The sequence below is a fragment of the Streptomyces endocoffeicus genome (assembly GCF_016741935.1).
Classification (GTDB): domain Bacteria; phylum Actinomycetota; class Actinomycetes; order Streptomycetales; family Streptomycetaceae; genus Streptomyces; species Streptomyces endocoffeicus.
Genome location: NZ_JAERRG010000003.1, coordinates 173,014 through 230,684, shown reverse-complemented (window position 1 = coordinate 230,684; position 57,671 = coordinate 173,014). Strand labels below are relative to the sequence as shown.

The 57,671-nt window shown below is 70.7% G+C and carries 38 protein-coding genes and 1 pseudogene (1 of these 39 running past the window's edge); 17 read left to right on the top strand and 22 right to left on the bottom strand.

Annotation, left to right across the window (positions count from 1 at the left end; translation table 11 throughout):
* The 7 genes from JK364_RS11120 to JK364_RS11090 all read right to left on the bottom strand — a co-directional run.
* Positions 1-481: the beginning of an ABC transporter permease gene (locus JK364_RS11120; RefSeq protein ID WP_201850194.1), read on the bottom strand. It extends 563 nt beyond the left edge of the window; the window shows 481 of its 1,044 coding nt (coding positions 1-481); its start codon is at positions 479-481; the stop codon falls past the left edge of the window.
* Positions 478-1,572, bottom strand: a complete 1,095-nt coding sequence (locus tag JK364_RS11115) for a sugar ABC transporter substrate-binding protein (protein WP_201850192.1) — start codon at positions 1,570-1,572, stop codon at positions 478-480. Before JK364_RS11115 ends, JK364_RS11120 begins: the two co-directional genes overlap by 4 nt.
* A 59-nt stretch (positions 1,573-1,631) precedes the next feature.
* On the bottom strand, positions 1,632-2,792 hold the full coding sequence (locus tag JK364_RS11110; protein WP_201850190.1) for an acyl-CoA dehydrogenase family protein: 1,161 nt from the start codon (positions 2,790-2,792) through the stop codon (positions 1,632-1,634).
* Positions 2,793-2,838: 46 nt separating this feature from the next.
* Positions 2,839-4,386: an acyl CoA:acetate/3-ketoacid CoA transferase gene (locus JK364_RS11105; protein WP_201850188.1), complete on the bottom strand. Its 1,548-nt coding sequence runs from the start codon at positions 4,384-4,386 to the stop codon at positions 2,839-2,841.
* On the bottom strand, positions 4,383-5,141 hold the full coding sequence (locus JK364_RS11100; RefSeq protein ID WP_201850186.1) for an SDR family NAD(P)-dependent oxidoreductase: 759 nt from the start codon (positions 5,139-5,141) through the stop codon (positions 4,383-4,385). The genes JK364_RS11105 and JK364_RS11100 overlap by 4 nt, the downstream gene beginning before the upstream one ends.
* 265 nt (positions 5,142-5,406) lie before the next feature.
* Positions 5,407-7,497 carry a SpoIIE family protein phosphatase gene (locus JK364_RS11095; RefSeq protein WP_201850184.1) on the bottom strand — a complete coding sequence of 697 codons (2,091 nt, stop codon included), beginning with the start codon at positions 7,495-7,497 and terminating at the stop codon, positions 5,407-5,409.
* Positions 7,498-7,517: 20 nt separating this feature from the next.
* Entirely contained in the window at positions 7,518-8,519 is a 1,002-nt protein-coding gene (locus JK364_RS11090; protein WP_307841226.1) for a LacI family DNA-binding transcriptional regulator, read from the bottom strand.
* Between the two features lie 299 nt (positions 8,520-8,818).
* Here JK364_RS11090 and JK364_RS11085 point away from each other — a divergent pair, with 299 nt between their 5' ends.
* Complete coding sequence (locus JK364_RS11085; protein ID WP_201850180.1) at positions 8,819-10,324, top strand: aldehyde dehydrogenase family protein; 1,506 nt, start codon at positions 8,819-8,821, stop codon at positions 10,322-10,324.
* Between the two features lie 46 nt (positions 10,325-10,370).
* Complete coding sequence (locus JK364_RS57520) at positions 10,371-11,984, top strand: GMC family oxidoreductase (protein WP_201850178.1); 1,614 nt, start codon at positions 10,371-10,373, stop codon at positions 11,982-11,984.
* 61 nt (positions 11,985-12,045) lie between these two features.
* On the opposite strand, the gene JK364_RS11075 is transcribed toward JK364_RS57520, so the two are convergent.
* From JK364_RS11075 to JK364_RS11065, 3 genes are all read right to left on the bottom strand, one after another.
* A complete protein-coding gene (locus tag JK364_RS11075; protein ID WP_201850176.1) occupies positions 12,046-12,876 on the bottom strand; it encodes an aldo/keto reductase in 831 nt (276 codons plus the stop codon).
* Between the two features lie 118 nt (positions 12,877-12,994).
* Positions 12,995-14,161, bottom strand: a complete 1,167-nt coding sequence (locus JK364_RS11070; RefSeq protein ID WP_201850174.1) for an MFS transporter — start codon at positions 14,159-14,161, stop codon at positions 12,995-12,997.
* A gap of 55 nt (positions 14,162-14,216) precedes the next feature.
* Positions 14,217-14,606: a GlcG/HbpS family heme-binding protein gene (locus JK364_RS11065; RefSeq protein WP_201850173.1), complete on the bottom strand. Its 390-nt coding sequence runs from the start codon at positions 14,604-14,606 to the stop codon at positions 14,217-14,219.
* Positions 14,607-14,754: 148 nt separating this feature from the next.
* Here JK364_RS11065 and JK364_RS11060 point away from each other — a divergent pair, with 148 nt between their 5' ends.
* Positions 14,755-15,462 (top strand): IclR family transcriptional regulator, encoded by a 708-nt coding sequence (locus JK364_RS11060; protein ID WP_201850171.1) that lies wholly within the window; start codon positions 14,755-14,757, stop codon positions 15,460-15,462.
* A 126-nt stretch (positions 15,463-15,588) separates the two neighbouring features.
* On the opposite strand, the gene JK364_RS11055 is transcribed toward JK364_RS11060, so the two are convergent.
* The 9 genes from JK364_RS11055 to JK364_RS11015 form a co-directional block, all read right to left on the bottom strand.
* A complete protein-coding gene (locus tag JK364_RS11055; protein ID WP_307841247.1) occupies positions 15,589-17,877 on the bottom strand; it encodes a CaiB/BaiF CoA-transferase family protein in 2,289 nt (762 codons plus the stop codon).
* 145 nt (positions 17,878-18,022) lie between these two features.
* The gene (locus JK364_RS11050) at positions 18,023-18,856 is read right to left on the bottom strand and encodes an enoyl-CoA hydratase/isomerase family protein (RefSeq protein WP_201850167.1); all 834 of its coding nucleotides are present in this window, start codon (positions 18,854-18,856) and stop codon (positions 18,023-18,025) included.
* Complete coding sequence (locus JK364_RS11045) at positions 18,853-20,310, bottom strand: sodium:solute symporter family protein (protein ID WP_201850165.1); 1,458 nt, start codon at positions 20,308-20,310, stop codon at positions 18,853-18,855. Before JK364_RS11045 ends, JK364_RS11050 begins: the two co-directional genes overlap by 4 nt.
* A 15-nt stretch (positions 20,311-20,325) precedes the next feature.
* On the bottom strand, positions 20,326-21,453 hold the full coding sequence (locus JK364_RS11040; RefSeq protein ID WP_201850163.1) for an acyl-CoA dehydrogenase family protein: 1,128 nt from the start codon (positions 21,451-21,453) through the stop codon (positions 20,326-20,328).
* Positions 21,454-21,478: 25 nt separating this feature from the next.
* Complete coding sequence (locus JK364_RS11035) at positions 21,479-22,909, bottom strand: aldehyde dehydrogenase family protein (RefSeq protein ID WP_201850161.1); 1,431 nt, start codon at positions 22,907-22,909, stop codon at positions 21,479-21,481.
* Between the two features lie 341 nt (positions 22,910-23,250).
* Complete coding sequence (locus JK364_RS11030) at positions 23,251-23,871, bottom strand: TetR-type transcription factor C-terminal domain-containing protein (RefSeq protein ID WP_201850159.1); 621 nt, start codon at positions 23,869-23,871, stop codon at positions 23,251-23,253.
* A gap of 136 nt (positions 23,872-24,007) precedes the next feature.
* Positions 24,008-27,421 carry a CARDB domain-containing protein gene (locus JK364_RS11025; RefSeq protein WP_201850157.1) on the bottom strand — a complete coding sequence of 1,138 codons (3,414 nt, stop codon included), beginning with the start codon at positions 27,419-27,421 and terminating at the stop codon, positions 24,008-24,010.
* 231 nt (positions 27,422-27,652) lie between these two features.
* Positions 27,653-28,768 carry a M24 family metallopeptidase gene (locus JK364_RS11020; RefSeq protein WP_201850155.1) on the bottom strand — a complete coding sequence of 372 codons (1,116 nt, stop codon included), beginning with the start codon at positions 28,766-28,768 and terminating at the stop codon, positions 27,653-27,655.
* 257 nt (positions 28,769-29,025) lie between these two features.
* Positions 29,026-29,772: a response regulator transcription factor gene (locus JK364_RS11015; protein WP_201850153.1), complete on the bottom strand. Its 747-nt coding sequence runs from the start codon at positions 29,770-29,772 to the stop codon at positions 29,026-29,028.
* Between the two features lie 132 nt (positions 29,773-29,904).
* On the opposite strand from JK364_RS11015, the gene JK364_RS11010 reads away from it, so the two are divergent.
* The 13 genes and pseudogenes from JK364_RS11010 to JK364_RS10950 all read left to right on the top strand — a co-directional run bounded on the left by JK364_RS11010 (position 29,905) and on the right by JK364_RS10950 (position 53,285).
* Positions 29,905-31,209 (top strand): sensor histidine kinase, encoded by a 1,305-nt coding sequence (locus JK364_RS11010; protein ID WP_230991760.1) that lies wholly within the window; start codon positions 29,905-29,907, stop codon positions 31,207-31,209.
* A gap of 125 nt (positions 31,210-31,334) precedes the next feature.
* The gene (locus JK364_RS11005) at positions 31,335-32,693 is read left to right on the top strand and encodes an aspartate aminotransferase family protein (protein ID WP_201850151.1); all 1,359 of its coding nucleotides are present in this window, start codon (positions 31,335-31,337) and stop codon (positions 32,691-32,693) included.
* 13 nt (positions 32,694-32,706) lie between these two features.
* A pseudogene (locus tag JK364_RS11000) lies at positions 32,707-33,830 on the top strand (aspartate kinase); the annotation flags it as partial.
* 120 nt (positions 33,831-33,950) lie between these two features.
* Positions 33,951-37,955 (top strand): Pls/PosA family non-ribosomal peptide synthetase, encoded by a 4,005-nt coding sequence (locus JK364_RS10995; protein ID WP_443732260.1) that lies wholly within the window; start codon positions 33,951-33,953, stop codon positions 37,953-37,955.
* Between the two features lie 548 nt (positions 37,956-38,503).
* The gene (locus JK364_RS10990) at positions 38,504-40,072 is read left to right on the top strand and encodes an acyltransferase domain-containing protein (RefSeq protein ID WP_201850146.1); all 1,569 of its coding nucleotides are present in this window, start codon (positions 38,504-38,506) and stop codon (positions 40,070-40,072) included.
* On the top strand, positions 40,069-46,134 hold the full coding sequence (locus JK364_RS10985) for an SDR family oxidoreductase (protein WP_201850143.1): 6,066 nt from the start codon (positions 40,069-40,071) through the stop codon (positions 46,132-46,134). The genes JK364_RS10990 and JK364_RS10985 overlap by 4 nt, the downstream gene beginning before the upstream one ends.
* A 17-nt stretch (positions 46,135-46,151) precedes the next feature.
* Positions 46,152-47,180: a 3-oxoacyl-[acyl-carrier-protein] synthase III C-terminal domain-containing protein gene (locus JK364_RS10980; RefSeq protein ID WP_201850141.1), complete on the top strand. Its 1,029-nt coding sequence runs from the start codon at positions 46,152-46,154 to the stop codon at positions 47,178-47,180.
* Entirely contained in the window at positions 47,177-48,649 is a 1,473-nt protein-coding gene (locus JK364_RS10975; protein ID WP_201850140.1) for a cytochrome P450, read from the top strand. Before JK364_RS10980 ends, JK364_RS10975 begins: the two co-directional genes overlap by 4 nt.
* A 10-nt stretch (positions 48,650-48,659) precedes the next feature.
* Complete coding sequence (locus JK364_RS10970) at positions 48,660-49,769, top strand: Rieske 2Fe-2S domain-containing protein (RefSeq protein WP_201850138.1); 1,110 nt, start codon at positions 48,660-48,662, stop codon at positions 49,767-49,769.
* Positions 49,770-49,881: 112 nt separating this feature from the next.
* Positions 49,882-50,775, top strand: coding sequence for a 3-hydroxyacyl-CoA dehydrogenase family protein (locus tag JK364_RS10965; protein ID WP_201850136.1), 894 nt, complete (start codon positions 49,882-49,884; stop codon positions 50,773-50,775).
* The gene (locus JK364_RS10960) at positions 50,772-51,062 is read left to right on the top strand and encodes an acyl carrier protein (protein WP_201850134.1); all 291 of its coding nucleotides are present in this window, start codon (positions 50,772-50,774) and stop codon (positions 51,060-51,062) included. The genes JK364_RS10965 and JK364_RS10960 overlap by 4 nt, the downstream gene beginning before the upstream one ends.
* Complete coding sequence (locus JK364_RS10955; protein ID WP_201850133.1) at positions 51,055-52,167, top strand: acyl-CoA dehydrogenase family protein; 1,113 nt, start codon at positions 51,055-51,057, stop codon at positions 52,165-52,167. Before JK364_RS10960 ends, JK364_RS10955 begins: the two co-directional genes overlap by 8 nt.
* Positions 52,164-53,285, top strand: coding sequence for an HAD-IIIC family phosphatase (locus JK364_RS10950; protein WP_201850131.1), 1,122 nt, complete (start codon positions 52,164-52,166; stop codon positions 53,283-53,285). The genes JK364_RS10955 and JK364_RS10950 overlap by 4 nt, the downstream gene beginning before the upstream one ends.
* Here JK364_RS10950 and JK364_RS10945 read toward each other — a convergent pair.
* Positions 53,263-53,925 (bottom strand): O-methyltransferase, encoded by a 663-nt coding sequence (locus JK364_RS10945; protein ID WP_201850129.1) that lies wholly within the window; start codon positions 53,923-53,925, stop codon positions 53,263-53,265. The genes JK364_RS10950 and JK364_RS10945 overlap by 23 nt on opposite strands.
* Before the next feature lie 192 nt (positions 53,926-54,117).
* Between JK364_RS10945 and JK364_RS10940 the strand changes: the two genes are divergently transcribed.
* A complete protein-coding gene (locus tag JK364_RS10940) occupies positions 54,118-55,002 on the top strand; it encodes an NAD-dependent protein deacetylase (RefSeq protein WP_201850127.1) in 885 nt (294 codons plus the stop codon).
* A 25-nt stretch (positions 55,003-55,027) separates the two neighbouring features.
* On the opposite strand, the gene JK364_RS10935 is transcribed toward JK364_RS10940, so the two are convergent.
* Entirely contained in the window at positions 55,028-56,518 is a 1,491-nt protein-coding gene (locus tag JK364_RS10935) for a long-chain-fatty-acid--CoA ligase (RefSeq protein ID WP_201850125.1), read from the bottom strand.
* A 32-nt stretch (positions 56,519-56,550) separates the two neighbouring features.
* Positions 56,551-57,630 (bottom strand): TauD/TfdA family dioxygenase, encoded by a 1,080-nt coding sequence (locus JK364_RS10930; protein ID WP_201850123.1) that lies wholly within the window; start codon positions 57,628-57,630, stop codon positions 56,551-56,553.
* Positions 57,631-57,671: the final 41 nt, after the last annotated feature.

The window sequence follows — 57,671 nt, the reverse complement described above, 5'->3', positions numbered from 1 at the left end:
CCAGGCCGATCTGCCAGGTGCCGATGGTGACGATGAAGGACGGGACGCGCAGCAGTCCCACGGTGGCGCCGGCGACCAGTCCGATCAGCGCCCCGACCGCGCATCCGGCCGCGATGGCCCAGAGGCCGAGGTCCATCGTGTTGCGGTCGTTGGCGACCAGGAGTGCGGTGGTCAGGGATGCCGCCGCCATGGTGCCCTCGAGCGAGAGGTCGATGCCTCCCATGAGGATGACGAAGGTCAGACCGACCGCCAGCACCGCGGGGACGGCGCTCTGCTCGGCCACCGCGCCCAGGTTTCCCGGGGAGAGGAACGAGGGGTTGACGAAGCTCATGACGGCGGCGATGAGCGCGAGCACGGCCAGAGCCGGTGTGGGGATGGTGTGCGAGCCGAGCGAGGCCCGCCCCGGTCGCGACGGCTTGCCCGCGGTCCGCCCGGGGGCCCGGGGGTCGTGGTGGTCGGCGGGTGCGAGTGTCAGCTTCACTTGATCGGCCTGCCGTTCTGTGACCACAGATGCGTGAAGTCGAGCTTCGTGGTGTCCGTGGGGGCCGGAACCGAGGACGCGTTGGCCCGGGTGATGACGGGCAGCGGCTTGAGATAGAACGACCGGTGGCCCCGCGGTTCCTTGGCGGGGTTGATCCGGCCGGTGGCGGCCGCGTACCCGATCGACATCCCGAGGCCGCCCTGGGCCGCTCCGGTGGAGGGGGTCGTGGCGACGTAGCCGGTGGACGGGTCGCGTACGTCGTGCACCGTTTCGGCCAGACCGTCGATCGACGCGATCTTGACCTTGCCCTTCCGGCCCGCGTTCTTGACCGCGCCCAGCGCGCCCAGGCCCATGGAGTCGCTGGCGGCCCAGATGCCACCGATCTTGTGCCCGTACTTCGTCAGATAGGTCTGGGTGACGTTCTGTGCCTTGGTGCGGTCCCATCCGGCGGTCTGGTCGCCGAGCAGCTTGATGCCGGGGTACTCCTTCAGCGCCTTCTTCAGCCCCCGGAAACGCTCCTGGGCGGGCGCGTTGTCGAGGATTCCCTGGAGGGCCACGATCGAGCCCTTTCCGCCCATCGCCCTGAACAGGGCCTTCGCCGTCTCGTATCCCTGGGGAACACCGTCGACCGACATATGGGCGACCCAGTGCGGGGACTCGCTCTCCGGGGCCAGGCCGTCGGGCCGGTTCCACTGCGTGACCAGCCACGCCCCGGACTTGTCGACCGCCTTGACGATCGCCGGCAGCACCGAGGACTCATTGGGGTCGACGTTGAGTACGACGCACTTGCCGCCCTTGGCCAGGATCGACTGGATCTGACTGAGTTGCTTGGACGAGTCGCCGTTGCTGGCGATCCACTGGTAGCGGCGCGGATGGTGCGATGCCGCGAAGGCACGGGCCCCGGCGTTGACGGCCACGTAGTACTCGTTCTCCAGTCCCCGTCCGGACTGGACGAGGGTGACATCCGACGGTTTGCACCGGCCGGAGTCGCCCGCGGCCGATCCGCTGTCCACCGCGCCGCAGGCGCTGAGGGACGTGGCGAGCAGAGCGGTCAGGGATCCGCTGATCACGGCGGATCGGGGATGGTGCATGGTACGTCCTCCTGTTGGTACGAGCCGCCGGGCGCGTCAGGGGCCGTGGCGGCGTCCCGCTACCCGCGGCGGCGCACGAGATCGCGGCTGATGATGAGGCGTTGCACCTCGCTGGTGCCTTCGTAGATCGTGGTGATGCGGGCGTCCCGGTAGAGGCGCTCGGCCGGCACACCGCGGATGTATCCGCCGCCGCCGAGGATCTGGACGGCCCGGGAGGTGGTGCGGACGCTCGCCTCGGAGGCGAACAGCTTGGCCATCGAGCAGGCGGGGCCCGCCGGGCGGCCGGTGTCCAGCAGTCCGGCCGCGTGTTCCAGGAGCAGCCTCGCCGCCTGGTGGTCCACCGCCATGTCGGCGAGCTGGAACGCCACGGACTGGAAGTCGGACAGCGGCCGGCCGAACTGGTGGCGGCTGACGGCGTGCTCGCTCGCGGTGTCGAGCGCTGCCCGCGAGATGCCGTTGGCCAGCGCGCCGATCCCCAGCCGGCCCTTCTCCAGTACCGAGAGCACCGCGCCGAAGCCGCTGCCCTCCTCCCCGAGCAGCGCGGTCGGGGGAAGCCGGACGTCGGTGAAGACGAAGCCGCCGACCGGGGACGCCTTCTGGCCCATCTTCTTCTCGCGGTAGCCGCGTTCGACACCGGGGGTGTCCACGTCGACCAGGAACATCGACATGCCGCCGCGCTTGCGCTTGCCGGGGTCGGTGACCGCCAGGACCAGCGCCACATCGGCCACCGGTGCGTTGTGGATGTAGATCTTCTCGCCGTTCAGCACCCAGTCCGCGCCGTCCCGGCGGGCGCGGGTGGCCAGGTTTCCGAGGTCGGATCCGGCGCCGGGCTCGGTCAGCGCGTAGGCGCAGCGGGTCCGGCCGCTGATGATGCCGGGGAGATACCGGTCCTTCTGCTCCTGGGTGCCGTAGCCGGTCAGCAGTGAGCCGACCAGTTCCACCAGGCCGCACTGGTCGGCGACGCTGGCGTAGCCGTAGGACAGCTCCTCCATCACCGCGATGTAGTCGGCCACCAGGCCACCGGCCCCGCCGTCGCGCTCGGGGACGGTGATGCCCATCAGTCCCAGTTCGCCCATCCGGGCGTAGATCTCCTCGGGGAAGCGCTCGGTGCTGTCGAGCTCCTCGACGACGGGGGTGATCTCCTTCGCCGCGAAGTCCCGCACCATGGCGATGAGAGCGTCGCGCTCCGGGGCGGTGTCGGCGGTCTGACGCGGTGACATGAGGGGGTCCTCCAGGGAGTGGGGGCGGCCGGTGCCGCTCATGGGCTCAGGCGGTGAAGACGTCGGGGGGCATCCGGCGCGGCGACGGGTCGAGTACGGGCTCGAAGTCCATGTGGCCGAGGACATCGCGGTTCAGGTCGATGCCCGGTGCGATCTCGATCAGTACGGGGCCTTCGTCGCGCAGCTCGAAGACGGCCCGTTCGGTGACGTAGAGGGCGCGCTGTCCCCGGCGCCGCGCCGCGGCGGCGTCGAAGGTGACGTGCGAGACCTCGTGGACGAACTTGCGCACCCGCCCCTCGGCGGAGATGAGCAGTGCGCCCGGTGTCACCCCCGCGCGCAGCCCGCGCGCGGTGAAGGTGCCGCAGAACACGACCGTGCTCGCGGCGTGGGCGATGTCGATGAAGCCGCCCGGCCCGACGACCGAGGGGCCCACCTTGCTGACGTTGACGTTGCCGTACCGGTCGGCCTCGGCCATGCCCAGGACCGCGACATCGAGCATCCCGGTGGCGAAGAAGTCGAACTGCGAGAGGGAGGAGACCAGCGCGGCCGGATACCGGCTGAGGCCGAACAGGTCGCCGGTCTCCGGCACCCCGCCGACCGCGCCCTGTTCGATGACCAGGTGGACATCGTCCAGCCGGTGCTGTTCGGCGAGGACGTCGACGACACCGGCGCTCATGCCGTAGCCCACGTTGAGCACGCACCCGGACGGCACCTCCAGCGCGGCCCGGCGGGCGACGACGTCCCGCGGTCCCGGCACGGCGGTCCGGGGTGCGGGCCGGGCCCGGCCGACGGGGGCGGCCTGGTTGAAGGCCGGGTCGAACTCCCCCGCGTAGGTCTGCCACTGGCCGGGGCTGAGGACACCGATGTCGACCAGCGGCCCGGGGACGCTCACCGTGCGAGGATCCTGGGCACCGACCGCGACCCGGCGCTTGACCTGCGCGATGATCCGGCCCCCGCAGCCACGGGCGGCCGCGGCCACCGCCTGGCTGTCCAGGGAAGCGGCCTCCTCGGCGCAGCTGACGTTGCCGTGCTCGTCCATGGAACTGCCGCGCACCAGGCCGATGTCGACGTGCACGGGGCGGTAGTGCAGGTACTCCACGCCGTCGATCTCGGCAAGCGTGACCAGATCGTCGCGCGAGACATCGTTGAGACGTCCGCCCTGGCGCCGTGGGTCGACGAAGGTGCCGATGCCGACCTGCGAGAACACCCCCGGCCGACGGGCCCCGCTCTCGCGCAGCAGGGCCGCGATGATCCCGGCGGGCAGCGAGTACGCCTCGATCGCGCCCGAGGCCGCGAGGGCCTGCATACCCGGGGACCAGGACCAGTGGCCGCCGATGACCCGGCGCACCAGGCCCTCGTGGGCCAGCCGGTTCAGGCCGGTCTTCCGGCCGTCCCCGATGCCGAGGCCGTGGATGACGGTCAGGTTCCGGGGGTGGCCGGTCGCCAGGAACCGCCGCTCGATGGCGGCGAGCACATCGTCGGCCTCCAGGATGCCCCCGCCCGAGCCGGTCATGGCGAGCGTGGCGCCATCGGGAACGGTGGCCGCGGCCTCGGCGGCGCTCATCATGGCGGGACCCGCGGGTGTGCCGGTCATGCGACGCTCATCCCTCCGTCGACGGTGACGACCGATCCGGTGGCGAAGGAGGAGGCGTCGCCGGCCAGGAAGGCGATGGCCGTGGCGATCTCGCTCGGCTCGGCGAGCCGGTTGAGCAGCTGGCGCCCTTCCAGATAGGCCCGGTAGGCCGCGGGGTCCGCCACATCGGCCTCGATCTTCGCGAAATACGGGGAGTCGGTGGTGCCGGGCGCCACCGCGTTGACGCGCACGCCCGCGGCCGCGTGGTCCACCGCCATGGCCCGGGTGAGGCCGAGGACCGCGGATTTGGAGGCGCAGTACGCCGCCCGCCGCGCCATGCCGATCTGCCCGGCCACCGAGGCGACGTTGACCACCGCGCCGGAGCGCTGGGCGACCATCCGTGGCAGGAGCGCCCGGCAGCCGAGGAAGACACCGGTCACATTGGTGGCGAACAGGGCCTCCCAGGCGGGCGGGTCGGTCTCCAGGACCGTTCCCCGGATGCCGTAGCCCGCGTTGTTGACCAGGACGTCCACCCCGCCGAGGCGATCCACCTGGGCGAGCACCTCATCCCATGCGGCGGGGCTGGCCACGTCCCCGGCCACGACGGTCACGGGCCAGCCGTGGCCGTCGGCCTCCTGGGCGAGGGCCTCGCATTCCCGCTCGTCGTTGGCCAGCACGATCTGCCGGGCGCCCGCACCGGCGAACAGGCGCACCGTGGCCAGGCCGATCCCCGAGGTACCGCCGGTGACCACGCACACCTTGTCTTGCAGACTCATTCCGCCTCCTAGGAAACGCTTTCTCGATGCGCTTCCCTTTACTGGCCAACCATCCGGACGGAACCATCCGAGGTGACCGATCGCATCGCTCCACCTGGGCTTGTCCAATGAAGCCCCATCATGCTCCCGCTCGACGTCGCTGCACGACGTCGGCCAAGCGGTGGTTCATTTGCCTGTAACCGTTTTCTAGCCCCCACGGGAAATCCGCGTCAACCCCGAACACGAGACTTTTCCGGAAGGAGCCGGGACGCGAGGGCGTCAGCGCTCAGCCGGTGGGAAGGAACTGCTCCGCCCAGATGGTCTTGCCGTCGCGGGTGTAGCGGGTCCCCCAGCGCTGGGCGAGCTGGGCCACCAGAAACAGGCCGCGTCCGCCCTCGTCGAAGGTGCGGGCACGGCGCAGATGCGGCGCGGTGATGCTGCCATCGGTCACCTCGCAGATCAGGCCGCGGTCGTGGATCACCTTCAGCCGGAGGGGTGTCCGAGCGTGCCGGACGGCATTGGTGACCAGCTCGCTGACCACCAGCTCGGTGGTGAAGACGGCCTCGTCCAGACCCCAGGCGGCCAGCCGCGCCGCGACCTCCCCGCGCACCGTGGCGACGACCGAGGGGTCCGGGGGCAGGTCCCAGGACGCGACCCGGTCGGCGTCCAGTGCCCGGAGGCGGGCGATGAGCAGGGCGATGTCATCGGCGGGGCGATCGGGGACCAGGTCCTCCAGCACGGTGTCGCAGAGGTCGTCCAGTGGTTCGGCGGGCCGGGTGAGCGCGTTCCGCAGGGCGTCGAGCCCCTTGTCGAGGTCACGGCTCCGGGCGCCGAGCAGGCCGTTGGTGTAGAGGGCCAGCAGGCTGCCCTCGGCCAGTTCGACCTCGGTGGACTCGTATGGCAGCTCGCCCAGTCCGAGCGGCGGGGCGACAGGAAGATCGATGAAGTCGACGGTGCCGTCCGGGGCCACCACGGCCGGTGGCGGATGGCCGGCGCGCGCCAGACAGCACCGGCGGGAAACCGGGTCGTAGACCGCGTAGAGGCAGGTGGCGCCGGTGCCTCCGTCGTCATCGGCACCCTCGCCCGCCTCGGCGTCCGCCGCCGCCTCGGGGACCCGGGTGACCAGGTCGTCGAGATGGGTGAGCAACTCGTCGGGCGGCAGGTCGATGTCGGCGAGCGTCCGCACCGCCGTCCGCAGACGGCCCATGCCGGCCGAGGCGTGGATGCCGTGGCCCACCACATCGCCGACGACCAGTGCCACCCGGGCGCCCGACAGCGGGATCACATCGAACCAGTCGCCGCCCACGCCGGTCAGCTCCCCGGCCGGCAGATAGCGGGAGGCGACCTCGACCGCCGACTGGCACGGCAGCCGCCGGGGCAGCAGGCTGCGCTGGAGAGCGATGGCGGTGCCGCGCTCGCGGGTGTAGCGGCGCGCGTTGTCCACGCAGACGGCCGCCCTGCCGATGATCTCCTCGGCGAGCAGCAGATCGTCCGGTCCGAAGGGCTCCGGCCGCCGATGGCGGGTGACCACCACGACGCCGAGGGTGACACCACGGGCGCGCATCGGCACCGCCATCACCGAATGCGTCCCATAGGCGCGTGCCCGCTCGGCCCGGGGCGGGTCGTAGGCCGCCCATCGGTCGAAGGCCGCGTCCGTCACCTCGTAGATGATTCCCCGGCCCGCGGCCAGGCTTTCGGCGGCCGGGGTGAACTCCGGGTAGGTGGCCATGGTCCCGACGTCGACCATCGGCTCCTCGTCGATGATGGAGCGCTGTGCTCTGCGCCGCATCGTGATCGCACCGCTCAGAGTGCCGGGGCCGGGCTCCTCACCGCCTTCGAGAGCCACCAGGCTGTCGACGCAGGTGAAGTCTCCCAGGCTGGGCACCAGCACATCGACCAGCTCCTGCGTGGTGCGGGTGATGTCCAGCGTGGAGCCGATACCGGTGCTCGCCTCGTTGATCAGCAGCAGCCGCTGCCGGGCGCGGTGCTGTTCGGTGCTGTCCCGCGCGGTCAGGAAGACACCCCGCACCCGGCCCTCCCGGTCCTTCAGGGGGATCGCGGAGACCGACCAGAAGTGCCGGGGGCTCCCGTCCGGGGTCCGCGGGGACGCCTCGAAGCGCTGTGCCACACCGCTCTCCCGCGCCTGACGCATGACCGCGACCGCCATGTCGCCTTCGCCGGGCCGGACGATCTCCGACACCGGCAGCCCGCGCGTCCGGTCCTCGGAGAGGCCCAGCACCCGCGCCATCTCGGCATTCGTCCGCACCAGCCACAGGTCGGTGTCGCAGAGCGCGAGGGCGTCCGGAGACTGGGCGAAGGCCAGGCTCATGAAGGTCTCGTCGTTCCGGCCGCCGGGTGCGGCGGCTGCCGCGGCCATCCGCGCTCACCTCACCTGTTTCACCCGCCGGAGCCCTTGGCCGGACCGGTGGAAGCACGCTGTACGAACGTCGCCGACAGCAGCGGCGGCTGCTCCGGCCGCTCACCGCGCAGACTGGCCTCCAGCATCATCCACGCCTGCTCGCCCAGGGCCGTCTTGGGGCTGACGATGGTCGTCAGGGCCGGATCGGCGTACCGGGCCAGGGCCACATCGTCGAAGCCGGTCACCGAGATGTCCTCGGGCGTTTTCAGGCCCAGCTCACGCAGGCGGGCGATGGCCCCGAGCGCGGCCAGGTCGTTGAAGGCGATCAGCGCCGTCGGATCATGGCCCAGCGCCTCGTCGGTCGCCTCGTAGCCGGCCTCGATGGTGGCGTCCGAGGCGACCATGACCGGGTCGAGCCCGAGGATGCGTGCCTGCTGCACCGCCTTCCAGCGCTCGCGGTTCTGCCATGCGCTCGGCGAACCGGCCAGATAGACCACACGGCGGTGGCCCAGCGATGCCAGGTGCTGGCACAGCTCGAGCATCGGGGAGAAGTTGTCCACCGCGACCATGGGGAGGTCCACTCCCAGCTCGACACGGTTGACCAGCACCGTGGGGACCCCGCGGGCCGCGAGATCCCGCAGGCTGTCGGTCTCCATCCGGGTGGAGAGCACCAGGAGGCCATCGACCCGGGAGAGCACGTCGAGGCAGACGCCCAGCTCCTCACCGGGCTCCTGCCACTCGGTGACGAGCATGCGGTAGCGGTCGCGGGCCGCACCCACGTTGGTCGCCTTGATGATGCCGTGGAAGTAGGGGTTGGACAGGTCCGGCAGGACCACGCCCACACTGCGGTGCATCCCCGAGGCAAGCCCCTGTGCCGCGCCGTTGGGCCGGTACTCCAGTTCGTCCGTGGCCCGGCGCACCCGCTCCGCCATCTCCGGGTTGACCGTGAGCGAGCCGCTCATGACCCGTGACACCGTGGCGACCGACACACCGGCAGCATCCGCTACGTCCCTGATCGTGACGCGACGCCGCTCCTTCACCTACGCCTCCCCATCGCTCCCGCTCCGGGAGCCTGCCTCGCTCCGCCGACCCGGCCGGCTCCTCACCGGAGATCGTGGCACACCCGGTCGCGGCGGACCCAACCTCGCGCGCGCGAGGTGCGCCCGCGCCTTCCGGATGTCGGCCTCCCCAAGACGGGAGCCCTGTCGATCTCGGTCGATCTCGGTGAGAAAACGTTTCCCGGATTGGCGATGCAGTTTCTCTTGTTAGCAGTTTACGCCGCTGTTAGCGTGACGGCCAGCTCACCAGGATCTGAGTAAACGCTCTCTAGGAGGGCCCTATGACAGCCCCGGTCACCGGGCGCCCGGTCCGCAGCTACGGCATCTTCATCGACGGTGCGGAAGTCCGGCCGTCGGCGGAGTTCATCACCCGCGAGAACCCCGGCACCAAGGAGGTGGTCGCCCGGTTCACCCATGGCGACCTCGCCCAGGCGCAGGCGGCCGTGGCCGCGGCGCGCCGCGCGTTCGACCGGGGCGACTGGCCGAACCGCTCGGGGCAGGAGCGTGCCGCGGTACTGCGCACCCTGGCCTCCCTCATTCGCCGCGACCAGGAGTCACTCGCCCGCATCGACGCCGAGGAGTCGGGCAAGCCCATCCGGCTGGCCCGCGGTGACGTCGCCACCGGCATCGCGCTGACCGAATACGCGGCCGCCCTCGCGGTGACCAGCCACGGTCAGGTGCACACCAATCTCGGGCCGGACCTCACCGGGCTGGTCACCCGCGAACCGTGCGGAGTGGTCGCCATGATCACTCCCTGGAACTTTCCGCTGCTGCTGCTCATGCAGAAGCTGCCGTTCGCCCTGGCGGCCGGGTGCACCACCGTGTGCAAGCCGTCCGAGCTGACCTCGGGCAGTACGCTGGAGATCGCGAAGCTCGCGGCCGAGGCGGGTCTTCCGGGCGGTGTGTTCAACGTCGTCACCGGACCCGGATCGACCGTGGGCCACCACTTGGCGGAGTCCAGGGACGTGGATGTGCTGTCGTTCACCGGCAGTACCGCGGTGGGACGCTCCGTCATCGAGGCGTCCGCGGGCAACCTCAAGCGGCTCTCGCTGGAGCTCGGCGGCAAGGCGGCCAGCGTGGTCTTCCCCGACGCCGATCTCGAGGACGCCGTCGACGGGGTGCTCTTCGGGGTGCTGTTCAACCAGGGCGAGTGCTGTGTGTCGGGAGCGCGCCTGCTGGTTCACCAGGACGTGGCCGACCGGTTCATCCAGGCACTGGTGGACCGGGTGGGCACGCTGCGGGTGGGAGCGCCGCTCGACGAGGACGCCGATATCGGGGCCCTGATCCACGCCGCTCATCTGGACAAGGTCCTCGCTTCCGTGGACGGCGCCCGCGCCGAGGGGGCCCGGGTGGTGGCCGGAGGCACCCGGCTCACCGCGGACGGCCTCGGCGCGGGGTACTTCATGGCTCCCACGATCATCGACCAGGTGTCGCCCACCTCCCGCCTGTTCGGCGAGGAGGTCTTCGGCCCGGTCCTGGCCATCAGCCGGTTCCGCACGGAGGACGAGGCGGTGGAGCTCGCCAACTCCGTCGAGTACGGGCTCGCCAACTCGGTGTGGAGCAAGAACATCGACACCGCGCTGGCGCTGGGCCGACGGCTGCGCAGCGGCACGGTCTGGGTGAACACCACCATCGACGGCGCGCCCCAGTTGCCCGGCGGTGGTGTCAGGAGCAGCGGCTACGGCCGCGAGATGGGGCAGGCCGGGTTCGAGGAGTTCACCGAGGTGAAGACCGTCCAGATCCGGTCGGGCAAGCGCACACCGTTCTTCCGCGGCGGCGCCCAGTAGGGGTAGGGGCAGCCGCTCACCGGAGACCGAAACCAGGAGTGTTGTAGTGGCACAACAGGATGGCTCGTTCGACTATGTGATCGCGGGCGGGGGGACGGCGGGGTGTGTGCTGGCAGGCCGGCTCAGCGCGGACGCGTCCGTACGGGTACTGCTCCTCGAGGCGGGGCGTCCGGACCGGCACCCCTTCATCCATGTACCGGCCGGCTTCGCCAAGCTCACCGCCGGTCCCTACCAGTGGGGATTCGTCAGCGAACCCCAGGAACACTGCGCCGGACGTCGCATACCCCTGGCCCAGGGCAAGGTCATCGGCGGCGGTGGCTCGATCAACGCCCAGGTGTTCACCCGTGGTGTCGCCCAGGACTACGACGACTGGGCGGATGTCCACGGCTGCGAGGGCTGGTCCGCCAAGGAGGTGCGGAGGTACTTCGTGCGGTCCGAGCGCAACGAGCGGCTGTCCGGCCCGCTGCACGGTACCGAAGGCCCGCTCTCGGTGTCGGACCTGGTCAATCCGCATCCGTTGTCCAAGGCGTTCGTACGGGCCGGTCAGGAGTTCGGGCTGCCGTACAACAGCGACTTCAACGGCGCCGAGCAGTACGGGGTCGGGCTCTACCAGACGACCACCCGCCACTCCCGACGGTGCAGTGCCGCGGTGGGTTATCTCCGCCCCGCCCGCGGCCGGGAGAACCTCGTGGTCAAGACGGGCGCCCTGGTCAGGCGCGTGGTCACCGACCACGGCCGGGCCACCGGGATCGAGACCGTCGAGGGCGGTACGACACGGCGCTACACCGCCCGTCGAGAGGTGATCGTGGCCGCGGGCGCGTTCGGCTCCCCGAAGATCCTCCAGTTGTCGGGCATCGGCGACCCGGCGGACCTGAAGCAGGCCGGTATCGAGGTCGTCCACGCGCTGCCCGGTGTGGGCAAGAACCTCCAGGACCACTGTGATCTCGACATCGTCTACGAACTGACCTCGTACCAGAGCATGGACCGCTACGAGCGGCCCCTGCCCGCCACGGCGGCAGCCGCCGTGCAGTACGCCGCCTTCCGTCGCGGACCGATGGCGTCCACCGTCGTGGAGGCGGGCGGCTTCGCCTACGGCAACGAACAGGAACCGACCCCGGACCTGCAGTTCCACTTCCTTCCGGCCGCGGGGGTCGAGGCGGGGATCGCCGCGGTGCGCCGCGGCTACGGCTGCACCCTGAACTCCTACTTCCTCAGGCCGCGCAGCCGTGGCACGGTGCGAGTGGCGGGCCCCGACCCGAGCCGGGCACCCCTGATCGACCCCAACTATCTGGCCGACGACCACGACCTCGAAATGTCGGTCGAGGGGGTCCGGCAGAGCCGCGAGATCATGGGACAGCCGTCGATGGCACCCCACATCAAGGCCGAGCACCTGGCCGGTGGCCGTCCGGTGCGCACCAAGGACGACTACATCGCCTTCGTACGCGGACACGGGAGGACCGCGTACCACCCCGTCGGCACCTGTGCCATGGGGGTCTCCGACGCATCGGTCGTCTCACCACGACTGCGGGTGCACGGGTTGCGCGGGCTGCGGGTGGTGGACTCCTCGGTCATGCCTCGTATCGTCAGTTCCAACACCCAGGCGCCGACCGTGATGATCGCCGAGTACGGCTCGGACATGATCGTCGAAGACGCTCGCTGATCCGATACGAGTGATGGCGCCGGATCGCGGATCCGGCGCCATCGCATTGCTGTACGGGGTGTCAGAACTCCTCGTAGGTGTCCGGGTCGCCGCCGAGCCGCCCGCGCTCCAGACCGCTCAGCGCGGCCACCTCCTCCGCGGTCAGCTCGAAGCCGAAGATGTCCAGATTGGCGCGCTGGCGCTCGGGCGTGGCCGACTTGGCGATGGGGATCGCGCCCAGCTGGAGGTGCCAGCGCAGGACCACCTGGGCCGGTGTCACACCGTGGGCGCGGGCCAGCCCGGTGACGACGGGATCGGCCAGAATGCCACTCCCCCGGCCCAGCGGGCCCCAGCTGATGGTGGCGATGGAGCGTGCGGCGTCGGCGTCCCGCTGTCCCGGCTGGGTGAAGTTCGGGTGCAGTTCGATCTGGTTGACCGAGGGCATCACCCCGGTCTCCTCGCTCAGCCGGTCCAGCTGGGCCGGGGTGAAGTTGCTGACCCCGATCGACCGGATCCGCCCCTCCTCACGGAGCTTGATCATGGCACGCCATGAGTCGGCGTACGCGTCCAGGCGGGGCAGGGGCCAGTGGATCAGGTAGATGTCGACGTAATCGACACCCAACCGCGCGGCCGACTCCGCGAAGGCCGCGAGGGTCCGCTCGTACCCCTGGTCCCGGCCGCGCAACTTGGACATCAGGAACACCTCCTCACGCGGCACACCGCTCGTGGCGACGGCCCGGCCGACCTCGGCCTCGTTGCCGTAGCTCGCGGCGGTGTCGATGAGTCGGTAACCCGCCGCGATCGCGTCGCCCACCGCCGACTCCGCATCGGATCCGGACAGGGGGTAGGTGCCGAACCCGACGGCGGGAATCGACGCGCCGTCCGACAGCACACGTTGGGGGACGGTGTTCATGGCAGCTCCTGATGGGTCGAGCAGGCGGCTCTCAGTGGGCGGCTCGGGATCTGTAACCGCTTTCTAGCATGGCCCCAGAGGTCACACAAGGGAGCCTCACGCCTTCGAGATAGCGCTTTCAGATCGCGCCCTGCCGCGAGGCATGGCGTACGGCGATGCCCGTCGTGGCCATGAGCGCGGCCAGGGCGAGGGCGACGGCCACCCATGGAGTACGGGCGGGGTCGCCGTGGTCCAGCACGAGGCCGCCGGCGAAGGAGGCGGTGGCGATGCCGGCGTTGAAGGCGGCGATATTCAGGCCGCTGGCGGCCTTCTCCGCTCCCGGACCACGGACGGCGGCGAGGGCGACGGCGTGGGTCTGCACCGCGGGAGAGATCAGGAAGGCGAACACACCCCAGACGGCGATGTCGACCGCGACGGCGACCGGGTGGTTCTGGGTGGCCAGGAGCGCGACCAGGGACACGATCAGGCCGGTCAGCGCGGTGCGGATGGTGAGGACGGCGCCGCGGCGGTCGGTCAGGCGTCCGCCGGCCAGGTTCCCGGCCACGGTGGCGGCGCCGAACAGCACCAGAATCCAGGTGACCGCCGGCGCGGTGTAGCCGGCGTGCCGGGTGAGCAGGGGTTCGAGGTAGGTGAAGACAGCGAAGGTGGCGCCGAAGCCCAGGGCGGTGACGGTGTAGGTGAGCGCGAGTGGCCGGTGCGCCAGCAGGGCGACCTGTTCGCGCAGGGGTACGCCGTGTTCGCCGGGGGCGGAGGGGATCAGTGCCCAGAGGGTGAGAGCGGCGGCCAGACCGAGCGCGGCGACGAGGGTGAAGGTGGCGCGCCAGCCGATGGCCGTGCCGATGGCGGTGCCGGCGGGGACGCCGATGACCATGGCCACGGTCAGGCCGAGGAACATCAGGGCGATCGCCCGCCCGGCCTTGTCCTTGGGGACCAGCGATGCGGCGACGGGAGCGCCGAGGGCGAAGACGGTTCCGTGGGCGGCCCCGGCGGCGGCGCGGCCGAGCATGAGGCCGGTCAGGTTCGGGGAGGCGGCGACGGCGAGGTTGCCGAGGGCGAACAGGGTCATGAGGCCGGCGAGCATGGCGCGGGAGTCATAGCGGCTCAGCCAACTCGTCAGGAGCGGGGAGAACACGGTGATGGCCAGGGCGTAGACCGTCACCAACAGGCCGGCGGTGCCGAGGTCCGCGTGGACGTCGGCGGCGATGGACGGGAGCAGGCCGACGAGGACGAACTCGCTTATGCCGATGGCGAAGGCGGCGAGGGTGAGGGAGAGCAGGCGGAACATCCAAGAGTCCTTCGTACGGGGGCGGCCGACGGGCCGGGCCCGTCGGCCGCGCCGGTCAACGCAGAGCCGCGGCACCCAGGCGGGCGAGCTCCTCATCGGCCTCCACCGTGGCTCCGGCGACGCCGACCGCGCCGATGCCCTGGTCCGCCCGGCGCAGCTGCACACCGCCACCGAAGCCGATCAGGCCGCCGTTCGTGTGCTCCAGGGTGTAGATCGCGCCGCCCGGCCGCGCACCCTGGCCCAGGACGTCGCTGTCGGTGCCGAACAGTGCCGCGGTGCGGGCCTTTTTGATGCTCACGTCGATCGGCCCGGCCAGCGCGCCGTCCATCCGGTGGAAGGCCACGAGGTGGCCGGCCTGGTCGACGACCGCGACGCTGACCGCGACCCCCCGCTGCCGAGCGGCCGTGGTGACTTCCTCCACGACCCGCTGCACGGACTCCATCATCGATTCCTCCATGCTGAATCGGCCAGCACAAAGGCTGGCTCTTGTCTGGCGATACTGAATGACTTCACTGTACGAGCCAGTTTTCGCATGTCAAATCCGTTAGCTAGAATCGCCATCGAGATTCCACGATGATGAATTGGAGCGAGGAATGATCCAGTCGGTGCAACGTGCGTTCCAGCTCCTGGAGGCCATCGCGGCCGCCCCCGGCGGGGCCCGGCTCAGCGACATCGCGGATGCCGCCCAGCTGAACCGCAGCACTACTCACAACCTGCTGGCCACACTCCAGGAGCTCGGATACGTCGCCCAGCCCTCCCGCGGCGGCGTCTACACCCTCACCGACCGCCTCACCGACCTCGCCCGCGGCGCCTCAGTCGCCGACGACCTGCTGCGTGAGCGTCTCCACCCCGCTCTGGAGAAGATCACCCAGGACATCGGGGAGACCTGCTACCTGGCCGTCCCGGCCGGTGCCCAGTACCTCTGCCTCGACGCCGTGGAAGCACGGGCCCCGCTGCGGCTGACCATCCCGATCGGTGGCCGCGAACCTCTGCTCGGCACCGCCATCGGCCATGCCCTCCTGTCCGGCCGACCCGATCTGTGCCACCACCTCGCGGCCGACCGGCCCACGGCCTGGCGGCGGACCGCCGGCCGCGTGGAGCAGGCCCGCACCGACGGCTACGCCCTGGACCTGGCCGACTATCACCCCGACATCTCCTGCGCGGCCGTGCCCCTGTGGGAAGACGACCGGGCACGTGCCGCCGTCGCCGTCGCCGGACCCATCACACGACTCCCCGAATCCCGTCTGCGCCGGATCGCCACCCACATCCGGGAAACCGTGGCCGCCCACAGCGGCGCATAGCCATCGGCGTCCGGCTCCGGATTCCCTGAAACCCAGCGGGCCCACCCCGCGTTCGGGGTGGGCCCGTCTTCCGGGGTCCGGGTCATGCCGAACGTAGCTCCGGATCATGCCGAACGCAGCTCCGGGTCATGCCGAACGTACGGACTCCAGGACATCGGCCGTGTGCTGGCCCAGCAGCGGCGCGGCGGCCGACGGCTGGAGGATGCGTCCCGCCGCTTCCAGGGGCAGGCCCGCGTACTCGTGTGTCCCCGCCTCCGGATGCGTCAGGGCGGCGAACCATCCGCGCTGCCTGAGCTGTGGGTCCTCGAACAGGTCCCGGCCGTTGTGCACGGGCGCGGCGGGGACGCCGGCCCGCTGGAGACGCGTGGCCAGGCGCGTCTTGTCGTGTTCGCGCGTCGCCTCCGACAGGCGCCGCGCTATCTCCTCCGCCTTCGCTTTCCGCGCCGTGGTTTCCGCCAGCGACATGTCGCGGGCCCAGTCGGTCCAGCCCAGTTCCGAGCACAGCGCGGTCCACTGGTCCGCCGTGTGCACGGCGATGGCGATCCACTGGTCCTCGCCTGCGCAACGGAACGCGTCATGAGGGAAGGCGGTGGGGATCGCGTTGCCGCGCGGCACCGGGTCGGCCCCCGTCGCGAGGGAATCCAGGATGATGTCGCCGATCCAGGACATGGCCGCTTCGCGCTGCGCGACCTCGACGTACTGCCCCTGCCGTGTGCGGTCCCGGTGCGCCAGCGCGGTGATGGCCGCCGCCGCGCCCGCCAACCCGCCCATGGGATCGAGATACGCGGAGCCCGACCCCAGCGGTCCGGATTCCTCGTCGTATCCGATCAGTGCGGTGATACCGGCCATGGCCTCCATCGTCTGTCCGTAGGCACGGTGGTGCCGGAGCGGTCCCGTGGTGCCGAAACCCGACATCTCGACCATGACGAGGGAGGGGTTGATCTCGCGGAGCGTGTCGAAGCCGAGCCCCAGACGGCTCATGGTGTCCGGGGTGAAGTTGGTGACCACCAGATCACTCTCCCGGCACAGGTCATGGGCCTGCCGGCGGCCGACGTCCGTCTTCAGGTCCAGCAGCACCGACTTCTTGTCCAGGTTCTGGGCGTTGAACCACGCGTTGCGGTTGTACGGGCGGTCACCGGGCTCGCCGTTCGGGTAGAACTCGGTGGCGGTGGGGGCGTCGGCGGGCCCTCGCCAGGCGTCCATCCTGGAGGCGCTTTCCACCTTGAGGACCTCGGCACCCAGCAGGGCGAGAATGCGGGTGGCGAGCGGCCCCGACCAGGCCGTGGTGAAGTCCACCACCCGCGTACCCCGCAACGGCCGCTCGCCGGGTTCCGCCGTCCCGCCCGCGGGCCGGTCGGGCGTGGGGAGGGCGGCCGGTACGCCGCCGCTCGTGTCGCGCGCGGCGCCCGGCTCATAGCTCGCGGGCCGCCACAGCGGGCCCAGCACGAGGTGCTTCCGGCCCTGGAATTCGGCGTGCCGCCAGAAGTCCCTGCTCAGCAGCTGCGGGTCGGTTCTGAGCTCGGTCGGGGTGCGGACCGGGGACATGACCAGCCGGTGGTCCAGCGCGGCCTGGAGGAGGGCCTCCCGGCTACGGCCTCGTGCCCGCTCCTGGATCCGCGCGAAAGCTGACGGGATGTCTCGCATGAAGTCGGACCACGAGGAGAACGGCGGTGAATCCACCAGATCGTCGGCGCCCACGGCGGTGAGCAACTCGTTCAGCCGGCCCTCCATGGCGAAGACGGTCATCCAACCGTCCGCACAGCGGATGCGGCCCTTGGGCCGGTTCAGCTCGCCGCGCTGTGCGATCGTCGCGCTGTAGGCCCATTGGACGGCGAAGTTCTGTTCCATCGCGGCCGCCGCCTCATGCACCGCGACCCGCACGATCTCCCCGGTGGATCCGACTGCTCCGACGGCTCCGACGGCTCCGGCGGCCGGACGAGCGAGCAGCCTCGCCGCGAGTGACACATAGAGGAAGAGACCGGCCGCGATGTACGCGCGGTTGCCCGTGCCGTGGAGCGGTGGGCGCCCGGCCAGGCCCGTGTAGTGCATGGATCCGGACAACGCCTGGTGGATGAGTTCCGATCCGTGCCAGTCGCGGTAGGGCCCCTGGTCGGCGAAGTCGGTGGCGACCGCGACCAGTGCGTGCGGGGCCAGACCGGCGGCGATCGCGGCTTCGCCGTGGTCGGACACCACCACGACGTCGACGTCCCGCGCGCACTGTCCCAGGGCGCTCTGCCAGCCGCCCGTGGGACAGGGCTGGACCGACTTGGTGTGGTTGAGGTGCAGGTCCATGGCCGGGGACGCGCCGACGAGGGTAGACGGGCGGCGCAGCAGAGTGACGGCCGCCCCGTGGTCGGCGAGCAGTCGGGCGGCGAGTTGACCTGCGATGGTGTCCGACACGTCCATGACGCGCACTCCCTGGAAGGGAAGGCGGTCCGCCGGCTCGCGCCGGCCCGGGTCGGCTGGACCATCCGTGGGAAAGTCGACCTTCACGGTCGGTGTCTCCGTTCTGGTGAGCGGCGGATGAGGGCATCTCGCCGCCGGCTTGGCGCCTGTCGTCCTACTCGCCGACGAACACGGCGGGCCGCTTCTCCAGGAATGCCCGTGCGGCTTCGGCGGCGTCCTGGGTCTCGGCACAGCGGGAGTGCCTGACCGCCTCGTTGTCCAGCGCCCGCTCGAAGCCGACGTACTCGCTCTCGACGAGGTTCTGCTTCATCAGGCGCAGGGCCACCGGTGCGGAAGCGGCCAGGTCCTCGGCTACGGCGCGGACGCGTTCCAGGAGCTGTTCGGCCGGCCAGACCTTCGAGACCAGCCCGATACGAAGCGCCTCCTGGGCGTCGAACGGCTCGGACAGCAGGTACTTCTCCCGCGCCCGCCCGATCCCGATGATCCGCGGCAGGGTCCAGGTCCCGCCGAAGTCGCCGGACAGCCCGGCGCCCCGGAAGGCGGCGTTGAAACGGGCTCGGTCCGCGGCGAACCGCAGATCGGTCGCGCAGGCCCAGGACAGTCCGGCCCCCGCGCAGGCACCGTTGATCGCGGAGATCGTCACCGCCGACATCGAGTGCAGGAGCTCGGCCGTCTCCATGTAGCCGCGCAGCCGTGCGGCGGCGGAGGCGCCGCGAAGGGATCCGGTGACCGCGCCCCCGGGGCCCTCGGCCAGGTCTCCGCCCGCGCAGAAACCCCGGCCCGCGCCGGTGAGGATCACTACCTTGACCGCCGGGTTCTCCGCGAGTGCGGAAAACACCTTATGGGCCTGTTCCAGCAGGTCACCGGTCATCGTGTTCAGCTTCTCGGGACGGTTGAGCGTCACCAGGGCAACCCCGGTGCTGTCGATGTCGCTGGTCACCAGAGTGGACACCATCATCTCCTCGTCGGTCTTCGTCAGGGTTCTCACCGGGTCCGTGCGTGCCCTTCCCGGAACGGGCCGGCGGCCGATGCGGCGGCCGCCGTCGCGGGGGTGTGGGCGATGGGTGTGCTCGCTTTGGTGCCTCGCCCGCTGAGCTGGGCGATCGTCATGACCAACAGCGGGGTCAGGATGGCGATGTAGGCGTTGTCGATGCCGAAGGGGTCCCCCGCCAGATACCAGCCGACGACCGCGGGCAGGGACAGACAGAGGGAGACCACGGCACCCTGCCGGGAGCCGTACGACGGCCGGTAGAACATCAGGACGACGAAGACGGCCAGGGAGGCCCGGAGCGCCTTGGCGAGGAACGTCACGCCGAGCACGTCCGACGCGAACAGCGCCGCCGCCACCGGGATCAGCCCGCAGCCGAGGGTGGCGAGCCGGGCGAATCGCACGGCCTTCCTCTCGTCGCCCGAGGTATTGAAGTATGGCTGGTAGAAGTCCTTCAGCAACAGCGTGGAAGAGCCGATCGTCAGGGCGGATATCAGGCCGAACACCGACGCGATCAGTCCGGTGACCGCGACGCCCTGAAGAACCGGGCTGAGGTCGACGACCATGGACGGAAGTGCCTGGAGGCTGTCGATGCCGGGGTGCACCACGGCCGCGCAGACGCCGATGAAGGCCGCGAGGACGCCGTAAGGGATCAGGACGAGGCTGGTGTACAGGCCCGCGTTCCTCGCCTTGCCCTCGTCGTCGACCGCGGTCATGGCCTGCACCACGTATTGGGTGGCGAACATGGCGCCGCCGCCCGCGACGAGCCAGGCACCCATCTGATTCCAGCCGACTCCGTCCCAGTCGAGCATCCGCGACGGCAAGGAGACATGGATGCCTTCGTAGCCCCCCGCGGCGAAGTACGCGGACACCGCGACGACTACGATCCCCGCCACTTTGACGATGACGTTGATCAGGTTGGTGTAGATGACGGAGCGCATACCGCCGATCACCACATAGACGCTCGACAGCACACCAACGATCACAACGGCCCAGCCGGCGTCGATCCCGAGCAGCGCCGAGATCATCGCTCCGCCGCTCACGTAGGCCGCGGTGGCCACCAGGAGGAGCGACGCGATCATCGTCACCGAAGCCGCTCGCCGCACGCCCGCTCCGTATGCCCGTTCCAGGGCGCCGGAGATGGTCACCTCGTCGAGTTGCTTGAATCGCTTCGCGAACAGCACGGCGAAGACGATGAACCCGATTCCGAGAGCGCCGAGGTTCCAGGCAGCGGAGATACCGTCGACGTAGGCTCCCTGGGCCGTCCCGATACTGGCCGAGGTGCCCACGACTTCGGAAGCCATGAACAGGCCGATCACCACCGCGGGGAAGACCCGGCCGCCGCGGACGAATCCTTCCGACGTCGCGCCGGCCTTACGGGCGATGACGCTCACCGCTGCGATGAGGATGACGTAGGCCACCACCATCAGGGCGACTATCTGGAAAGACGACACTGTTTCTCCTTGAGTTCAGCGGGACCCGGCGAGGTGGTCCTTGACATGAGCGCCCCACAGAACGCTGTTGACCAGCCCGGTTCCATCGGCGGTGGCGAGCATTTCCGCGTCGTCGCGGAAGTCGGCGACTCCGGTGCTGGTGTCCAATCCGTGTCCGGCGCACATGGACAGCAGCTCCGTGCAGGCCCGCACGGCGGTGGTGCAGGCATGCGCCTTGGCCCCGCTGGCCAGTGCGGCGGCAGCGGGGTGTTCGGTCTGGACGGCGGTGGCGGCGTGGTACGCGAGCAACCGCGCGCCCAGCAGCTCAGCCGCGATAGCCCCCACTCGATGGGTGGTCAGGTCCAGGTCGGCGACCCGTGAGCCGCGGGCGGTGCGGGTCGTCAGATGCCGCGTCGTCCTGGTCAGCGCCTCGAAGGCCACCGCCACGGCTTGGACGGCGACCAGTACACGCGCCACCCCGAAGCCGGCTTTCGCTCCTGCCGCGCCGTCTTCGGTGAGAATCCGCCAGCGCTCCACCTCCACCCCGTGGAACTCGAGCGAGCCGAAGGTGAGATGGCGCAAGCCGTGGGTCCGGAGCGGACTCCGCTTCACCCCCGGGGCCGACAGATCGACGAGCACCCGTACGGAACGGCCCTGTTCGTCCGCCGCCAGGACCACGGCGGCGTCCGCCGTCATCGCATGGGTGACCCAGTCCTTGCGCCCGGTGAGGACGAGTCCCCCGCGGCCCGGAAACACGGTGGTGGCGGGGTTCTTGATGCTGCTGCCACCGCGCGGCTCGGTAACCGCCACAGCGCCGATGCTGGTCCCCTCGAGCAGGCCGGGCAGCACTCGCCGTCTGGCCTGAGGGCTGCCGGCCGCGGTGATGAACCGCTGGACACTGTGGTTGGAGAGGAAGGGCACGGCACCGGCGATTCCCTCGGTCAGCGACGCGAACTGTCCGAGGGTGAGGCCGGCTCCATTCGCTTCCTCGGGGATCGTCGACCCCAGGTATCCCGTCGGCCTCAGCTTGCCGAAGATCTCCAGCAGCTGATCGCGCGACCACGGTGTGGCGTCCGGGTACGTCCCGCGGATCGTGGTGGCGACGGCCCTTCCCCTATCCACCCACTGGCTGTCCCGGCCAGGGATGTCAGGCTCATACTCCATTGCGCGGCTCCGTTCTTCCGGCTGCTCAGAACTGCAGGGACTGCCGGTGGAGGAACTCCTCGATGCCCGCGGGACCCAGTTCGCGCCCGTACCCGGAGTTCTTCACTCCGCCGAACGGTGCGGCGGGGTTGAAGGCGCCACCGTTGATGTCGACTTGTCCGGTGTGGATACGGCGCGCGACAGTGCGGGCACGTTCGGCGTCGGCCGACCACACCGCGCCGCCGAGCCCGAAGCGGGAATGGTTGGCGATGGCGACCGCCTCTTCCTCATCGCCGTAGCCGATGATGGCGAGCACGGGGCCGAAGATCTCCTCCTGGGCGAGGAAGGAATCGGGGTCCACGTCGGTGAAGATCGTGGGCCGCACGTAGTAGCCCGACGTCAGCGCGTCGCCGGCCGGCCGCTCGGGTCCCCCGGCGATGAGCTTCGCGCCGTCGGCCAGGCCGGTCTCGATCGCTCGGACCACACTGTCGCGCTGTTGTGCGCTGGCCAGCGGGCCGATCCTGGTCCGCTCGTCCGCCGGGTCGCCCGGGGCGTAACGCGTGGCCGCGGCGGTGGCGATCTCCTCTGCCGCGGAGAGCAGCTCGCGGGGCACCAGCATGCGGGTCAGGGCGTTGCAGCTCTGCCCTGAGTTGAGGAAGCAGTTGGCGACGCCGACCTTGACGGCCGTGGCGAGGTCGGCGTCGTCGAGGATGACGTTGGCCGACTTGCCACCGAGCTCCAGTGTGACGCGCTTCAGGGTCAGCGCGGCCCGCTGGGCAACGGCGCGCCCGGTCGCCTCCGAACCGGTGAACGACACCGCGTCGATCCCAGGGTGCTCCACGATGGCCCGGCCCACCTCGGGTCCGGCTCCGTTGACGACGTTGAGCACCCCGTCGGGAAGACCTGCCTCTTGCATGATCCGCGCCAGGAGCAATGCGCTCAGGGGGGCGACTTCGCTCGGCTTGAGGACCACCGTGCAGCCGGCGGCGATCGCCGGAACGATTTTGCTGACCACCTGGTGGACGGGATAGTTCCAGGGCGTGATGGCCCCGACGACACCAACCGGCACCGAGTAGACGCGAGAGTTGCCGAGCTCGGTCTCGAATTCCATCGACCGCAGCGCACGAGCGGTCTCCCGGACGTCGTGCACCGGAAGTGTCGCGTGCAGTTGGCGGGCCAGTTTGACGGGAGCGCCCAGTTCCTCGGTCACCGTCCGCGCGATCAGCTCCCGCCGGTCCTCGAGGAGATCGGCCAGACCGTCCAGCACCTGGGCGCGCTCCTCGACGGTCCGGGTCGACCACGAGGCGAACGCACCGCGAGCGGCGACGACGGCCCGGTGGACGTGCGACGCCCCTCCCGCGGGGACCGATGCGATCACCTGCTCGGTGGCCGGGTTCTCCACGGGGATCGGCGGTCGTTCACCCCGCTCGTGCTCCCACTCCCCGGCGATGAAGTGTGCGGTCCACTGATGAGTCATGCAGCCCTCCGGTTGCCAGCTGACGCGTCGCTTTGAACGCCCGCCGCACAGTAGGGCCTAAACGAGCGTTTAGGCAATAGAGTCTCGCCAATAGCCCTAAACGATCGTTCAGGAGCTTGGGCCGCAACCTCTTCGAGAGTGGCGGGCGAGGCCCGGCAATGTGTCTGCTACTCTCGGGTGCCGAGCGGGCGTCGCCGCCCGCCCGCCGCTACCGCAAGGCCGATCTCAGCTCGACGCCGAGGGGCAACCCGACGACGGCGTGCGGCACTATTCAGGCCCCTGCGTCGGCACAAAAAGTCGGCACGTCTGAGTGCCTCGCCCGGTGGACCGGGAAAAGTATTTCAGGAGGAGACCGAATCGGCCTGGCCGCCCACCAGCGACAAGGCCAGGAACCCGTAACGGTCCGCGATCTCTTCCGGCGAGAGTTCCCCGGCGCTCTTGTACCAGGTGGCAACGGCGGTACACATCGTGACCACGGCCCGGCTGGCCTCCCTGGGCCACGGGGTCAGAAAGGCACCGGCCGCGACGCCTTGCACCACCACGGAGTCGAAGATGCGCTGCAGCTTGTCACGCTGAGCGATGTTGAGGCGCCGGTTGTCCGGTTCGAGGCTGCGAATCTCGCTGTTCACGAGGAAGCTCGACATCACGTCCGACGCGTTCCACAGCACATGGGAGCGCGCGGCCGCGAACAGCCGCGCGGAGGGATCGTCCCCGGCCGCCTCGACGGCCGCACGGGTGACCTCGATCGACTGCTCCATGAAGCGGCCGATGATGTCCATCAGCAGCTCTTGTTTGGAAGCGTAGTAGTGATACATGGCCGCGGGCGTAGTGCCGGACGCCTTGGCGATATCACGCACGGATGTGCCGTCGTATCCGTGGCGGTAAAAGCAGGTCAGCGCCGCTTGAAATATGACTTCCTGACCAACGCTATAGCGCGGTGCGGAACTCTGACCTTCGGGCACTAATTCCACTCCTCGCATATCCTGAATGTGACGGCATTCTACCGTGGCCGGCGGTCGTACGGCGCAGACGCCGGGCCGCTGCCCCAGAAGGCGCGAGGCCTTCTGGGGCAGCGGCCGGACGCGCCGGGCGCGGCGCTCAATCGCGTGGTGCGGAGGACCGGTTCGCGGCGCCGTTGATCACGAACTGCGAGCCGGGCTCCTTCACCACGTCGCCCTGAGCGGAGTTGGTGATCCGCACGTTCGTCAGCGTGGCGTCGCCGCGCGCCCCGCCCATCGCGAGGATTCCGGACCCGTTGTTGGACTTGTCGATGGTGACGTTCTCGATCTGGACGCCGGGCATCGCGCCGCCGCCCGTCTTGAACTGGATGCCGTCGTAGGTGGAGTCGTGGATGTCGGTGTCGCGGATCGTGACCCCGGGGATGTTCTGCCCCTGGGCGAACAGGGTGATCGCGCCGAACTCCTGCGCCTCGCCCCAGAACGCGCCGCCGGTGCGGTACAGGCCGTTGTTGGCGATGAGCGTCCTGCCCGAGAAGGGCAGCGGGTCGTGGTCCGTGGCCAGCATGATCCCCGGGTAGTTCATGGTGTCGGAGATCAGGTTGTTCTCGATCGTGTTGCCGTAGCCGCCGTAGACCGCGATGCCGTTGGCCCGCCAGGGCAGTTGGACGGTGTTGTTGCGGAAGTGGTTGTCGTGGCCGATGTCCGTGGCGGTGTCCTTCACGTACTTGTTGGCCCAGACGGCGAGTGAGTCGTCGCCGGTGTTGCGGAAGGAGGAGTTGTACACGGTCGAGTTGCGGGTGCCGTTGGTGAAGTTGACGCCGTCGGCGTAGGTGTTGCGGATCCGTACGCCGCTGAACTCGAGGCCGTCGCCGGGCCCCCACAGCGCGGGGATGTTGGAGTAGTCGCGGCCGACCCAGGCGCCGACGTTGGCGTGCTCGATCCATACGTTGGTGATCTTGGTGTTCTTGCCGAAGCGGCCGTTGAGCCCGACCCCGCCCTCGGCGCCGCCGTCGCCGCCGCGGATGGTGCCGGAGCCGAAGATGGCGATGTCGGAGATCTTGGTGTTGTCGTCGATGTCGAAGCCGAAGTTGCCCTCGTGGGGGTGGTTGATGCCGCCCGCTTCCTGCGGCGGGATGAGCGAGTAGAGCTGGGAGTGCCACATGCCGGCACCGCGGATGGTGACGTCCCGGATACCCATCTGGTTGTACTGGCCCTGGTTCTGCGGGTCGTCGGTCAGGATCTTCTTCTCCTGGCGCCACTGGCCCGCGGGGATCCACACGCAGGGGATCGCGCCCTCCTGGTCCGCGGTGACGGCGCGCTGGATGGCGTCCGCGTCGTCGATGCCGTCGTTGGGCACGGCCCCGTAGTCGGTGATGGAGACGCATTCGGCGGGCTTGGCGGCCGGTGCCGCGACCTGCTCCAGATCGATCGTGTCGATGATGTAGAAGGCCGCGTCATCACCGGAATCCCGCTGGAGCCGGAACTTCGTACCCACCGGGTAGGTGTCGGTGAGCAGGGCGTGGGACTCGTCGAACAGCCGCCGGGCGTCGCCGCCGGGCCGATTGGTCAGGCCCTCCGGGTCGTCGGTCGTGCCGTAGAGCCAGCTGTGCTTGGAGGACAGGGTGAGCTTGCGGACGAACCTGCCGTCCGCGTAGAGGCTGATGGTCGCCTCCCTGCCGCCGCCGGCCGCCGCGTCCGGGATCGAGTTGCGGACGACGATCGAGTTGGACGGGGTGGTGGAGGTGAACTCCACGTACTGACCGCCGGTGTCGAGCCGGACCGATGCGCGCCCGGAGGACTCGGTGGCGAAGTTGGTGTGACCGAAGGTGCGCTTGGCGTCCGTCTTCAGCAGGGTGCCGTCGTACCGGCCGTCCTCCGCCTCGTACTCGGTGTACGGCACGGCGGCGCCGCGTCCGACGACGAGGGAGCGGGCGAAGGTGTTGTTGTCCTCGTTGGTCTCGGCGACGGTGCCGGTGGCGTCGGCCGTCGCGGTGAGCGTCGCTCCCCCGCTGGTGGCGGTCCACTCGCCGCCGATGGCCACGGTGGCCGTGTCACCGGCGGGGATGGTGCCCGCCGTGCCGTTCAGCGTGGTCCCGCCGACGGTGAGCCGGGTGACCGATCCGGCGGGCACCGCGCTCGTGCCCCGGTTGTGCACCGCGACGGTGAAGGTGACCTTGGCGCCGACGGCCGGACTGGAGGGGTTGGTGGTGATGCCGGTGACCTCGAGGTCCGGTCCGGGGGCCTGGCCGATGACCAGCTTCGAGGCGGCGTTGCGGCTGTTGTTGGTGTTGTCGAGCTCGGCGACCGTGTCGGCCGGGTCGACGACGGCGGAGACGGTGTAGCTGCCCATGGGCCGCTTGCCGACCTTGACCGGCACCTTCAGCGACGCGCCCGGCGCGAGCGCGCCGACGGCACCGCTGCCGGCGACCGTGCCCTCGAGGCTGACGTTCACCGTGGTCGCGGGCGCGGCGGCCGTCCCGGCGTTGCGGACCGTCGCCTCGACGGTGACCGCGTCCGTCTCCGAGGGCGACGCGGGCGACCAGGAGAGATCGGTGACGGTCAGGTCGGGGGCGGGGGCGGCCGTGCCGACGACCTCGAACTCGGCGACCTGTCCTCCCCCGGCGCCGGTGTTTCCTGAGAACTGCAGGCGTACATCCGCGTACCGTCCCGTGACCGGGATGGTCACCGTGTTCTTGTTCTGCGACGGGCTGAAGGTGTAGTCGGCCCGGTCCTTCAGCGAGGTGAAACCGGACCCTCCGGCCGCCCGTCCCAGCACCTGAACGCTCTGCGACCGGGTGGACCAGACGGGGTCGGGGTTCAGCTTGACGACGACGCCGGTCAGATCGGCGTCGGCGCCGAGCTTCGCGGTCAGCGTCGAGGACTGGCCGCTCGCCTCCCAGTAGGTGGAGGTGCTGCCGTCGTTGGCGTTGCCCGCGACGTAGTCCTGGGTGGTCGACGACGCCTCGATCGGCTTGCGCAGGGCCAGGTTGGTGCCCGCGGGCGGGTTTCCTGGCGGCTCCTCGTCGGCCTCCCCGCGCACCTCCACCTCGGAGAGCTGGGCGGCGTTCCAGCCCGTATTGCCGGTCACCTGTACGCGCACGTACCGTGCCTCGGCCGCGACATCGAGCGCCACGGTGTTGCCGGACGATGGCGAGAAGTCCTTGCGCACGTCCGGAACCACGGTGGTGAAGTCCTGGCCGTCGGTGCCGGCCTGGACCTTCACCACCTCGGTGCGGGACTCCCACGACGCGGGGAGCTTCAGTACCACCTCGTCGACGTCCGTCCTGCTCCCGAGGTCGACCTGCACCCACTGCGGGAACGAGCCCGCGGGACCCTCCCAGTAGGAGGCCTGGCTGCCGTCGGTGACATTGCCCGCCGGGTAGGAGCCGTGTGCCCCACTGGCCGTCACCGGTCTGCCCAGCGCCAGATTCGCTCCCTCCGCGGCCTGGGCTCCCGCCGCGGCGTGGGCTGTCACGGGCAGCAGCCCGACCGTGAGCAGGCCCGCCGCCACCAGCCCGGCGGATAACCGCCGACCGTGCTGTCTTCTTCTCATGAGGCCCTCCCGATCCCTTCCCCTGTACCTGGAGCCGATGAACCTGGAGCCGAGCCCGCCGCAGTGCAAGAGTTGAGTGATTTCGTCAATCTTTTGCGGCCATGCTTTGACAGATTTCTACCGCTCATCGACTTTGTCAACGACCGGGCACACGGCAGTACGTGATCGGCCGCGGCGAGAACGGACCCGGCTCGGGGAAGGTGGGAAGCGGCCGCGGCCGGTACCGGACGGTCAGGGCAGTACGACCAGTTCACGGCCGGTGCGGTTGAGCCGCTCACCGCCGTCGTCGGTGCAGATGACGATGTCCTCGATGCGGGCTCCGAACCGGTCGGGAAGATAGATGCCCGGCTCGACGGAGAAGGCCATACCGGGCTCCAGCGGCAGGGCGGAGCCCGCCACGATGTAGGGCTCCTCGTGCGTCTCCAGCCCGATGCCATGACCGGTGCGGTGGATGAAGTGCGGCCCGAAGCCCGCGTCCGTGATGACGTCCCGGCCGATCGCGTCCAGTCGCTCGGCGGTGATACCGGGCCGCACCGCATCGGTCTGGGCACGCTGGGCGGTCAACAGCACCTCGTACAGCCGCCGGTACTCCGCCGGCGGCTCGCCGACGACGTAATCGCGGGTGGAGTCGGAGCAGTAGCCGTCCTCGGTGGTCCCCCCGATGTCGACCACCACGGGGTCACCGGGCAGGATCACCCGGTCCGACAGCTCATGGTGGGGACTGGCGCTGTGCGGCCCCGAGCCGACGATGACGAAGTCGACCCTCACATGGCCCTCGGCCAGGATGGCCTCCGCGATGTCCCGGCCGACCTCGCGTTCGGTGCGCCCGGCGCGCAGCCACTCCCCCATGCGGGCGTGCACCCGGTCGATGGCCGCCCCCGCCCGGCGCAGCGCCTCGACCTCGGCCTCGGTCTTGCGGATCCGCAGCCGGCCGAGCACCTCTCCGGCGAGTGCCTGGTCGGTGCCGGGCAGCACGGTACGGAAGGCGACGACCTTCTCGGCCCACATGTGGTTGTCGACGCCGACCCGGGCCACACCGGCGGGCAGCCTGGCCGCGACCAGGGCATACGGGTCCTCGGTCTCGGCCCATCCGGTGATCTCGATACCGAGGTTCCCGGCCGGGGACGCGAGCGCGGCAGGCCGCTCCAGCTCGGGCACCAGGAGAAAGGGCTCGCCGTCCACGGGGAGCACGAGGCAGGTGAGCCGCTCCAGGGGAAGGGCCTGGTAACCCGTCAGATAGCGCAGGTCGGCGCCGGGACTGATCAGCAGCGCGCCCAGGTCCGCGTCGGCAGCGGCCTCCCGGGCGCGCTCCAGACGGTCGGCGGGGTAGAGATCGGTGGGGATCACAGGGAGTTCTCCATCCTGGTGTCGGGCCGGGCCGAGGCAGCGGGCCGGACCGTCCTCGGCCGGCCGGGGCCCCTTCGCGGCCTCAGCCTCCACAGCGTGCGGCGCGGCGGCAACCCCATAAAGGCACCCTGGCCGCACTGGCTCCACTGGCTCCGCTGGCTCCACTGGCTCCACTGGCTCCGCTGGCCGCATCGGCCGCGCTTCCCGCGCCAGGTCCAGGTCGGAGCCGCGCCCGCGGCCCGGGTACCGAAGATGGATCAGTTGTCGTCCAGCGGCTCGGGTGGGTCGATCCGGTAGCCGTGTCCGCGCAGAGTGGTGAGGGCGGGCAGCGCGACCGGCGCGTGCGCGTCGGACGCCGCCGCCTGCAGCCGACGGCGCAGGGAGGACATGGTGACGTCCAGGGTCTTGGTCGGCCCGAACCAGTTCCCGTCCCACACCTCCGCCATGAGCGATTCGCGGGAGACCGCCTCCTCCGGATGCCGGACCAGGACGGCGAGGAGTTCGAACTCCTTGGGGCGCAGTTCGACCTCCCGGTCGCCGAGGCGGCAGCGGCGCGCCGCGGTGTCCACGGTGAGATCGCCGATGCGGACCAGTTCGTCCGGTCCCGCCGGGGCGGGCGGGCGGCGGCGCAGATGGGCGCGGAGGCGGGCGAGCAGCACGGTCATGCTGAAGGGTTTGGCCAGGTAGTCGTCGGCGCCCGCGTCCAGGCCCACGATGACGTCGATCTCCTCGCTGCGGGCGGTCAGGATGAGGATGAGGACATCGGGATGCTCGTTGCGCAGCTGCCGCGCCACGTCGATGCCGTCCATGTCGGGGAGGCCGAGGTCGAGGAGGACGACGTCGATGGGGCTCCGATCGGCCTCGGCCAGGCCGGAACAGCCGGTCCGGGCCATGGTCACGGCGTAGCCGTGGGATCGCAGACCGGCCTCCACATGCCGCCCGATGACCTCGTCGTCCTCGATGAACAGGACGGACACCGTGTCCTTGGCCCCTGTCGCCCACATGTTCCGAAGCGTAGAGCGGGTGACCGCCCGGGGCGCGCGGGCGGTCCGCCGTCAGAGTTCCTTCGGCTCTTCCACGGCCGGTGGCGACCCTGCCTCGGCCCCACCGGGCGCGCCCGCGCTCATGATGGGCGTATGAGACAGCGCGTGATGCGGGTGGCCGTGGTGGCGGTGCTGGTGGCACTGCTCCTGCTGGCCACGCCGCTGGCGCTCGGGATCCAGACGTCCTTCTTCGCGGACGAGCGGGATGAGCTGGAGCGCGTGGCCCTGGCGGCCGCGGTCCACGTACCCCCGTTCGTGGTGGGCGGCCATGTGGAACTGCCCGCCCATGAGCGGGGCGTCGACGTCGGGGTGTACGACCTGTCCGGACGGCGGCGCGACGGCAGTGGCCCCAGGAGGGCGGACGCGACCGCCCGGGAGGCCCGGAAGGGGATCGTGGTCCGGGGCCACGTCGGCCACCAGCTCGTGGTGGCCGTTCCCCTGTCCACCCAGGAGCAGGTGATCGGCACGGTCCGCGCGTCGTCCGGCACCGCCGGGGTATGGCACCGCGTCGTCCTGGCCTGGCTGGGTCTGGCCGGTCTCGCCCTGGTGGCGCTGGCCACGGCCATCGTGGTGGCGCGGCGCCAGGCGCGCACGCTCAGCGCGCCCCTGGAGGCGCTCTCGGCGAAGGCCGGAGCGGTGGCGGACGGGGACTTCACCGCGCGTGCCGAAGGCAGCGCGATCGCCGAGATCGACCAGGTGGCGCGCACCCAGAACACCATGGTCGACCATCTGACCAGGTGGCTCGAGCACGAGCGCCACTTCACCTCCAACGCCTCCCATCAGCTGCGCACCCCGCTGGCCGGGCTGCAGCTCGGTCTGGAGGCGGCCGCCGGCGATCCCGACGCGGATCCGCGAGCGGCGCTGACGGAGGCCCTGGACCAGGCCCGGCATCTGCAGCGGACCGTGGACGAGGTGCTCCGGCTGGCCAGGGCGACGCCACGCCCCGCTGTGCCCACGACCGCGCGGCCCGCCGCCGAGGTGGCCGAAGGGGTGGAACGCCGCTGGCACGGCAGGTTCGCCGCCGCGGGCCGACGTCTGGGCCTCGTCGCGGAGCCCGGCGGCGAGGGCCTGCGGATCCCCGACCGCACCGCCGAACAGATCCTGGACGTCCTGCTGGACAACGCCCTGCGGCACGGCCGCGGTGCCGTCCGGATCACCGTGCGCGAGCTGGGCGGCGCGACCGCCGTCGACGTGTCCGACGAGGGCTCGCCGGCGCTCGACCGACGGACCCTCTTCCAGCGGGGGGCCACGACGTCCCCCGCCGGAAGAGGCATCGGACTGACCTTGGCCCGGGAGCTGGCCGAGACGGCCGGGGGCCGGCTCACCCTCGCCCGGTCGAACCCCACCATCTTCACCCTGCTGCTGCCGGTCGCGGAGCCACCGCCGTCCCACGAATGAGGCGCCGCCGGCAGGTTTTGCCGTCGTCTAACCTCCGTCGCGCCGGGTGTTAACCACCCCCTTCCTAGCGTGGAAAACGTCAGGGGTTCACCCGCACACGGAAAGCGTCTTCGGGGAGGCTTCCGATGACCACACTCCTCGGGCCCGCTCCGCTGACGGCACCGCGCGTCAGCGGCGATCTGCCCGGCCCCCGCTCCACCGCCCTGCTGGCCCATCAGGAGCGGTGGGAGTCGAACGCGCGGACCTACCCGCGCCATCTGCCCATCGCCCTGGCCGAGGGATCGGGCAGCTTCGTCCGGGACGTCGACGGCAATGTCTTCATCGACTTCCTCGCCGGCGCGGGGGTGCTCTCACTCGGCCACAACCATCCCGAGCTGGTGCGGGCCGTCCGGCATCAGCTGGACTCCCTCACCCACGGCCTGGACTTCCCCACCCCCGCCAAGGACGCCTTCACCCAGGCCCAGCTGTCCATGCTGGCGCCGGAGCCGCGCGAGCGCACCCGGCTGCACTTCTGCGGTCCGACGGGAGCCAACGCCGTCGAGGCCGCCATCAAACTCTGCAAGATCGCGACCGGCCGGGGCGACATCATCTCCTTCCAGGGCGCCTTCCACGGCAGCACCCACGCCACGATGGCGCTCAGCGGGCCGGTGTCCCAGAAGGCGCCGGTGCGCGACGGCATGCCCGGGGTGCACTTCTTCCCGTACACCGCCAGTGACCAGGACGTCGGCTCCGTCAGCGGCGCCGACCTCCTGGAGCAGGCGTTGCGGGACAGCGACGGCGGCATTCCACCGCCCGCCGCGGTGATCATGGAGATGGTGCAGGGTGAGGGCGGAAACTTCGTCGCCCGTACCGACTTCGTCCGCAAAGTGCGCGAGGTGACCCGCTCGCTGGGCATCCCCCTGATCGTCGACGAGGTCCAGACCGGCTGCGGACGCACCGGCACCTGGTTCGCGTATCAGCAGTACGGCATCGAACCGGATGTCATCGTGGCGTCCAAGGCGCTGAGCGGCATCGGTCTGCCGGTCGCCCTCATCCTGTACGACACCGCGCTGGACACCTGGGCGCCCGGTGCGCACATCGGGACCTTCCGCGGCAATCAACTGGCCTTCGCCGCCGGAGTGGAGACGGTCCGCGTCATCCGGCGGGACGGCATCCTGGGGAACGTCCGCCGGCAGGGTGACCGGATCGCGGACCGGCTGGCCGGGCTGACCCGCGATCCCTGGGTCCGCCAGGTGCGCGGCCGCGGGCTGATGTGGGGGATCGAACTGGCCGACCCCCGCGACGGCCGCCCCGCCACCGAGGTCGCGGCCGCGGTCCAGCACCACGCGCTGCGCCACGGCCTCATCGTGGAACGCGGCGGACGCGGCGACGCCGTGGTGCGTCTTCTGCCCCCGCTGAACGTCACCGCCGAGGTCGTGGACATGGCCTGCTCGATCCTGGTGGATGCCGTGTCCGCCGGCGCGGGTCGTTCCCCGGTCCGCTGAGGGGGAACTTCGGATGGCTCTCATCGTCCAGAAGTACGGAGGCTCCTCGATACCCACCACCGAGCGGATCGGGCGGGTCGCCGAACGGGTGGTCAGGGCCCATGACGAGGGCCATGACATGGTCGTGGTGGTGTCCGCCATGGGCGACGCCACCGATGAACTCCTCGCCCTGGCCCGGAGTGTGAACAGCGCACCGTGTCCGCGGGAGCTGGACACCCTGCTGAGCGTGGGCGAGCGGGTCTCGAGCGCGCTGACCGCGCTGGCGATCCACGCGCTCGGTACCTCGGCCTGCTCCTGCTCCGGCCGCCAGGCCGGGGTGATCACGACTCCGGTCCATGGCGGGGCCCGGATCGTGGACGTGCGGCCTCGCCTGGTCCGGGAGGCGCTGGACCGCGGCATGATCCCGGTGGTCACCGGGTTCCAGGGGGTGTGCGGGGAGGACGACGACGAGGTCACCACCCTGGGCCGCGGCGGATCCGACACCACGGCGGTCGCCCTGGCGGCGGCGCTCAAGGCCGACGTATGCGAAATCTGCACCGATGTGGACGGGGTGCTCACCGCGGATCCCACGCTCGTGCCGGAGGCGAGGCCGATCGGCCACCTCACCCATGAGGCCATGCGGGAGCTGGCGGCCGGGGGAGCCCGGGTGCTGGCGCTGTCCGGCGCCGAGTACGCCGAGCGTTACGCGGTGGCCCTCCGAGTGCGGTCGTCCTACGACGAGAATCCGGGGACCGTCGTCTCGGACGAGCCCGAGCGGCCCCCGCCGTACGGATCGCCCGCGCGGGTGGTGGGCCTGGCCCACGACCCGTCCCCCGCCGCGCCGGCCGCCCGCCGGACCTGCCGCCGGGGCATCGGCCACGACGCCCTCATCGGCGAGGACGACGTCGGGACCGTGTCGCTCGTCGGGACCGGACTCCGGTCGTACGCCGGGATCCTCCTCCGGCTGAGGGAGACGCTGGACAGGATGGACCTGCCGTTCGAGCCGGTGTCGGCGTCGGACACCCGCGTTTCCGTACTGTGCCGTGCCTCCCTGCTGCCGGACGCCGTACGTGCCCTGCACAAGGCGTTCGTGGAGAGGTGAGCACGATGCTGGGAAGTGACCGGGACGAGGCGGCGAGCGGAGGGCCGTCGGGCACGTGGACGCCCAGGTCGCAGAGTCGTCCGGATGGCCTGCTCGGCTGTGCGGGCTGGGACGGTTCGGTTCGGTGGCGGGACGGCGAACGGCTCGAGCGGCTCTTCGAGGAGCGCTGCGACCGGATGTGTGCGCGGGGAGACGGGGACCGGCTCGCGGTGGAGACCGCCGATGTCGCCCTCACATACCCCCAGCTGGACGAAAGGGCCAACCGGCTGGCCCGCTTCCTGATGGCCGAGGGGGTACGGCCCGGCGACCGGATCGGGTTGCTGCTCGACGAGGCGGTGGACACCTATGTCGGAATGCTGGCCGTGCTCAAAGCACACGCCGCGTATGTGCCGTTGGACGCCGGATTCCCGTCGGATCGTCTGAGCTACATCGTGTCCGATGCCTCCGTGCGCATGGTCCTGTCACTGTCCCGGCTCTCCGAGCGGACACGACGGCTCAGTGCCCGGCCGCTGTATCTGGACCGGACGCGATCCCGGGTCGCGGAGCAGTCCCCCGATCGCCCCGATGCCCCGGCTGCCGGGGAGCCGCCCGACGACCTGTGTTACGTCATCTACACCTCGGGATCCACGGGCCGCCCGAAGGGGGTGGCCGTCGGACATCCCGCGGTGTGCAACTTCGTCCGAGTGGCCTCGGAGGTCTACGGCATCACCCGCGACGACCGGGTCTACCAGGGGATGACCATCGCGTTCGACTTCTCCGTCGAGGAGATCTGGGTGCCCTGGATGGCCGGTGCCACGGTGGTGCCCAGGCCCGAAGGGCCGAGCCTGCTCGGTGCCGAGCTGGACGCGTTCCTGCGGGAGCGGCGGGTCTCGGCCCTGTGCTGCGTTCCCACCTTGCTGGCCACCCTGGACGAGAACGCGTCCGAGCTGCGGTTCCTGCTGGTATCCGGGGAAGCGTGTCCACAGGATCTCGTCACCCGCTGGCACCGGCCCGGCCGCCGGTTCCTCAATGTCTACGGCCCGACCGAGGCGACCGTCACGGCGACCTGGAGCCCGCTGGCCCCCGACCGTCCGGTGACGATCGGTGTCCCGCTGCCGACGTACTCGGTCGCCGTCCTCGATCCGGAACGGGACACACCCCTGCCACCGGGCACGATGGGGGAAATCGCGATCGGCGGGATCGGGCTCGCGGACGGTTACCTCAACCGGCCCGAGGTGACCGAGGGTGCTTTCGTTCCGGACTTCCTCGGTATCCCCGGGAATCCCTCCGGCAGGATCTACCGGACCGGGGACCTGGGCAGGATCAACGGCCACGGTGAGGTCGAGCACCACGGCCGCATCGACACCCAGGTCAAGATCCGCGGCTACCGCGTGGAACTGACCGAAATCGAGTCGGTGCTGCTGCACCTCCCCGGAATCGCCCAGGCGGTGGTCAGCGACCGGGAGATCGCCCCGGGGGCCGTGGAACTGTGCGCCTACTACACCACCTGCGCGGGCATGACCGTGGATCCCGAGCGGGCCGTGGCGCACCTGCGGGAACGGCTGCCCGGCTATATGGTCCCCGGCTATCTCCAACACCTCACGTCGATTCCGACCCTGCCCAGCGGGAAGGCCGACCGCCGGCGTCTGCCGCCACCGACCGGGCCGCGCCGGTCCGCACCGGGCGATGGCACGGCCCCACGTACCCGTACCGAACGGATGCTGGCCGAACTGCTGGCCGCGGTCCTGCGGGTCGAGCGGGTCTCCGTGGACAGCCACTTCTTCACCGACCTCGGCGCCAATTCCCTGCTCATGGCGCGGTTCAACGCGGCCGTGCGCGAACGTCCCGACCTGCCCGATGTGTCGATGAGGGACGTCTATCTGCATCCCACGGTGCGCCGGCTCGCCACGGCCCTGGCCGAAGCGCCGCCCCGTGCCCGGCCCACGCCCGACCGCGTACTGCGGCAGCCGTCCGCCCCGGCCGCTCCGGCCGCTCCGGCGGTGGGCAGACTCCGGTACGCCCTGTGCGCGGCCCTCCAGTTCCTGGCGTTCCTCGTCTACGTCTGCCTCGCTTCGGTGGCGCTGGACGCCGGAACGTCCTGGTTGGCGCGGGGCCAGGGATGGCTCGATGTCTACGCACGCGCGGTCGCGCTCGGTGCCGTGGCGCTGATCGGCGCGAGCCTGTTCCCCATCGCCGTCAAATGGGTGCTCATCGGGCGGTGGAGACCGCGACGCATCCCGTTGTGGAGCGTGGCCTATGTCCGCTTCTGGTGTGTCAGAACCCTCGTCGTCGCCAACCCGCTGGCCCGGCTGACCGTCGGAACACCGATGTACACCGCGTATCTGCGGGCGCTCGGCGCCAAGATCGGACCGCGCACTCTGATCTTCACCCGGTGGCTGCCGATCTGTACCGACCTGCTGACCGTCGGGGCGGACACCGTGATCCGCAAGGAGACCTATCTCAACGGGTACCGGGCACGCGACGGGGCCATCGAGACCGGCCCGGTCACCATCGGTTCCGGCGCCTTCGTCGGCGAACACAGCACGCTCGATATCGGCGTGCGCCTCGGCGACACCGCCCAGCTCGGCCATGCCTCCGCACTGCACGAAGGCCAGTCGATACCCGCCGGGCAGCGGTGGCACGGCTCGCCGGCCCGGCCCGCACCGGCAGGGTGCGAGTACCTCGCCGTTCCACCGGCCCGCTGCGGCCGTCTGAGGCGAGTGGGTTACACCCTCGTCATGCTGCTGGCGCTGACGGCCACCGTGGGGGTGGCCGAGGTGGCCGTCGCGGCACTGCTGGAAGCCCGGCCCGCGCTGGTCCACACCATCACCGGAGCGGGCGGCCCCGGCAGTTGGACGTACTACGCCGACGGCCTGGAGATCGCGGCGGCCACGGTGCTCGGCCTCGCCCTCCTGGGGACGATCCTCGTACCGGCGCTGTCGCGCGTACTGTCCCGTCCCCTCAGGCCGAACACCGTGTATCCGCTGTACGGCATCCGGTTCACACTCCAGCGCGCCGTCGCCCGGCTGGCCGGCACCCGCTTCACCATCGCGCTGTTCGGCGACAGCTCGGCGATCGTGCACTACCTCAAGGCCCTCGGATACCGTCTGGCGCCGATCGAGCAGACCGGGTCCAACTTCGGCACGATGCTCAAACACGAGGTGCCCGCTCTCAGCCGCGTCGGCACCGGGACCATGGTCTCCGACGGGTTGTCCATGGCGAACGCGGAGTACTCCAGCACCTCGTTCCGCACCGCCCCGGCCGCCATCGGACGCCACAACTACCTGGGCAACAACATCGTCTACCCGGCCGGCGGCAGGACCGGCGACAACTGCCTGCTGGCCACCAAGACCATGATCCCCGTCAGCGGTCCGGTCAGGGAGAACACCGGGCTGCTCGGCTCACCCCCCATCGAGATCCCACGGTCGGTCGAACGCGACCACCGCTTCGACCGCCTCACCACCGGATCCGGACTCCGGCGCCGCCTCGCGGCCAAGAACCGCCACAACGCCGGGACCATGGCCCTGTTCCTGACCGTGCGCTGCCTGTACGTCTACGGCCTCCTCCTGATCGCGATGTTCCCCCTGGCCGGCAACGGCGGGCTGTACTGGCTGGAGACGCTCGGCACCGCGCTCCTCGAACTCGCCTTCACGGTCGGCTTCTTCGTGCTGGCCGAACGGGCCGTGCTGGGCTTCCGTACCCTGCGGCCACGGTTCTGCTCCATCTACGAGCGATCCTTCTGGCGGCACGAGCGCTACTGGAAGGTACCGTCCATCCTCTACCTCGCCATCTTCAACGGCACCCCCTTCAAACCCGCCATCTGGCGGCTGCTCGGCGTCCGCATGGGCCACCGGGTCTTCGACGACGGCTGCCGGATCCTGGAACGGACCCTCACCCAGGTCGGCGACGGCTGTGCCCTCAACGCCGGCAGCATCCTGCAAGCGCACTCCCTCGAAGAGGGTGTCTTCAAATCCGAGCGCATCGCCATCGGCACCGGCTGCACGATCGGCACCAGCGCCTTCGTGCACTACGGCGTCGTCATCGACGACCACGCCCGCATCGACGCCGACTCCTTCCTCATGAAGGGCGAACACGTCCCGGCACACGCCCGGTGGCGCGGCAATCCGGCCTCCCCGTCCGCCGCACTCCCCACCCCCAAGCCGTTGACCAGCACAAATGAAGAAGTCTGGCTGGAGCACTAACAGCTGAGGAACTGATTGGCGCACGCAAGCACTCGGTCTCAGCCATATTGATTCACCGAAAGATGGTCGAAATCCCGGATGTATCGCGTTCAAACATCCCAATCGTCTTGAATCAAAAGGGGCATTGCCGACATAGGCATCATAATTGGTCTGGCATGGCTAACACGAGGCCTCACCGAGCGACAAGACCGCAATCGCCGCCCGGCATCACGTAATTCACTAGTCATGAACTCAATCAGCAACGGCCGAAACTGAGACCCTAAGATCGTTGACCCCCTGAAAGAAGCACAGTTACCTTAATTAGCGAACCCGATCAGCAAGGAAAACCCTCTTCAGGGTCACGCATTTGCGGGAATGGCCACCAACAATGGGTGGCCAGGGTCGAATTTCGCTGGACTCGCCGCTCCGATTTACCGCAGCAAGCGGACGTATGTCGTCGATTTCATCGCGCCGTCGTGGCGTTTCAGGGCCCCGGCTAAGCCAATGCAACATCGCCGGCAGTCGGGACGGAGATGAGGGTGATGCACGTGGTGGATTCTGTCTTTGTCATGCCGGGCACGGTTGCCGCCCCGCGCGGAGGCATTCTGTGCGATCTGCACAACCGTTACGAGGCCGTACGTGAAACTCTGTCACGTATCGACAAGGCAGCCCAGGAAATGGGGCTGCCCAACATCAGCGCCCGGCTTATCGAACAGAACGAGACGAGCGACCGGCGCGGCCCCGAGGTGCAATATCTGGAGATCTTCGCGGTCAGCATCGCGACGCACCATATGCTGATCGCCGAGGGCGCCAAGCCCATCGCGATCGTCGGACAGAGCATCGGGGAGCTGTGGGCCCTGGCCGCCGCGGGGCATCTGTCCGTGGAGGACGCCGCGCGCCTGGCCGTGGCCCGGTCCCAGGTACTGACCCGGCAGAGCTGGGGCGGAAAGATGCTCGCGGTCGGAGTGGACGGCCGCCGGGCGGAGTCGCTCGCCGAGCTGATCAACCATCCCCACCTGGTACTGGCCTGCGAGAACGCCCCTCGGCAGAGCGTCATCAGCGGCCCCGAAGCGTTGATCGAGCATGTGGAACGGGTGGCCGACGCCCTCGGCTGGCCAAGTCTCCAACTCGACGTCCCGCATCCGACCCACACTCCGGCGATGGCGCAGGCCGCGCGAGACCTGCGGGAATCCGCGCCACGGGTGCCATACGGTGCCGGGCGCTGGCGGGTGTGCTCCCCATGGCTGGGGCGGGATGTGGGCGACGACGACCCGGTCGACCTGGTCGCCGGCGCACTCACCTCCCGGGTCCGGATGCTGCACACCATCCGTGAGCTGCACGCGGCCGGCGCCGACGCCTTCGTCGAGTGCGGGGAGTGGCCCGTCGTCACCAAGTTCGTCGAGGCGTCGATCCCCGGGGTGCAGTGTGTCGTCCCGCTGAGCGAGAGCGACCCGGTCGAGGCCGTCCGGGCGCTGGTCGCCGACTCCACCGGCGGTGGCCCGTTCCGCTCGCGCCTGGCGACACCGTCGAGCAACGGACATGGTCCCGTCGTACGGGTGAGTGAGCCCGCGACGCCGGCCGGGCCGGTGGCGACACTCCCCGTCACCGAGCTGCCGATCCGGGCCACCGTGTCCGCGCAATCCGCGGCCCCTGTGTCCTATGTGGCTCCTGTGTCCTACGTGGCCCCCGTCACCTCCCCGGCCCCCGTCTCCTCCCCGGCTCCCTCGGCCCCCGCGGCTCCGGCTCCCCCGGTCGCCCCGGTCGCGGTCGCCCCGGTCGCGGCCGCCCCGGCCGTCGTCGCCCCGGCCGTCGTCGCCCCGGTCGCGGTCGCTCCAGCCGTCGCCGCCCCGGTCGCCCCGCCGTCGTCTGCCGGGTCGGACTACGACACGGTGCTCGCGGAGTTGCGGACGCTCTACGGCGACTTCCTGGGCTACCCGCCCGATCTGCTCGGTGAGGACGACGGCCTGGAGGCCGAGCTGGGTGTGGAGTCGCTCAAGCAGGTCGCCCTGCTCGGGATGGTGTCCGACCGGTACGACCTGCCCGACCTCCGGGCCAATTCCTCTCTGCTGACCGTCGGCACGCTGCGCCGGATCGCGGAGGCCGTCGTGCAGGCCCGAGCGGGGGCCGCCGGGCTATGACCTCCACAGAGAACCTGCGGGGTCGGGTCGCCCTGGTGACAGGGGCCGCGAAGAGCCTCGGCGCGGACATCGTGCGCCGCTTGGCGGAGAGCGGGGCCCACGTGATCGTCAACTACTTCCACTCGGTCGACCAGGCGAAAGAACTGCGGGCGGAGCTGGAGCAGGCCGGTCACAGCTGCGAGTTCATCCGCGCCTCAGTGGCCAAGACCAGCGAGATCGACCGGATGTTCGACCTGGTCCAGGAGCGGCACGGTGGCCTGGACATCCTGATCAACAACGCCGCGGGCGGGGCCTTCCTGCCGCTGTTCGACATCGATGACACGTACTGGCAGCGGGCGTGGTCCACCAACGTGATGGCGGCCTACCACTGTTCGCGCCGGGCGGCCGAGCTGATGGCGGGAAGAGACGGCGCGAGCATCCTCTGTCTCTCCAGCGTCGGGGCGCACCAGCCGGTTCCGGGTTACGGCCCCGGCGGTGTCACCAAGGCGGCCCTGGAGTCGCTGGTCCGCTATCTGGCGCTCGAGGTGGTCGGCCAGGGTATCCGGGTCAATACGGTGCTGCTGGGCTCCGTCGCCAGCGAGATCGTCGTCAACCTCGACGACCCTGCGGCGGCGCTCGGCGACCCGGCCGAGGCCGGCGAGCTGATGAGTCGTACCCTCTCGACACCGGAGGCGGCCAAGTTGATCGTCCACCTCCTCCACGAGGACGCCGGCTTCATCACCGGGCAGACCATCGTCGCCGACGGCGGCATCAGCATCGGCGGGATGCAGGGCCTGCGGCTGCACAGCAGGCTGGCGGACCAGGTGACCAGGCCCGCCAGGCACCAGCCGGTGCCCCCGGCGGTGGTGACGACGACGTCGACCGAGACGAGCCGGCCCGCCCCCGAACAACCGACGGCCGCCCACCCGGCGCCCGCATCGGCACCGGCGTTGGCATCGGTGGCGGCCCCAGCACCGGACCAAGCACCGGACCAAGCGCCGGACCCAGCACCGGTCCAGGCACAGCACCAAGCACCGGACCCAGCCCCATACCCTGCACCCGACCAACCGCCGGAGGCGGACCCCGAAGCCGTCGCGGTGGTCGGCCTCGGCCTGGTCCTGCCGGGCGCGAACAACACGGCGGAGTTCTGGGACCGGTTACGGGAGGGCGCCCTGATCTCCAGTGAGCCGTCCGCCTTCGACCTGAAGCACTTCTGGGCGCCCACCCGGGAGGAAACCGACGCCTTCTACGTGCGCGAGGCCGCGTACGTCCACGGCTTCGTCCCCGACCCCGCCTCGATCGCCGAACCGGACGGGAACGTCGGCCACCCCGGGTGGCCGCGTACCACCCGCTGGCTGCGGCACTGCGCCGTCCAGGCCCTGGCCGGGGTGCGTCGGCGCCCGACCGACCGGTGGCTCGCCACGACCACCGGTATCCACGACCAGACGGGGCTCGGCCCCCAGGGTGTCGTGCTGGGGGACGAGTACCGGCGCATGGTGCGCGAGGCGATCTCCGCCGACCAGGACGGTGACTGGCTGGCCGAGCTGGCCGACCACGCGATCACCGCGCACTACGGTGGCGACGGCGGGGACCCGAAGGCCTACCTGCCCGCGTCCGTCTCCCGCGACGCGCTGCGCGGACTGATCCCCGACGACTCGCAGCACCTGACCCTCGACGCGGCCTGTGCCAGCGGCTTGTTCGCTCTGGACGCGGCGGTCAAGGCGCTGCGCGAGGGCTCCTGCGACGTGGCGCTGGCCGGTGGCACCTCGATCATCGAGCCGATCGGGTTCACCCTCTTCTGCCGGGCCCAGGGCATCTCGATGAGCGGCAGGATACGCCCCTTCGACAAGGCGGCTGACGGAACCCTCATCGGTGAGGGGTCCATCATGCTCACCCTGAAGTCGTACGCGCGGGCCGTGGCGGACGGCGACCGGGTGCTCGGTGTCATCCGGGGCACCGGTCTCGCCGCCGACGGCCGGGGAAAGGGCATTCACGCTCCGGCCACGCGCGGACAGGAGCTGGCGATCGCCCGGGCCTGGGCCGACGCGGGCATCGAGGCCGACGACGTGGACTGGGTGGTGGCACACGGCACCGGCACGCCGGTGGGCGACGAGATCGAACTGCGCTCGCTGCTCTCCCGGTTGGGGCCGCGGACGCGGGCGTGCCTGCTGACCTCGAACAAGCAGGTCTTCGGGCACACCGGTGTGCTGGCGGGCCTGGTCTCGGTGGCGCACGCGCTGGTCGCTCTCGACCGCGGGGCGGTCCCCGGTCAGCCCGTGGTCACCGATCCGCACCCGCTGCTGGAGGACGGCACGCGGCTGACCGTACCGGTCAGGGACGCGCCCTGGCCGACGGAGGACGCACGACCTCGTGTGGTCGGGGTGTCGTCGTTCGGCCTCGGAGGAGCGGACGCGCACGTGGTCCTGTCCGACCGCGTGCCATCGGCCGCCCCCGCGCGGCGGCGGGGCGGAGACGCCCCCGCGGACACGGAACAACTGGTCGTCGTGGGCTGGAACACCCATCTGCCCGGCCTGGACACCGCCCAGGTGCCCGCCTGGCTGAGTGGTGACGGCCCGCTCCCCGAGGCCGGCTTCGGGATGCCGTACCCCCTGCCGTCCCCGCGTGAGGTGCGCATCCCGCCGCTGACGATGCGGCACATGGACCCCGCCCACCTGATGATGCTCCAGGCCCTCGGCCCGCTGCTGGACCAGCTCGGCGAGCCGGGCGTCAGCCTGCGGCCCACCACGGCGGTGGTCGTGGGAGCGACGCTGCCGACCACGCACAACACCCGGGCCGCGCTGCGGGTGCACGCCGGCGAGTGCGCCACCACGTTCGACATCCTGCCCGACCCGGTGCAGGCGCAGACGCTCAAGGAGTACCTCGCGAAGGGGATGGCGGAGGCCAAGGGGGTGATCCCCGGCGATCTGAACGAGGACGACTTCACCGGGGCGGTCTCCTGCATCCTGTCGGGCCGGGCCGCCAACTACTACGACTTCCGGGGCATGGGCACCAGCGTCTACGCCCACCGGGACTCCGCGCACACCGCCCTCGATCTGGCCCTGCGTCAACTCCGGCACCGCGCCTGCGACCTCGCTCTCGTCGGCGCGGTGTGCCAGCGGCCCATCAGCGGCTGGGACCGCCACCTCGACGACCTGGTGCCGGAGGGCCGGTCCATCGCGGAAGGTGCCGCCGTCCTGGCGGTCGCCCGGCTCTCCACCGCGCTGGAGCACAACCTGCCCGTTCTGGGTTCGCTCTCCACCGCGGTCGACGGCGGCGTGCCCGGGGCCCCGGCCACCCCCGGGCACGCCCTGCCCGTACTGGCCGACGCCGGACACACCTATCTGTCGCTGGACGCCCTGCTGGCGGTCCTCAAGGCCGTCTCCGCCGGAGCGGACACCGTCGTGACACCCGCCGCCGCCGGATCGCCACTGATCCGGTTCACCCGGCCGGACGGCCCGGACACCCACGGCCCGGCCCAGGAGGAGGTGGAGCGGGCCGAGCCGGACCGGGCAGCGCACACCGAGCCGGAACGTACCGCGCCCGAGCACACCGAGGACTTCACCGGCCGCCGCCAGACCCTCCGATTCGTCCCGACGACCTCGCCGCGGAACGGCTCGGCCACGCCATCGATCCCGCCCGGCACCGTCGTCATCACCGACGCCCCGGATCTCGCCGCGGCCGCCACCGGCCCGGACATCGCCGTCTGGTCACCGCGGCCGGGCCCCGGAGCCGCCACCCACGTCCCGCCCGAGGAGGCCCCCGGCGCCCTGGCCGACCTGCCGTTCATCCCGCGCCATATCCGGGTCCTGTCCCGGCTGCCCGTCCAGGACGACGGGAGCGACAATGCCGAGGCCACCCGGATGGAGGACCTTCAGGACCTCGCATTCACCACCCTCCAGGCGGCGCTGCCCGCGCTGCGCTCCGGCGGCTCGCTCGGCGCGCTCCTGCTCGGCGCGGTGCCGGACGACCTGCCACCCCCGCTGAGCGGGCTGTTCACCGGCCTCATCCGCTCCGTCCGCGCCGAGGTCCCGCAGTGCGGTGGAGTGACCCTGCTCAGCGACGCGCCGGACGCCGCGACCGCCCTGGACCAGCTGGCGCGGGCGGGCACCGCCCAGGTGCCGACCCACACGCTGGCCTGCCGCGGGGGCGACTGGTTCACCCTGGCCGTCGCCGACGACCACGCTCCACCGCCCCCGCCGGGAGCCGCCTCGCTGCCGCCCGGCGCGGTCGTGGTCGCCTTCGGCGGCGCCCGGGGCATCACCCCCGAGCTCCTCCACGCGATCGCCCGCACCAGCGACCGGCCGCATGTGTACGTCATCGGCCGCACCCCACTGCCGGAAACCGATGACGCGCTGCCGCCGCAGGCCGAGTTCATCGCCGCCGGACACCGCAGCCGCCCCGGCGCGTCGGTGGGTGAGCTGCGCGCCGCCTACGAGAAGGCCCAGGCGCGCCTGGAGGTACGCCGTACGGTGCGGCGGCTGACGGAACTGTGCGGCCGGGACCGGGTCCACCACCGCGTGTGCGACGTCCTCGACGCCGAGGCCACCACCGCCGTCCTCAACGAGGTCGTCGACCGGCACGGACAGATCGACCTGCTCATCAACACCGTCCTCGACCTCCGGTCGCGTGCGCTGCACGCCAAGACCCTGACCGATTTCCGGGCGGTCCGGGCCACCAAGGCGACCGGCTACCGCAACCTCAAACGGGCCCTGGCCGGGCGTCCGCCCCGGATCTGGTGCAACTTCAGCACCCTGGCGACGCTCGCTCCCGCGCCCGGTGACATCGATTACTGCGCCGTCAACGAGTACCTCGCGTACGCGAGCGCCTGGGCCCAGCGGCACGGACCGGACGGACACCAGGAGTTGGCGATCCTCTGGAGCGGCTGGCGGGAGGTCGGCGTCGCCAGCAGCGTCACCATGCGGGAGACCCTCAAACGCAACCAGATGGACGCCTACATCAGCACCGAGCAAGGATGCGCCCAATTCCTCTCCGCCGTGACCCGGCCACCGGCCGGCGGGGTGGCGTTCTTCATCCGGGAGGACGAACGCGTCCTGCTGGCCCGGCGCGGTATCAGCACCTACGGTGCGGCCGGCGAACCGCGGATACCCGCTCCGGACGCGCCGCCGCCCGCCCCGCCGGATCCGTCGCTGACCAGTCCGCTGCTCGACGGTGTGCTGCACCGCGGCAAGAACTGGGCCGTCTTCACCAAGACCTGGGATCCGCGCACCCTGGCCGAGCGGGACGGGCGGTGGATGCGTCACCACCGGGTCAACGGTGAGTACACGCTGGCCGGTACGTTCACCCTGGAAGCCGCGGCCGCCGCGGCCGCGACGCTCTGCCCCGACCTGGTGGTCACCGGGTTCCGCGGTCTCGTCTGCCGGACGTCGATCACGGTCAGGCTCGCCGGACCGCAGCGCACCGTCGCGGTGGAGGCCCGGGTCACCAGCCGGAAGCGCGACGGCGCCGAGGTGGCGGTCCGGATGACGGCGCACCGGATCGGCAAGAACGGCAAGGTGCTGCGCTTCAACGACCTGCTGTGCGAGACGACGGTCGTACTGGCGGATCGCTACCCCGTGCTCGCCGGACCACCCGACTGTTCGTCCCACGACCCCGAACCCGATTTCGCGATGCCGGTCTACTCCCCCGACCCGCCGATCTCGCTCACCGGCCCGTTCGCCGGCACCAGCGATTACGCCCGCGGGCCGGACGGGAACAGCGCCAGGTTCGGTCTGGACCACGCCGCCTGGGCCCCGGCCCTGGCGGGGATGACCGTACCGGCGATCCTGCTGGACGCGATGGTGCACCTGTTGCTGCTGCCACCGCGCGGTGACCACCCGCCGCTGGTCGGCCCGATGGCCGGTCTCGACGAGGTCGAGCTCAGCGGGCCGGGCAACGACTGCCTGCTCAGCGCGGAGAACCCGGTCATCCGGCTGCACTGCGACTTCGCCACCGGGGACCTGACCGCCGTGACCGGTCACGGCAGGGTGCTGGCCCGTATCACCGGGGTCACCGCACACGCCTTGGACCACAGCGGAGAACTGGTCCGGCCCCGCGCCCGCGTTCCCCAGTCGCCCCTTTCGTGACAGCGGAGGAGACAGCAGTGTTGTGGCAGGACATCACGATCGCCGGGACCGGCGCGTGGATACCCCCCATCAGGCCCGAGCAGCAGCCGCGGGGCGGACCGGGCACCGGGCAGCCCTCCATGATGGCGCTCAACGGATTCACCTCGGCCGCCGTCTCGAAGGACAACACGGCCACCCAGATGGCGGCCCGGGCCGGCCTCAAGGCACTGCGCCACGCGGACGTGGTCAGTGCCGACCTGAGCCTGCTCGTGCACGCCGGCTTCCAGGACCCGGACCACTACACACCCTCGGCCTATCTGATGCGGGTGCTCGGGGGACGGGACACCGCCGGAATCGAGGTCGGTGCCGCCAGTGACGGCGGGGCCGCCGCGCTCGTCGCCGCGGCCGACCACCTCGCCGCCCGGCCGGACGCGAAGGCCGCGCTGGTCACGACCGGTGCCCGGTTCCCGGACGAACGGTGGGGCTATTCCCGGGAGTTGGGCTATGTGGCCGGTGACGCCGGCGCCGCCGCCGTCCTCACCCGGGGGACGGGCTTCGCCCGCCTGGTGGCGACCGCCCATGTCACGGAGTCGCGGCTGGAGGCGCAGACCCGGACCAAGGAGGGCCACACCGGTGTCGCCCGGCGGTCCCCCGTCGAGGAGACCGGGTTCATGCCCCATATCGACGTGCTGCAACGGGCCACCCACCGCTGCATCGAGACCGTCCTCGACGAGGCCGCCGTGAAACCGGCGGACATCGCGCACGTGGTGCCCATCGCGATCGGGTCGGTCGTGCTGGACATGCTGCTCTCCGGCTCACCGCTCGGCCTGCGCGCCGACGACACCAGCTGGACCTACGGCCGGCACATCGGCCACGCCGGCCCGTCCGACGTCCTGCTCGCCCTCGACCGGACGTTCCGCTCCGGCACGCTGCGCGCCGGGGAACGCGTCCTCGTCGTGAGCTTCGGGGTCGGCTTCCGCTGGACCACCGCGCTGTTCGAGGTCACCCGCGATCCCGTCGCCATGACACCGGCCGGTCGCTCACGATCAGAAGGAGTTTGTCCATGACGGACACGAGTACGGCGACCGCCGCGTCGGTGCCGCTGGCTCCGCGGGCCCTGCCGCTGCTGGGCCACGCACTGCCCCTGCTCCGCGATCCACTGGCGTTCATCATGTCCCTGTCCGAATACCGCGAGATGGTCCGCGTCCGGCTGGGCCCGAGTACCGCCATGATGATCTGCGATCCGGACCTGACCCGTCAGGTGTTCCTGAACGACCGTGTCTTCGACAAGGGCGGCCCGATCTACGACCGGATCCGCGAGGTCATCGGCGACGGCCTGTCCACCTGCCCGTACCCCCTGCACCGGCGGCAGCGGCGGCTGTGCCAGCCGTCGTTCCACCCCACCCGGCTCGCCGGGTACGGGACGGTGTTCGCCCGGGCGGCCGAGGTGAAGGCGGCATCCTGGCGGGACGGCGACGTCCTCGACATCACCCAGGAAATGATGACGCTGACGACGCGAGCCACCATGGAGACGATGTTCAGCGGCGCACTGCCCGCGGAGACCATGCGGCGGGCCCTCGCCGACACCTCCACCATCGTGACCGCGTTCTTCCGCCGGATGATGACACCGGCCCTGCTGCGCCGGGTGCCGACTCCGCGCAAGCGGCGGTACGACCAGGCCCGTGACCGGCTGGCGGCCACCATCGCGGAGATCATCGCCGAGCGGCGTGCCGATCCGACCGACCATGCCGACCTGCTCTCCACGCTGGTCGCGGCGGTCGACGAGGAGAGCCAGGACGGCCAGAAGCAGCTGAGCGACACCGAACTGGCGGACGAGGCCCTCACGTTCTTCCTCGGCGGGATGGAGACCACGGCCATCACCCTGGCCTGGGCGCTGCACCTGCTCGCCACGAACCCGGACGTCCAGCACCGGCTCCAGGCCGAGACCGATCAGGTCCTGGCCGGCGGGAAGGTCGATCCCGCGCACCTGCCCTCGCTCGACCTGGCCGCCCGGGTGGTGACCGAGACGCTGCGGCTGTATCCGCCCGCCTGGATGATGACCCGCGCGGTCCGGCAGGACACCGAACTCGGCGGGGTGCGGCTCAAGGGCGGCAGCACCATCGTGCTCAGCCCGTACCTCCTGCACCGCCGGCCCGACCTCTACCCCGACCCCGACCGGTTCGACCCGGACCGCTGGCTCGACGGCCAGCCCGACCGGGCCGCCTACATCCCGTTCGGCGCCGGGGCGCGCAAGTGCATCGGGGACCAGTTCGCCCTCACCGAGGCCATCCTGGCCCTCACCGCCATCGTCGCCCGCTGGGAGCTGACGCCCGTCGGCGACCAGCCGTTCGAGCCCAAGGTGGAGACCAGCCTGAGTTCGCGCGGGCTGCGCCTGCGGCTCAGTGAGAGGCGGACGAGCGGCGCCGGCGACGCCGAACTGCACGCGGCCACGCCGCGGTCCACACCCGCCCAGCCATCCACGTCCGTCCAGCCATCCACGCCGCCGGGCACCGGCGGCTGCCCGGTGAAGCACTAGGAGTGATGCCGTGAAGCCTCACCTGAAGCCCCTGGTGAAGCAGCTTCTCAACGCCCGGAGGGTCCGCCTGCCCAGCGCGGCCCCGGCCGACAGCCTGCGGACTCCTTCCCTCCCTTATCCGAACGGGTGGTTCTGTCTGGCCTTCACCGACGAGGTGCGGCCCGGATCCGTCACCACCCGCCCGATCGCGGGCACGGAGGTCGTCCTCTACCGGACGGCCAAGGGCGTGCTGCGGGCCGTCCGGCCCCAGTGCCCGCATCTGGGAGCGCATCTCGGGGTCGGCGGATCGATCGAGGGCGAGGACATCGTCTGCCCCTTCCACCGGTTCGCGTTCAGCCCGGAGGGCACCTGTGTGCGCACGGGTTACGACAAACCACCGCCGAAGGCGTCGCTGGCGCAGTACCCGGTGTGCGAGGCCAACGGCTCGATCTACGTATGGTGGCACGCCCTCGGCCTGCCCCCGCAGTGGGAGGTCCCGGCCTTCCCCATGGACGACCGGCAGCCGTACAGCCACGACACCTTCGATATCGCCGGTCACCCGCAGGACGTCATCGAGAACGCCTTCGACTGGGGTCATCTGCCGGCGCTGCACGGTCTCAAAGGTCTCGACATCGAGGGCGCTCCGGTGGCCGGGGAACCGACCAGCACCGTCACCGCGACCGCCCGCGGCACCATGATGCGCGGGTTCCGCCAGTCCTACACGCTCACGGTGATCGGACTGGCCACCATCGCGGCGCGCACGGTCCTGCCCCGGGGCGCGGGCACCCTCTATGTGATGCTCCACGCGACCCCCACCAGCCCGGGACGCATCCAGCTCCGGTTCGGTACGAAGCTGGAGCTGAACGGCATCCCCGGCGTGCCCGGCGCGGTGGGGCGCGCGGCAGCCATGCCCGTCGCCCGGCTGCTCAGCACCGTCCTCCAGCGGGTGGCGAGCGTCGACACCGGCGCGGACCTGCTGATGTGGCACTACCAGGAGCATGTCGACCACCCGAAGCTCGCCAAGGGCGACGGTCCGATCGGCCGGTACCGGCAGTGGGCGCAGCAGTTCTACACGGAACCCACGGGCGATCTGACGCCACCGCGACCTCCCCGGGCCGGCGCGAGCCGCTCGGAGGAGTGACCACCGGCGACGGCGGCCCGGGAGCGCTCGATCCGCTCCCGGGCCGCTTCGCCGCCGATCACCGTGTGCGACGCGGCCCGGCCGGCCGGGCCGGTGACCAGAGAGAGGCGACATGGCAGCGGAGAACGGTACGCCCGGCGCCGGGCGTCGATTGGCGGTGCTCGGAGCGGGGGTGATGGGCTCGGGCATCGCCGCGCTGGCGGTCGGGCACGGGATCGCGGTGTCGCTGATCGACCCGGACCGGCGCCGGCTGGACGAGGCCCCGGCGAAGATCGACCACCAGGTACGGATGGCGCGGCTGATGGGCGCGCTGCCCGAGGAGACCGTCCCCGGCGCTCTCGTCACCGGCCCGTCCCTCGCCGATCTGCCGGCGGCCGACGACACGGCCCCCACCGCGGTGATCGAGGCGGTCACCGAGGACCCCGACGCCAAGGCGAAGGTCCTCGCGGACGTGTCCGCGCTGGTCGCGCCGGGCACCCCGATCATCTCCAACACGTCGTCGATTCCCATCGACGAGCTGGCCCTGGCGACGGCGCGGCCGGTCGATCTGATCGGCACCCACTTCATGAATCCGCCCTACCTGATCCGGACGGTCGAGGTCATCCGGGGCACCCACACCGGCGAGGCGACCCTGGACGCGTTGCGGGCGCTGCTCACCGCGCTGCGCCGGCAGCCGATCGTGGTCGACGACGCACCGGGGTTCGTCACCAGCCGGATCCTGCACCCCATGATCAACGACGCGGTCCGCGTGGTGGCGGCGGGTACCGCGAGCGCCGAATCGGTCGACCGGCTCATGCAGGGCTGCCTGGGTCACCCGACGGGCCCGCTGCGCACCGCCGACCTCATCGGTCTTGACAACCTGGTCGACTCGCTGTGGGTGCTGCACAGCCGGACCGGTGACGAAGGGTGCCGTCCCTGCGATCTGCTGCTGGAGCTGGTGCGGGCCGGCCACCTCGGCCGCAAGAGCGGGCGCGGCTTCTACGAGTACGAGGGAGAACAGGCATGACCACGTCATCCGACCAGCCGGTGCCGGAATCCAGCACCGTCCAGACGGAAATGCTGGGGTTCCTGGCGAAGCGTACGGGGACGACCTGGGCGACCGACAAGGATGTCTTCGGCTCCGGCGGACTGTCCTCGCTCTTCGCCATGGAGCTGGTGGTGCATCTGGAGAAGTCGTACGGCATCGCCATCCGCGGCGCCGACCTGCGGATGGAGAACTTCCGCACCGTGCGGCGGATGGCCGCGCTGGTCGAACGGCTCCGGCAGCCCGCCCCGGGCGGCTCCGGTGCGTGAACCCGTCGCCGCGGCGGCCTCGGCGGTCACCGAACTGGTCGGCGACCGGGCGTCCGGCTGGGACCGGGCGGGCCGGCTGCCCGAGGACCTGGTGCGGAAACTCGGCGCCGCCGGGCAACTGGCCGCCCAGATCCCGACGAGGTACGGCGGACCGGGGTGGAGCAGCGCGGACAACGGCGAGTTCACCGCCCATGTCGGCAGTCTGTGCGGCTCGCTGCGGAGCGTCATGACCTCGCAGGGCATGGCCGCGTGGACCGTGGAACGGCTCGGTGACCCGGCGCAGGCGGCGGAGCTGCTGCCGCGGCTCGCCTCGGGTGAGACGGCGGCCGTGGCCTTCAGCGAACCCCAGGCGGGCAGCGATCTGTCGGCCATCGAGACCACCGTCACCATCGACGGGGACACCCTGCTGCTCAACGGCCACAAGAAGTGGGTGACCGCCGCCGAATACGCCGATCTCATCCTGGTCGTCGCCCGGATGGACGAGGGAGGTGCCGTGGTGGTCGTGGACCGGACCGCCCCCGGGGTGCGGGTGCGGCCGGTGGCCGATCCGCTGGGCTGCCGGGCGGCCGGGCACGCGGAGGTCCGGCTGGACGACGTGCGGTTGCCGCTCAGCAGGCTGCTGGGCGGCGGTCGGCAGCCGCTGTCCCTGCTCGTGACGACCGCCCTGGCCTACGGCCGGATCTCCGTCGCCTGGGGCTGTGTCGGAATCCTGCGGGCCTGTGTGGCGGCGGCCGTCGAGCACGCCGGATCCCGGCACCAGTTCGGCCGGCCGCTGGGGCAGCACCAGCTCGTCGCCCGGCACCTGGCCGACCTGTGGACGGCCGAGCAGGTCTCCACCCGGGCCTGTGAGCACGCCAGCCGCTGCTGGGACGACAACGACGCCGGTCTGGTCCCCGCCATCGTGCTGGCGAAGTACGTCAGTGCCACGCACGCGGCCGAGGGCGCGGCCGCCGCGGTCCAAGTGCTCGCGTCGGCCGGGGCGCAGGACGGTCATGTCGTCGCGCGGGCGTACCGCGACGCCAAGCTCATGGAAATCATCGAGGGCAGCAACGAGGTGTGCCAGCTGATCCTGGCCGACCACGCGCTCACAAGGAGCCGAATATGAGCGACAGCAGCGCCCCGCTCCCGCCCACGACCGTGAAGTGCCTGGTCTGGGACCTCGACAACACGCTCTGGCACGGCACGTTGCTGGAGGACGAGACCGTCGTGCTGCCCGAGGCGATCCGGGAGGTGATCGTCGGCCTGGACGCACGGGGCATACTCCAGTCGGTGTCCAGCCGCAATGACCACGACCTCGCCTGGGCACAGCTGGAGGCGCTCCGCCTCGCGGACTACTTCGTCGTGCCGGAGATCGGCTGGGGGCGCAAGTCGGAGGCCGTACGCCGGATCACCGAGCGGTTGAACTTCGCTCCCGGCACCATCGCCTTCATCGACGACCAACCGGCCGAGCGGGCCGAGGTCGCCTACCATCTGCCGGACGTGCGCTGTTACCCGGCGGAGGACGCCACGACGCTGCTCGGCCGGCCCGAGTTCAGCCCGAGGTCGGTGACCGTCGACTCGCGCCGACGCCGGACGATGTACCAGGCCGGCTTCCGGCGCACGGCCGAGCAGGAGCGGTTCACCGGCCCGCACGAGGACTTCCTCCGCTCGCTGGACATGGTGATGCGCATCGAACGGGCCACCGAGGACGAGCTGTCGCGGGTCGAGGAACTGACCCTGCGCACCAGCCAGATGAACGCGACCGGGGTGCACTACCCGGACGAGGCGCTGCGCGCGCTTCTCGCCCACCCCAGCCATGAGGTCCTGGTCACGACGCTCACCGACCGTTTCGGATCGCATGGTGCCGTGGGTGTGCTGCTGGTCGAGAAGCACAAGGAGGCATGGCACCTCAGGCTGCTCGCCACCTCGTGCCGGGTGGTGGCGTTCGGGGCCGGGGCGATGATCCTCAACTGGCTGGTCGACCAGGCGGGCCGGGCCGGTGTCCACCTGCTGGCGGACTTCCGCCCCACCGACCGCAACCGGATGATGGAGATCGCCTACCGGTTCGCCGGTTTCGACGAGCGGCCCTGCGACTGCCGGGGGCCGGTCGCCGGGAGTTCCGGCGAGGACGTCCAGCTGCTGCACCTCGTGCCCGAGCGGCGGGCCGCCCCCACGACGGCCCGGCTCGTCGCTCCGGACCTCACCGACCGCCGGGCACCGGTCACCTCCGGCGGACCAGAGTGATGCCGTCGGCCATCGGGAGCATGCTCACGTCGACCCGCCGGTCGTCCCGGATCATGGCATTGAGCTCACGAACACCGGCGGTGTCCGCGTCGTCGGCGAGGGAGTCGATGACCCGGCCGGAGAAGAGCGTGTTGTCCACCACCACCAGCCCGCCCGGCCGCACGAGCCGCAACGCCAGCTCGTAGTACCGCGGATAATTCGCCTTGTCGGCATCGATGAAAACGAGACCGAAACTGCCGGAGAAACCGTCGTCGAGCATCTTCTGGAGAGTTTCGGTCGCCGGACCGATACGAACCTCGATCCGCTCGGAAATTCCCGCTCGCCGCCAATAATCGGCACCGATCTCCGACCACCGATCGGTTATGTCACAGGTGATCAGTCTCCCGTGGTGCGGAAGAGCGCGAGCCATGCACAGGGTGCTGTAGCCGGTAAAGGTGCCGATCTCCAGCGCCTCCGCGACTCCGGTCGCCGCGACCAGAAACGCGAGGAACTGCCCCTCTTCGGCCATGACCTGCATCGCTTCCCCACCGGGCAGCTCCGCGGTCATCCGGCGCAGATCGCGCAGAATCTCATCTTCTCTCAGCGAGAAGTCCCTCATATATGCGAGAAGTTCCGATCCGGCCGCAATTTGATTCGCCATGTCGAAAATGGTAGGTGAGATTTCACAGGGACTCAATAACGCGTTGTCGCGCTTTTGGAGTTGAACACATGGCCGTGGTCGTCCCGGTGGCCGCGACCCGGGCGATCAGCGCGGCCCGGAACCGCGGCCAGGTGAACGCGCCCACCTCGCATACGCCAGGTGTCACCGTGCCGCGTTCCGTACTCTGGCGACATGCGTATGCGCCCCACTTTGAGCTGGACCCCTGCCGAGGACCTGCCGCCGGGCAGCACGGATCCGGAACCGGTCGCCGACGCGCTGAGCACCGGCGGTGTGCTGGTGCTCAGCGGTGCGGGCATCTCCACGGAGTCGGGCATCCCCGACTACCGGGGCGTGGGCGGGAGCCTGAGCCGGCACACCCCGATGACCTACCAGGACTTCACGGCCGACGCCCGGGCCCGGCGCCGGTACTGGGCCCGCAGCCACCTCGGCTGGCGCACCTTCGGCCGCGCCCGTCCCAACGCCGGGCACCGGGCCGTGGCCGCGTTCGCGCGGCACGGCCTGCTCTCGGGCGTGATCACCCAGAACGTGGACGGTCTGCACCAGGCGGCCGGCAGCGAGGGCGTCGTGGAACTCCACGGAAGCCTGGACCGGGTCGTCTGCCTCTCCTGCGGCACCTTCAGCCCGCGCCGCGAACTCGCCCGGCGGCTGGAGGAGGCCAATGTGGGCTTCGAGCCGGTGGCCGCCGGAATCAACCCGGACGGCGACGCCGACCTCACCGACGAACAGGTCGGGGACTTCCGCGTAGTGCCCTGCACGGTCTGCGGTGGCGTCCTCAAACCCGATGTGGTGTTCTTCGGCGAGGCCGTTCCGCCGAAGCGGGTCGAGCACTGCCGCGAGCTGGTCCGCGAGGCGGCCTCGCTGCTGGTCCTGGGCTCCTCACTGACGGTGATGTCCGGACTCCGGTTCGTCCGCCAGGCGGCCCGGGACGGAAAGCCGGTGCTGATCGTCAACCTGGACCCGACCCGGGGCGACCAGCACGCCGTCACCCGCGTCGCGCTCCCGCTGGGGACCGCCCTCACCGCCGTGGCCGACCGGCTGGGCATCCCCGCTCAGTAGGATGTGGCGGACCCCCACCCGCCCCCTATCGCCTGACCACGATCTCCCGTTTGAGGATCTTGCCGGTCGCTCCCTTGGGGAGCCCGTCGGTGATCGTGACGATCCGCGGGTACTTGTACGCGGCAACCCGCTGTTTGACGTAATCGCGTATCTGATCGGCGGTGGTCTGTGCACCGTCCCGGAGCGTTACCACGGCGGCCACCTCCTCCCCGTGGGTCTTGTGCGGCACGCCGACGACAGCGGCCTCGGCGACGGCGGGGTGTTCGTAGAGCACCTCCTCGATCTCGCGCGGATAGACGTTGTATCCACCGCGGATGATGAGGTCCTTCTTCCGGTCGACGATGAAGTAGTAGCCGTCCTCGTCGACACGGGCGAGATCGCCGCTGTGGAACCACCCGTCCCGGATGGCCTCCGCGGTCGCGCCCGGACGGTTCCAGTACCCCCTCATCACGTTTTCGCCGCGGATCGCGATCTCACCGACCTCGCCCGGCCCGGCCGTGGTGCCATCCTCCGCGACGAGCATGAACTCGACCCCGCGGATGGGGAGACCGATCGAACCGGCCTTGGCCGGCCGGTCCGGAGGGTTGAACGAGGCGACCGGCGAGGTCTCCGAGAGGCCATAGCCCTCCAGCACGGTGGCGCCGAATTCCCGTTCGAAGCCATGCAGCACTTCGACCGGCAACGCGGCGCCCCCGGAAACGGCCAGGCGCATCCGCGAGAGGTCGTAGCCGTCGGGGATCGCGGTGTTCAGCAGGGCCGTGTACATCGTGGGGACGCCCAGGAAGACGGTGACCCCGTCCCGGTCCATGATCTCCAGCGCCTTGGCCGGCTCGAACCGCGGCAGCAGGGTCAGCGTGGCGCCGGCGGCGACGGCGGTGTTGAGCGCGCAGGTCTGTCCGAAGGCGTGGAACATGGGCAGGCCGCCGAACAGTACGTCGTCCGGCCCGATGTGGAGCACCGTCTCGACCGTGGTGACCGTGTTGGTCCTCAGGTTGCGGTGGGTCAGCTCGGCGCCCTTCGGGGTTCCCGTGGTGCCCGAGGTGTACAGGATCACGGCGGTGTCGTTCTCACCCCGATCGACGATCCCGGGCATCGGTGCGGTGGCCCGCACGAGATCGTTGAATGCCGCGGGGTCGATGACCAGGCACTCGGCGCCGGCCTCTGCCGCGGCCATCATGACCTCGGCCGCGCACAGTGGGAACGTCACCACGGTCCGGGATCCGGAATCCCGGAGCAGGTACGCGATTTCGCGGGCCTTCAGCAGCGGGTTCATCGGCACCACTACGCCGCCCGCGCGGAGGATGCCGTAGTACACGACGGGGAAAGGGATGACGTTGGGCATGACCAGCGCGACGCGATCGCCCGGCTGCATGCCCCTGGCGCGCAACAGCGTGGCGAACTGGGCGCCGGCGTCGTTCAGTTGGGCATAGGTGAGGGCGGTCTCGCCCTGCCGAACGGCGACTCGTCGCCCGTCGGCCCAGGCGGATTCCGCCAGGAGTACGGCGAGGTTGTTCATACGGTTCCCCTCAGAATTCGGGATGGTGACGGTCACCGCGGGCGGTGGGAGCCGCCGGGGCCGGCGGTGTGCTGTCTCGCGATCACGTCGCGTGGGGGGATCCCGCCGCCCGGGCCGTCGGTGATGTTCGGATCGCCCCAGAGGCTCGGCGGCAGGTCGCGTCCCCGCCGCAGGTCCAGCCACAGCCGCAGCACATGGCGCTTCCGCTCGGCCTCGGCGTGGTCCTCGTACTCCGTGCGGGAATGCAGCACCGCGTGGTTGTTGAGCAGCAGCAGGTCGCCGACCTCGAACTCGACGTCCAGCCGAAGCTCGGGGGACCCCGCCAGTTCATCGATGAGATCGAACAATTCCACGTCCGCCGGCTCCAGCCGGGGGACCTCGGGGAAGCGCTGTGCGGATTCGAGGTAACCGCGGTGGTAGCGGATGCTGAGCTTGCCCCCGTACCAGCACGCGAGCGGAACCGCGTAGTACGGTCGCTCGCCAGGGGCCTGCTCCTCCCGACGGTCGAGGAAGTGCCTGCGGTACAGGCGCTCGACCAGATCCGGCCGCCGTGCCAGCACGGCGTTGTAGATCGCGGCCGAGCTGACGACCGCGGTGCGTGCGCCTGAGCGGGCCGATTGCAGGCAGAGCAGCCCGAGGGCATCAGAGCCGTCGGTGTGGAACGGCAGCCCTTCCCTGGTCTGATAGCCGCGCGTCGCGGGGTCGGCCATGGTCCGGCCGGTGTCCCGGGCGTGGCCGAGCACGTGGCCCGCCGCGTTCTGTGACACCGGAGTACCCAAGTGCTGATTCAGTCCCCAGAAAATGGTGCTCGCCGCCGCCCGGCTGTACCGCTCGACCGGAATGCGTTTGATGAGTACGAAGCCGTGTCCGTTCTCCAGTACGTCGGCGATGCGCTCCAACTCTCCGGCCAGGGTCGGCAGCGGAAAGTCACCGGCGCTCACCTTCAACAGCGGAACACCCCGGTCGCGCACCACCCGCAGGGCCGCCTCGAGCTCGTCGATCTGCGCCTGTGTGAGCCGCAGAACCCACGCGTCGGAGTCCGCCAGGTCCGGGCCGTGCCACACGGCCGGCCCGGTGCGGGCCCGGCGCAGCACCTTGATCACGCTGGTCACGGGGGCCTCCCTGGGATCGTGTGTCCGTCGAGTCGGAGCCA

Coding starts and splice junctions, on each gene's coding strand:
- JK364_RS10945 (WP_201850129.1), bottom strand. CDS start 53,925: ATGGCGAATCAAATTGCGGCCGGATCGGAACTTCTCGCATATATGAGG.
- JK364_RS11115 (WP_201850192.1), bottom strand. CDS start 1,572: ATGCACCATCCCCGATCCGCCGTGATCAGCGGATCCCTGACCGCTCTG.
- JK364_RS10950 (WP_201850131.1), top strand. CDS start 52,164: ATGAGCGACAGCAGCGCCCCGCTCCCGCCCACGACCGTGAAGTGCCTG.
- JK364_RS11060 (WP_201850171.1), top strand. CDS start 14,755: ATGATCCAGTCGGTGCAACGTGCGTTCCAGCTCCTGGAGGCCATCGCG.
- JK364_RS11085 (WP_201850180.1), top strand. CDS start 8,819: ATGACAGCCCCGGTCACCGGGCGCCCGGTCCGCAGCTACGGCATCTTC.
- JK364_RS11100 (WP_201850186.1), bottom strand. CDS start 5,141: ATGAGTCTGCAAGACAAGGTGTGCGTGGTCACCGGCGGTACCTCGGGG.
- JK364_RS11005 (WP_201850151.1), top strand. CDS start 31,335: ATGACCACACTCCTCGGGCCCGCTCCGCTGACGGCACCGCGCGTCAGC.
- JK364_RS10995 (WP_443732260.1), top strand. CDS start 33,951: ATGTGTGCGCGGGGAGACGGGGACCGGCTCGCGGTGGAGACCGCCGAT.
- JK364_RS11010 (WP_230991760.1), top strand. CDS start 29,905: ATGAGACAGCGCGTGATGCGGGTGGCCGTGGTGGCGGTGCTGGTGGCA.
- JK364_RS11040 (WP_201850163.1), bottom strand. CDS start 21,453: ATGGAGTATGAGCCTGACATCCCTGGCCGGGACAGCCAGTGGGTGGAT.
- JK364_RS11035 (WP_201850161.1), bottom strand. CDS start 22,909: ATGACTCATCAGTGGACCGCACACTTCATCGCCGGGGAGTGGGAGCAC.
- JK364_RS10985 (WP_201850143.1), top strand. CDS start 40,069: ATGACCTCCACAGAGAACCTGCGGGGTCGGGTCGCCCTGGTGACAGGG.
- JK364_RS11105 (WP_201850188.1), bottom strand. CDS start 4,386: ATGACCGGCACACCCGCGGGTCCCGCCATGATGAGCGCCGCCGAGGCC.
- JK364_RS11015 (WP_201850153.1), bottom strand. CDS start 29,772: ATGTGGGCGACAGGGGCCAAGGACACGGTGTCCGTCCTGTTCATCGAG.
- JK364_RS11075 (WP_201850176.1), bottom strand. CDS start 12,876: ATGAACACCGTCCCCCAACGTGTGCTGTCGGACGGCGCGTCGATTCCC.
- JK364_RS10940 (WP_201850127.1), top strand. CDS start 54,118: ATGCGTATGCGCCCCACTTTGAGCTGGACCCCTGCCGAGGACCTGCCG.
- JK364_RS10965 (WP_201850136.1), top strand. CDS start 49,882: ATGGCAGCGGAGAACGGTACGCCCGGCGCCGGGCGTCGATTGGCGGTG.
- JK364_RS11065 (WP_201850173.1), bottom strand. CDS start 14,606: ATGATGGAGTCCGTGCAGCGGGTCGTGGAGGAAGTCACCACGGCCGCT.
- JK364_RS11095 (WP_201850184.1), bottom strand. CDS start 7,497: ATGGCCGCGGCAGCCGCCGCACCCGGCGGCCGGAACGACGAGACCTTC.
- JK364_RS10960 (WP_201850134.1), top strand. CDS start 50,772: ATGACCACGTCATCCGACCAGCCGGTGCCGGAATCCAGCACCGTCCAG.
- JK364_RS11110 (WP_201850190.1), bottom strand. CDS start 2,792: ATGTCACCGCGTCAGACCGCCGACACCGCCCCGGAGCGCGACGCTCTC.
- JK364_RS10990 (WP_201850146.1), top strand. CDS start 38,504: ATGCCGGGCACGGTTGCCGCCCCGCGCGGAGGCATTCTGTGCGATCTG.
- JK364_RS11025 (WP_201850157.1), bottom strand. CDS start 27,421: ATGAGAAGAAGACAGCACGGTCGGCGGTTATCCGCCGGGCTGGTGGCG.
- JK364_RS11070 (WP_201850174.1), bottom strand. CDS start 14,161: ATGTTCCGCCTGCTCTCCCTCACCCTCGCCGCCTTCGCCATCGGCATA.
- JK364_RS10935 (WP_201850125.1), bottom strand. CDS start 56,518: ATGAACAACCTCGCCGTACTCCTGGCGGAATCCGCCTGGGCCGACGGG.
- JK364_RS10975 (WP_201850140.1), top strand. CDS start 47,177: ATGACGGACACGAGTACGGCGACCGCCGCGTCGGTGCCGCTGGCTCCG.